Origin of the sequence: Streptomyces sp. NPDC051555 (assembly GCF_044454405.1) — a bacterium.
In the GTDB taxonomy this organism is placed as follows: Bacteria; Actinomycetota; Actinomycetes; order Streptomycetales; family Streptomycetaceae; genus Streptomyces.
The window spans coordinates 230,687-285,144 of the sequence record NZ_JBITDP010000006.1; the positions used below are offsets into that span (position 1 = coordinate 230,687).

A 54,458-nucleotide genomic window follows, 5' to 3' on the forward strand; every position below is an offset into this window, starting at 1 on the left:
ACCCGGGCCCCGAGCCGGGCGAAGAGGGCCGCGGTGGCCCGTCCGATCCCGCTGGCAGCGCCCGTGACCAGGCACGACCTGCCGGTCAGATCGACGAGTCCACCAGCCTGCACGCCGCACCGCCTCCGTTCGCGGGGCAGGTCCCTACCCCGCCACCGGCCTCCCCAACGAGCTGGAGGCCGTACCGGTTACGCCCGGCCGCCGGCGGCGCGTTCCGGAGCGAGGGTCAGGAAGTCGTCGTGGGTACGGACCCGGAGCCCGGGCCGGTCCTCCGCCAGCGCGGCGATCATCGCCGCGGCGAGCCGGCCCGCGGGCACCGGCCGGTAGGGGCGGGTGGGCCCCACCAGCAGCGGGGCCAGCACGCTCGCGGCGCCGCTGCCGAGCCCCTCGCCCCGGCGGTGCGCAGGCCGGCGCCCGAGGATGAAGGAGGGCCGGAAGAACTCGGTCTGCGGGTAGCCCAGCGCCGTCACCTCCGCTTCCATGTCCCCCTTGACCCGCAGGTAGAAGGTCCGGGAGCCGGAGCTCGCGCCGACCGAGGAGACCACCGCGATCCGCTCGGCGCCCGCCTCCCGGGCCAGCCCGGCCACCCGCACGGTGTGGTGCTGGTCCACCTCGCGGAAGGCTTCTTGCGAGCCGGCCTGCCGGATGGTGGTCCCCAGCGCGCCGTACACGTCGGCCCCACCGGGCCCGAGGGCCAGGTCGCCGGCCCCGAGCTCGGCGAAGTCCACCACCCGGGTGTCCAGCCGCGGGTGTTCGAGGGCGAGCGGGCGCCGGGCCAGCACGGTGACGCGCGTATACAGCGGATCGTGCAGCAGCCGCGCCAGCAGTTGTCCGCCGACCAGTCCGGTGGCTCCGACCAGGAGCGCGCTACGGGTCACGGGAGGTCCTTTCCGCTGCCGACGGCCGGCCCGCCGGTGTCTGCGCAGGATGCCACACGGGTGTGGGTCCGCCGGCGTCAGACGCGGTCCGCCGCGATGAGGAGGTAGTGGAAGCTGCCTTCCTTGTAGGCCGTCAGGAAGGCTTCCTCGATGCCGGTGGCGAGGTGGGATCGAGCGCGCAGTTCCCAGTAGGGGATGGCCTGAGGAGTGAGGTCGGTGACGGTGATGGGGGTGAGGCCGTTGGCGGCGAGGGCGTTGAAGTAGGCGCTGCGGGGGTGGATGTTGCAGGTGTAGTGGGTGTCGATGTGGCTGACGGCTTTGGAGCGGCCGCCGGTGAGGTCGTTGGAGCAGCCGGTGATGCAGACGTAGCGTCCGCCGGGGGCCAAGGCGCGTGCGAATTCGGCGAAGGCCTGGTCGAGGTCGACGTACATGGTGGTCTCGTTGGTCCATACGGCCTGTCGGGAGCCGCTTTCGAGGCCGGTGTCGAGCATGTTCCGGAAGTGGAAGCGGACGTGGTCGTCGACGCCGTGCTCCCGGGCCTGGCCGTTCGCGAAGTCGACCTGGTACTGCGAGATCGACACGCCGTCGACACCGCAGCCGAAGCGCTCGTGGGCCATGAAGGAGGTGCCACCACGGCCCGATCCGGCGTCCAGGAGCCGGTGTTCGGGGGCGATCGGACCGAGGTGGTCGAGGAGGAGGTCGGCCTGGGCGCTCTCCAGCCGGTGGAGCTCGCGCACGAGGCGCTCCTCGCGGTCGGCTCCTTCGGTGCGCAGGACGGCAGGGTCGTAGTCGCCGATGCCGTAGTGGTGGTGGTAGAGCTCGTCGACGTCGCCGAGGAGGACGTTGACCTCGTCGCCGGTGTGGGTGTTGTCCCAGTAGGCGGCGATGGCCCGCTGGTAGTCGGTGCGCAGCACGGTGCGGGCGGTGTGGGGGGCGGCGGTCATGTACGGTCCTTGTCCTGGTGGGCGGGCTGGTGGTCCGGTTGGTGGTCGGGTCGGGCGGAGTGCCGGTGGTAGCGGGCCGCGGTCCGGTGCCAGGCGAGGCTGCCGGCGCACCAGTCGAGTACGCCGTCGAGGAACCGCCGCAGTTCGCTTCCGCCGAGGTGGGCGAGGTGCTCCCGCTGCTGGTGGAAGCGGGCCATGAGCTCGTTGTGAAGGCCTGCGCTGATGCGCAGCGCCTCCTGGGGTGTGCAGCGTTGTTCGTCGCGGACGGCGCGCGGGAGGTTGAAGTCCCCGTCGAAGGTGTGTTCTTCGACGGCGGCCGAGTAGATGTCGTTGGCGATGCAGGCGGCCAGGGCCGCGGTCCCGGCCGCGTCGAGTACGCCGGGACGGGCCCAGACGTCGGCGGGCAGCCGGTAGCCGTCCAGGGCGTCGATGACGGTCATGCAGGGAAGGAAGCTGTTGGCCTGCCGGTTGACCAGGTACTCCCACACCCGCGGTCGGTGGCCGGTGGCACGCCAGGTGGCTTCCTGGGCGAGTGCGCAGAACAGGGTCCGCAGGGTGTGCAGGACCCGCTCCGACTGATCGGGGGTGGTGATGCGCCGCAGGTGGCCGACGGCGGACCGGAGTCCTTCGAGCGCGGGGTCCTCGCGGGTGGCCGCGGTGAAGGCGTTCTCGTAGCGGTCGGGCAGGTGCACCCGGCCCAGGACCGCGGAGGCGGCCGCCAGCCGGGATCCCAAGAGGCCGGGGGTCGCGCCCAGGGACGGGTCGTCGCAGTAGTGGTCGTCCATGGCCCAGATGGCGAGCGTGCAGCGGGCCGGCACCATCAGCAGGTCCTCGTTCTCGACGCCCGGGTAGCAGAGCGCGGCCAGCCGCCCGAAGCCCGCTTCACGGACCCGCTCCAGGCGCCCGTGGTAGAGGCCGATCTCCTCGGCCCACGCCAGGACGCGCTCGTCGAGACGCGCGGCCAGCCAGGGATCGTCGCGGCGCGGCGGCGGACACTCCAGCCGCACTCCGCCCACCACGGCCTCTGCTGCCGGCCCCGGCCACCGGGCAGCGGTCCGCCGTGCCGTGGCCGTTGGCGGCCCGGTGAACCGGCGGGCGGCCGATGTGCCGGTCCCGGTGGGCCCGGGCAGCGGGCTCACGCCAGCTCCGGGGGCCTGTTGTAGTGGCCGACCTCGACGTTCTCCAGGACACCGAACGCGCTGGGCAGCAGCGGAACGACCGAGTAGTAGTTGCTGACCAGGTACGAGAGCACCGCCCGGTCGTCGATGCCCATGAACCGCACGGACAGGCCCGGTTCGTACTCGTCGGCGATGCCCCTCTGGTAGAGGCCGATCACCCCGCCGCTCTCCTCGCCCGTGCGCAGCGCGATCACCGAGCTGGTCAGATCGCCCGAGATGGGGATCTTGTTGCAGGGCAGGAACGGGATGCCCCGCCAGGCCAGCACGTGGTGCCCGTTGAACTCGGTGCCCGTGGGGCAGATCCCGGCGCGGGTGCACTCGCGGGCGAACGCGGCGATCGTTCGCCGGTGCGCCAGGAGGAACTTCGTCTGCCGGCGCATCGAGACCAGCTCGTCCAGATCGTCCGGCGTCGGCGGCCCGTGCCGGGTCGAGATCCGCTGCTGCGCGTCGACGTTGTTCAGCAGACCGAACTCGGGGTGGTTGACCATCTCGTGCTCCTGCCGTTCGCGCAGGGCCTCGATCGTGAGCCGCAGCTGCTGCTCCGTCTGATCCTGGGGGCCGTTGTACAGGTCCCCGACGCGGGTGTTGATCCGCAACACGGTCTGGGCGACGCCGAGCGGGTACTCGCGCGGCGAGACCTCGTAGTCGACGAAGGTGGCGGGCAGGTGGGCTTCGCCGTCGTGTCCCGAGGCGATCGCGATGTCCGCCTCGCCCCGGCGCGACATCGCCGGCCGGGAACGGGCGGCGTAGTCGGCGATGTGCGCCGCGAGTTGTGGCGCGGCGGAGCGGATCCTCTTGAAATCCTTGCGCGGAAGGACCAGCACCGTGCAGGCGGTCACCGCCCGGTAGGTGTACTCCCAGGTGCTCTTCCCGGCCAGACACGCATCGCCGAAGTAGGACCCCTCGGCGAGAATTCCGTGCGAGACCGACTCCGTGTACGCGCCGGCGGTGAAACGGTCCACCTTCCCGCGCGCGACGAGCACGAGCCGATCGGTCTTCTCCGCGGCACGGGCGAGCACGGTTCCCGGCTCGACCTGCCGCTGCTCGAAGGCCCCGGCCACGGCGTCGAGCAGCGCATCCTCGGCGAGGTCCCGCAGGAGCGGGATCTGACGCAGGGTCCGGGACAGCACCCGGGTGCGCGCACCGGCGGTGTCGAACGCCACGCGTCCGTCGCCGAGCGTGAAGGCCAGACGCCGGTTGACCCGGTAGGTGCCGCCGGGGACGTCCACCCAGGGCAGGACGCGCAGCAGCCATCGGGAGGAGATCCCCTGCATCTGGGGAACGGACTTGGCCGTGTGGGCGAGGTTCCGGGCGGCGTCGCTACCCGTCGCCGTCGGTTCGACCGGTGATTCTTCCAGCCGGGATATGGATGCGGGCACGGCTGACTCCCTTCATCGGAACGAGGGGGATGCGACGGACGGAACCCGGTGGGCAGGTCCCGCGGCCGCACGGGGTGCCTGAGCCGACGCCGTTGATGCGGGTCGGCCTCATGACCACCAGTCCAGGGCAAGGCATCTCAACCGGCAACATGACATGGGCTGTTCGGGCGGCCGCCATGTTCCGAGCCCTGACCACGACTCACCCCGGAGCCCAGCCGCGCGAAGAGGGGAAACGATTCTGCAATGGGCCGGGACGAGCCGGACGGGTAGCAGAACTCCGCCGACACGGGGCCACGCTGGGCTGAACCGGGCGCCAGCACCCGAAGGCATCTGCGGTGGTCTGCGGCGCAATGCCCTGCGGCTTCGCTCAGGTTGTGTCAGAGATGCGCGCCAAGGGGGTGTTTCGGTCCAAATGACGGCCTCGGACTCCGGGCCGGAACGTCGGGCCCGCACGCGGGGACACCGGTGGTCCGGGGGCCGCGAGGGCGGTGGCCGGGCCTCTGGTCGATCGGCCCCCGGCCCGGTGGGACGTGGGCGGGGGCGGGCCGCACGCGGGTCCGAAGCGCGATCGCGGGCTCGGTCGCGGGCCCGGTGACGGACGACGTCCCACCGCGGTCGGGGTGCCTCCTCACGGTGACCGGGCGGCTCTTTCCGGTCACGGACCGGGGTCTGCGCCGAGCAGCCGCCTCGTAGTCTGGGACCGGCTCGCTGGTTCTCTCGGGGAACCGCGACAGCTCGTCGATCGTGGCCAGGAGGGGTACATGGCAGTGCGCGGGGAGATCGGCCGCAGTACGGAGACGGCCCGGCTCGGTGCCGCTCTCGAACGGGCCCGCACCGGTCTCGGTCCGGCCGTGGTGGTGGTCCGGGGGGAACCGGGCTCGGGCAAATCGGCGCTGCTGGAGACGTGCGCCGCACGGGCGGCGGCCGGCGGGTTCCGGGTCGCCTCGGTCCGTGCGACCGGGTCCGCGGACCGCCCCTACGCCTCGGCCGACCGGCTCCTCGCCCTGCTCGGAGCCGCGGCGCCGACCGGCCCGGCCGGCGCCGACGAGATCCGGCACCGACTGGAGGCGACCCGCGTGCGCGGTGACGCTCCGCTCCTGCTGTGCGTGGACGACCTGGACCGTCTGGACCCCGGCTCCCTGCGCTGGCTGCGCGACCTCTCCCGCACACCGCCGCCCGCACCCCTGCTGATCGTCGTGAGCGCCGCGCTGCCGGGCACCGGCTCCGGGGCGGTCACCGCCCCCGCCCGCGGCGCCGCCACGTCCCCCGCCGTCGCCCTCCTCGCCGGCGCCGACCTCGTCGAGTTACGAGGACTCCCACCGCACGCCCTGCCCCGGGCCGCCGAACGATGTCGGATCGTCCTCGGCGCCCGCACCGCCGCCGTCTGCGCCGAGCTCACCGGCGGCAACCCCGCCCTGCTGCACGCTCTGCTCGCCCCGCACGCGGACACCACCCCCACGGCCGCCGCGCTCCGGGCCACCGCCGCCTCCGGCCCCCTCCCCGGCGCCGACCGCTGGCTGGCCGGGCTGGGCGAACCGGCCCTGGCCCTGGTCCGCGCGGTCGCCGTGCTCGGCGCCGACGCCGAGGTCACCGACAGCGCGGCCCTCGCGGGACTGCCCGTCGGCGCGACCCTCGCCGCCGTCGACGAGCTCGTCGAGGTCTGCGTCCTCGCCAACCGGACCCCGCTGACCTTCCGTCACCCGCTGCTCGCCTCCATGGTCCTGGGCCGGATAGCCGCCGGTACCCGGGTCGCCCTGCACCTGCGGGCCGCGACCCTGCTGCGCGGGCGGCACGCCGCCCCCACCACCGTCGCCCGCCACCTGATCGCCGCAGGACCGGTGGGCGAGGACTGGGCCGTGCGCCAACTCCGCTCCGCGGCGCACCGCCTGGAACGGGACGGCAGGCCGGAGGAGGCAGCCCATCACCTGCGCGGCGCCCTGCGCGAACACCTGCGCCCCCACGAACGCTCCGCCGTCCACCGCGAACTCGCCGAGATCGACGCCTTCGTGGACCCCGAGCGGGCCGCCCGGGTGCTCGACACCGCCCGCCAGGAATGCGAGATCCCGGCCCTGGCCGCCGACTACACCCTCGCCCTCGCCGCCGTACTGACCGAATGCGGCCGTGCCGATGAGGCCGTGTCCGTCCTGGACGAGACGGCCGCCCGGTTCGAGCGGAACCCGGGGGCCGGTTCGTGGCAGCTACGCCTGCGCCTGCACAAGGAGTTCACCTTCCGGCGCGGCCCGCTCTGGCAGGCGGCCACCGACCCGCTCGGTGACCTGGTCCTCGCCTCCCCGCACCGGGGGCTGGTGGGCCGGGAGGTCGCGGCGCTGCGAGCGGCCCGCGAGGTCGACGCGGGCCTGGACCGGGCCGCCGCGGTCCGGCACGCCCGGCAGGGACTGCCCCGGGGCACCGGACGGGTGCCCGGCTGCTCGGTCGGGCTGCTCTGGTACGCCTGCGGAGCGCTGCTGGCGGCGGGCGAAACGGCGGAGGCGTGGAGCCTGTGCGGCCGGGGCCGGCTGCACGCGGGCGCCCGGCCCAGCCGCTGGGAACACGTCCGGATGGAGCTGATCTGCGCCCGGATCCTGCGGGCCCGGGGGGACCTCGCCGCCGCCGAGGCCACCCTCGCCCCGGTGGCGGACCAGCTGCTGCCGGCCGCTGCCGGTGGGCTGCCCTCGGCGGTGGCCGTGGTGGCGGCCCTGGCCGAGGTGCGGGCCCTGCGCGGGGAACCCGCGGCGGCCCGCGCACTGCTCGCCGAGGCCCGGCTGGACGGCGGGCCGTTGCCCCGGCGCCGCGATTCCGCGTACGCGCTGATCGCGCGGGCCGCCGCGCACGAGGACACCGACCCCGCGCGGGCCACCGCCGACCTGCTCGCGGCGGGCCGCCTGCTGGAGGAAGCGGGGGTGCGCAACCCGGCCGTGCTGCCCTGGCGCTCCCGGGCCGCCCGGCTGCTCGTCCGGCAGGACCAACGGGCGCGTGCCGCCGCGCTCGCGGTGGCCGAGCTGGCCGTCGCCCGCCGCTGGGGCACCCCGGAGTGCGTCGGCACCGCGCTGCACGCCGTGGCCCTGACCGAGACCGGGCACCGGCGGACGGAACTGCTCGACGAGGCGGTCGCCCATCTCACCCGCACCCCGGCCGCCCTGGAACTCTGCCTGGCCCGTTTCGACCTGGGCACCGCCCTCGCGGGCCGGGGCGAGACCGACCGGGCCCTGGCCGAACTCGCGGGTGCGGCCGAACTCGCCCGCGCCTGCGGGGCCGGGGCGCTCCTGCACCGCGCCCGGGAGGCCGCCGGTCGACTCGTCGCGCCCGGCCGCCCGGACCCGGGCTCCGCCATCGCGCCGGCGCCCACCGGGGCCCCGTACCCCGGCCGCCGTGCCGCGACGGCCGCCGATGCGCCGACGGTCGCCCGCACCGACCCGCGGCTGAGCGGGCTCACCCCCCAGGAGCAGCGCATCGTCCATCTGGCGCGGGACGGGCACACCAACCGGGACATCGCGGGGCTGCTCTTCCTCGCGGTCCGTACGGTCGAGTTCCACCTCTCCGGCGCCTACCGCAAGCTGGGGATCCGCGGCCGCCGCCAGCTGTCCGAGGTCTTCGGCACCGGCTGACACCGGCTGAACGGTCGGCGGCTGGTCGAACCGGCCGTTCCAGCGCGCGCCGTGCCCTCAGCCCGTGCCCTCGGCCCAGCGGGCGCCGAGTCGCCGCCAGGCCGGTTCGGCGCCGTCGTCCGCCGCCACCACGTACCGCTCGAAGTCGGCCGTGGCCGAGGTCCCGTGCGCCGACTCCACGGCGCGCGCGGCCAGATGACACAGCAGTCCACGGTCCACCGGGGGCAGCCCGAGCCGGCCCAGCTGGAGGTAGAGCAGGTTCATCACCAACCGGAAGGAGGAGAACCACAGGTCTTCGGAGACGAAGTCGTGGTGGCCGTGTCCGGAGCGCAGCAGGGCGTGGAAGGCGCTCAGCTGTCGAGTGGGCATCCGAGGGGCCGCCGCCGCGCCCGCCATCGATACCTCTCCCGAGGCCAGCAACGGTCCGGCGAGGCGCTGGTGCTCCCGGACGGCCGCGGCCCATTCCCGTACGAACGCCGGCCCGTCCGCTCCCGGCCCGCCCGGTTCCGCGGTCAGGCACGCCTCCACCTGCCGCAGGCGCGCGCACAGGGCCGCTTCCTGTCGGAGGAACCGCTCCTCGAAGCGGGCCCGGTAGGCGTCCGGGTCGGCGGTGCGGGAGAGGAAGGCGTCCGCGTGCGAGCGGAGCGAGAGCACGCCCCTGGTGATCGGGGCACCACCGTCCTCGAAGGGGATCGACGCGGCGGCCACCGTGGCCCACATCAGATCCAGGGCCAGCACGGGCAGGGGGGCGGAACGCAGCTCCTCGTACATCCGGAAGGTGAGGTCGTTGGTGGCGGAGAGGAAGTCCGCCAGCAGTTCGCCGGCCCGCGGGGAGCCGAGCACCCGCTGCCGGTGGTCGTAGGGCCGTTCCACGACCGTGTTGTCCGCCTCCCAGGGCGACAGCGGCCCCTCCTCCATCTCCAGCTGCGCCAATCGCGCGTGGACGGGGGCCAGCGCGGCCCGGTCCGGTTCGGCGGTCGAGGGGTGGGCGCGCAGGTAACCGGTGACGACCGCCGTCACGGCGGGCCGTACCCGCTCCTCCCAGTCCGCCCGCCCGGTCCGGAAGTTGAGCCGCAGGTGCGGCCCGCGCAGCCAGTGCCGACCGAACCAGGCCCCCGCCACCCACGGCCGGACCTCCGCGAAGGCCGGCCGCAGCCCGCCCAGGACCAGCGCGGGCTGCGCGGCCCCGTCGTGGCAGTGGACGTGCAGGCTGTGCCAGGACGGTCCGGCGGGCCCGCTCATGCCGCGCCCCGCGCTTGCGGCAGCTCGGCCAGCACCCGCCCCACCAGGAACCGCAGCTGGTTCTCCTGCCACAGGGTCAGCCCGAGCCGGTTGTTCACCAAGTGGGCGCAGCGTAGGAGTACCAGCTCGGTGGCCGGGTGGTCGGTGCCGCCCAGATCCAGCGGACCGGCCAACGGGGAGGCGATCCAGTCGGCGGTGAACCCGCCGCTCTCCTCCAGCCGCCGCAGCTCCTCGCGCAGCCGGCGCACCGAGGAGAGCCAGTAGCCCCGGTGGTCGTTGCCCACCGGGTCGGCGGCCAGCTCCCAGGTCCGCAGGGCCCGGGCGTGCAGTTTCTCCCGCTGGGCCAAGAACCGCGGCTCCACGTCGGCCGCCTCCGGCCCGCTGCCGAAGGGGACCGGCGGCCCGCCCGCCCGGGACCACCGGTCGCGGATCTCGTCGCACAGCGCGAACACCCCCACGACCAGGTCGAAGGCGAGCAGCGCCCGTTGGTCCGTGGTCGCCCCGGCGCTCACCACCGACATCGCCAGTCGGCTCGACTCGCAGAAGTGCCGCTCCACCGCCGCGATGGCGGCGCCGTGACCGTAGTCGGCGTGCTCCCTGACGTACGGGGTGAACTCCACGGAGTTGTTGGGGCGGACCACGTCGTCATGGCCCTCCCGGCCCTCCAGCCCGGCCAGCCCCCGCGCCACGCCCGCGAACCGGGTCCGGTCGACCACGTCGGGGGAGGGCGACCCGGCGAGGAAGGCGCCGATCCGCTCCTCCATGGCGGCGCGGATCCCGGCACGGTCGGCGCGGCTCCGGGGGAGCAGCCGCACCCGTACGTGCGGTCCGCCCTCCCAGTACCGCAGGAAGAAGTGGGATCGGGCCAGGCCCCGCCGCTCCAGATCGGCCACCAGTGGCCGGACACAACGGGTCAGGAGCGCGTCCTGGTCGGCGTCGTAGAAGACGTGCGCGCACACCCAGTCCCCGGCCCGTGCGGCGGCAGGGTCCAGCGGGGCGGCGGTGTCGGGTCCGTCCGTCATGGTCATGATGTCCGTCCTTCGTTGATCTCGACGAGGTACTCGGTCACCCGGGGCCCGGCGCCGTCGTGGTCCGGCAACAGGCCGACGTCGGGCAGCGCCTCCTGGAGGAACACCATCTGCTCCGGCCCGGCCGCCAGCAGCCGCTCCAGCACCCCGACCAGCAGCAGGTTGGCGAAGTCCACGTAGACCGGCTTGCGGGACTTGACCCGCCACACCTCCCCGCTGACCACGGACCGGGGGTCCAGGGCGCGGACGAAGCAGCGTCGCGGAATGCCGTGTGCGGCCAGCCAGTCGGCGAGCCGGAGCAGCAGCCCCCGATCGCCCTCGCCCTTCGCCCGGGTCGGCACGCTCCCCGGCGGCAGCACCCACTGCCGTCGGCTCACGGTGGCGGAGCCCACCACGACCCGCGGCTGGGCCAGCACCTCGCCCGCCCGGCTCACCTCGTCGAGGGACGGATCGCCGAACATCCGGCGCCCCGGGATCAGCAGGTTGGACGTGGCGCCGAGGCTCTGCATCAACAGGCGCAGCGCGGGCGGCAGCCACAGCTCGGCGACGAGCCCCGGATGGACCGGGCGGATCTCCTCGGTGCGGCCCCGCGCGTGCAGGACCAGCAGGCCGCGTCCGGGATCGTGCCGCACCAACAGGTCCCCGAGGCGGATCCGCCGGTCGGCCGCGCTGTCGCTCGCTCCCTCGGGGCAGTCGATCTCCAGCGCCACGGCGGAGGCGCGCAGCCCCACGTTGCTGCCGAAGTGGCGGCGGGTGTCGGCGTGCACCACCCCCGGCGGGGGCGCGACGGTCTCCACCACCGTGTCCCGCAGGGCCCCGGCCCCGGCCCCGGCCCCGGCCTGGGTCAGCAGCCGCCGGATCCGGTCCCGGCCGCGCCCGTGCCCGGAGTTGACGGCGTTCACCACGAACCCGGGACCGTCCGGGCTATCCAACGGCTGGCCGTAGAAGGCCACCGAATCCGGCGCGCGCATCCACCCGGGTCCGCCGCCGGCCACCGCGAGCAGCCGGTCGGCGGCGATCCGAACGACCCCGTCGCCGTCCGGCCGGGCGGAGCCGACCACCTCGCACAGGGTGTCCCGGACGGCGGCCAGTTCGCGTATCCGCGGCAGCCGGTGGCGGTGCATGGCCCGGTAGCCGTGCACCCCCACCGAGAGCAGGGCGGACAGCTCCGGGTCGGACCGCAGCCAGTCCTGCACCATCCGGTGGAAGGCCAGGAAGGGTACGGCGCCCCCGGCCGCGATCCGTTCGGCGAACAGGTCGGCGAGCGCGATCCGGCCGGGCAGCGCCGGATCGAGCACGGCCCAGCAGCGGCGCAGGGCATCGAGGTCCCGCAGCACCGGCTGCCAGGCGGCCCGATCCGGTCCGGGGAAGGGGTGGGCCAGCAGGGCGTTCTCGATGAGGCTGTTCTTGGCGGGCAGCATCAGCCGGTCCGGCCCGAGCAGGTCCCGGATCCGCCGCAGACAGCCGTCCACGGTTTCCACGGCCCGCGGCCGGTCCGGCGGATCGGTCAGCCCCGGATACCCGGCCACCACCTCCGCGAGTACGCCGAGCTCGCGGTCGACCGCCACCAGATCCGGGCTGTCCGCCCCGGCCAGGAGCCCGCGCAGCGCGGCGACGTGGTCGGGGCACTGGTCGGCGAAGGGCCGCTCGACCTCCACCAGACCCAGTTCCACCAACCGTTCCAGATAGGCCGCCGCCTTCGCCGGGCCGTTCCCGGTGCGCTCGGCGATGGTCGAGACCGCCTCCCCGCGGGTGGGCCGGCCCTCACGGACCGCGGCCACGCACACGTCCACCGCGGCCGTCGCGCGCAGCGACCGCAGCGGCTCCTCGTCGTCCCGCGGCCCCAGGAACTCCCAGCGCTCCCCGACGAGCGCGGCGCTCGGGTTCAGCCGCAGCCGACGGCGACCCCGGAACTCCGGATGCCCCTCCAGAGCCCGCACGATCTGCTGGACCACCCACACGTTGGCCTCGGCCACCGTCACCACCGCGGGACCCGACCGGCGTGCCGGGACGCGGTCCCAGCTGCCCAGGCCGCTCACCGTGAAGGTGCTGAACGGGCTGGTCTTCCTCGTCACCCGGGCGAGATAGGTGACCAGCCGCAGGGCCAGGGACCGTCCCGGAGCCGGTTCGTTCGGGCGCGCCAGCCACTTGCGGACCTCCGCGAGGAGGACCGGACTGCTCAGCGCGAGCCCGTACTGGAAGCCCGGATCGGCCGCCGCCTTGCGCAGCAGAGCCCCTTGGGAACGCACCTGGTGGTCGATCAGTTCATCGAGCCCGGCGCGCGCGACGGGCAGCCCGGCCCGCAGCCGCCGCCACTCCTCCACCTCGGCGACCAGCGGATCCGACAGCAGGGCCCGCACCTCGGGATTCCACAGCCGGTCGGTGAGGGGGCGGCTGTTGTGGACGGCCCGCCGCAGGCCCACCAGGACCGGTCTGGCCGGTCCGGCCCGGCCGATCTCCTCGTGCAGCCGGTCCGACAGCCCCGCCGCCGTCCCCGCCAGCCGCGCTCCGGCGGTGCGTACGGCCTCCACCCGGTGCCACAGCTCGGGCGAGCACATGTCCTCCAGGACGGACACGGGCAGTCCACCGATCCGGACACCGAAGGTGTCCGGCGTCGAGAAGTCCTCGGTCACGGGGCGTCTCCAGTTCACGGGAACGGATGCGGATGGGGATTGGGCGCGGCCCCGCCCGGGGCGCGCGCCCCGGGCCGGATCGCCACCGGGGGCCGCGCCAGCCGGGGCAACCCGTGGGTACGGCGCGACCGGTGCCCGAAGGTCATCGGCAGCAGCCCCGGCACGATCACCTTCGCGCAGGCCAGAGCGCCCGCGCGGTGCTCGTCCGTGGTCTGGTCCACCACGATGACGTCCATCCCCCGGTCGGTGAAACGGGCCACCACCTCGGCCAGGTCGGCCCGGATGTCCGTGCCGCGCGGCCGGCAGTCGGCGCCGGCGAACGCCTCCGCCACCGGCACCCCGCCGCCGTCGAGGTCCCCGTCCTCCTCCAGCAGGAAGGAGAACCGGTCGAAGGCGGCCGGGTGGCAGTACAGCAGCGCGTGGTCGCGCATCTCGCGGACCAGCCCCGGATCGTCCACCATCGCGGCCGCGCGCCCCGCCCCGTCGCGGAACGCCGGCCGGCTGGAACCCAGGTTCGCGGCCAGCTCCAACAGTCCGTTGAGGAGCGCCCGTTCGTGGTTCACATGGGCGCCGGCGGCGCAGACCGCCGCTGGTTCCCCGAGCCAGCGGCGCCCCGGCGGGCGGACCGCCATCATCCACACCGAGGCGAGACCGTGCTCGGCGGTCGTGGCGAAGGCCAGCACCCGGTGCCCGCTCTCCTGCCGGATCCGCTCCACGAGCACCCCGATCCGGGGATCGGCTACCGTGCGGAGATCGATCCTGGGCACCGGGACCCTCCCGTACCAGGTCAGCAGGAAGGCGTCCCGTTCGGCGAGCTCGATCAGCCCGTACAGGGCAGCCTCCTCCAGACAGCCGCCCAGGGCGCACCCGTTGGACACCTCGTAGGCCAACGGCACGGCCGTCGGGCTGCTGTGCCGGGTCCGGTAGTAGGCGTAGTCCTCCGGCACGAGGACCGGCCCGTTGCGGGCGAAGGAGTGCCCCCATACCCAGTTCAGCGGAAGGTCCGGCCGGAACGGCGGATAGGGGAAGTCCGGCTCGGCGTACCGCTCGGCCGGGTACAGCCCCAAGTCCGGTGGGTACAGGGCCCGATCGGCCAGCTCCGCCCACCCTCCCCGCACCGTGGTGCGGTGCCCGCCGGGCCGGGCTCCGCCCCAGCGCTCCAGCGCCTCCGCGAGCGCGGTGCGGGCGCAGGAACCGAAGTCCAGATCACGTCCGAACCCGGCCTCCTCCTCCAGCCCGGGCAGCCGCACCGGGGCCGAGACCATGGGGTACGGGTAGTCGGTGCGCACGTCGAGCTGACGGATCAGCCCGGTGCGCCCGTCCACGTACCGGGAGACCAGCCCGTCCCACCCGGCCCGCAGGTCACGGACCCGGAGTACGTCCCGGTCCGGTTTGGGCCGCGGGACCTCCATCAGCACCGGCGGCCGGTCCGGCGGCAGCCCTCCGCAGCGGGCGCAGTCCGGCACCGGCAGGAAGGGGTGCCGGCCGACGGCCATGGTGGTCAGGGACAGGAAGACCAGCGCCCGGTCGGTGATCCGGCCCGCCGACGCGGCGACCTCCGCTGCCACCAACTCCGCCGCGAGCAGGCAGGCCCAGGGTGTGAGGACCGGCGAGGGCCGGGCGGCGAGCCGACCGCCGTGCGCGCGCAGCAGGGCGGCGCGGGGACTGTCCGCCCCCAGGGCCCGCTGCCGCCGGGTGCGGGCACACGCCGCGCACCCGGTCCGGCCCGGCACGGTGGTCGGACCGATCACCAGGACACCCAGCTCGACCCGTAGCGGCAGCCAGCGCACGTCGGGCCGCGGCGGCCCGGTCGCCGTCGTCCAGCCGTCGTCGGCGCTGACCACCACCTCGCAGTCCTGGTCCCCAGGGGCCACCACCCGGTGATCGCGGGCCAGGGCCGCCCGGACCGCCGAGGCGAGCAGCCCCTCACCGGCCACGGCGACGACGGGCCGGGCGGTGCCCGGGGCGGGCACGGCCCTCGCGGCGTTGGTCACCGTCACGTCCTCACATCCTGTTCGTTCGCGTGGGCGCCGGGTCCGGCGGGCAGGTGCCCGCCGGACCCGGCATCGGCCCGCGGCCGGTATCAGCAGCAGCAGCAGGAACAGCAGCTGGCCGGGGTACCGGTGGAGGTGCAGTTCGACGCACCGATCTCGACCATGGCGTGACCGACGTTCACGGTCTCCAGGCCGGCTCCGGGCGAGGTGGGCAGGACGTCCAGTTCATCGACGCTGAGGTCATCCAGGTCGAGGACGAGGTCGTTGCGCATCGTTGATCCCCTTTCTCGGTGGAACGGGTGAGGAAGCGACCTTCGAACGGTCGCTCCACGCATCCTGCGACCCGGGCACCGGCCCCGTCTCCACGGTCGGACCACAGGTCCGACCGCGGACCGGCCGTCCCCGACCACGGGTCCGACCCGTAGGTCGGCGTGGCGGTGGCTGTCCCCGGGGCTCCTCACCAGGTCAGCGGCGGCTCGTACTGGGCCGTGGGCCGACGGCGGCCCAGGACGACGGTGAACACCGGCACCCGGGCCGCGTCCATCCCGAGCGCCCACCGCACCACGGCGTCGTCGCAGCCGTTGGTGATCCGAGCGGACAGCCCGGCCGCCGCCGCGAACACGGCGATCCGTTGTGCCACGATCCCCGCCTCCTGGTGCAGCACCCGGTACCCGCGCGCCCCGAACCACCGCTCCCCGGCCAGCCGGTCGGCGGTCAGGAACACCACCGCCCCGGCCTTCGCCGAGTTGACCGCCGGGGTCCGGTCGCACAACATGGCGACGACCTCACGCCCGTCCCCGTCCCCGTCCATCGCCCGCACCAGGGAAGCAGCCCCCGGCGGGCCCGCGAGCCGGTACCACCCCGGTGCGATCCCGGCCGTGTCGACCACCAGGACGTGCGCGTCCACCAGCGGCGGACACGCCGGGCCGGTGTGATCGCCGGGCACCGGCTCCAGCACGTACCGCAGGGCCGCGACCAGGTCGGCCCCGTCCGGCGGCGGGGCGGCGGGCAGGAACATCCGGCCCCCGGAGTCCCGGACCCGCAGCGCCGCGGCCAACTCCAGCCGACCGGGCTCCGCCCCGGCCCCGGTCGGCAGGGTCCCGGTCGGCAGGGTCCCGGTCGGCAGGGTCCCGGTCGTCCGAGTCCCGGCCGGTCCGGGGGGCGGCAGCAGGAAGTCGGCCGGATCGACCGGTGCGCCGGGCCCCGGCATCCGGGCGGCGAGGTCCAGGGCGGTCAGCCCGGCCCAGGCGCCCGCGTCCGCGGAGTCGGGCGCCAGGTGCACCGGTCGGATCCGCGGCACGCCGTCGCCCGGCCCCGGCAGCCCTCCGGTCTCCGTTGCCCCGTCCGGCTCGGGCACCCCGCCGTCCGCCTCCGGCACCCCCTCCGTTCCCGGAGGACCGGCCGCCCCCACCGGTGGTCCCGTCCAGGGGTCCGCCGCCCCGAGGTCGACCAGGGCGAAAGCCGTCTCCTCCACGCCGTCCAGCCCCAGCGCCCGGTTGACCGTCGCGTCGTCGAACCGGTGGTGCACCCGCCCGGGCAACCCGAGCGCACCGGCCACCAGCAGGGCGTTCCCCACCACCATCCCGGCTTCCTGCGCACACAGCCGGTAGGCGTAGTCGCGGTACCGGAACGCGCTCTTACGGAACCAGGCCGAGGCGACCAGCAACCCGGTCCCCGCGCCCGCCCCCGTCGCGGTCCGCACCTGTGGGGGCACCCCGCCCAGCCGCAGCAGCGTCAGGGCGTGGTGGCCCGGGTCGTAGTGGTAACACCCGGCGGGCAGGCCGTCCACCGGCCGCGCCAGCCAGAGGTAGAGCTCCACGGGGTGGAAGCAGCGCGCCGAGGCCACCATCCGGTGGTACGGCCACACCGCGTGCGGGCCCAACTCGATGCGCCCCAGCCCGTAGGTCCAGTACAGCAGTGTCGACAGGGACCGCCCGTCCAGCGCGTCCCGCCGCGGGACCGCCGACCGGTGAGCGGCGCGGAAGGAACCGAGGGACCACCGCGCGTCCCCGATCCGCCGCGCCGGCTCCGGGAGGACGTACCGGGGCGACCCCCGGTACGTTTTGACCGGCAGCGGATCGTCCGGGCCGCCCTCCTCGCCGTGCCCTTCGGCGAACAGGTCCCGCACCCCCTCGAAGGTCCGCCACCAGAACCGTAGACCGGGCGAACCGCGCAGGTCCCCGACGGAGCTACGCATCGCCGCGTTCCCCTGCCCCGTCGCCGGCCGGCACCACCCGCACCACGAAGGGCAGCAGCCCGGCCACCACCGGATCGTGGTCGAGCGGAACGACCAACGGGCGCACCCCCCGGGCCCGCAGCGCCCCGAGCATCGCCTCCGCCGTCGCCCCCGCCGGGGCCCGCAGCGGCCTGCCGGTCCCCGGGCCCATGGCCACACACGGGCCCGGCGGGACCGGCGCGTACCCGGGCTCGCCCGTGATGACGGACTGACGGTCCAGCAGGACCGCGCGCAGCCCGTCCTCCACCGCATCCGGCCCACAGGTCACCGCGACCGTCCGCCCGTCCTGCCACCAGGCCAGGACGGGCACCCCCAGGGCCCCGCCGATGTCCGCCACCGTCGGCGTCCCCCGCGCCGCCCGCAGCAGGTCCCACAGCCGGGTCGCCCGGGGCGACAGCGCCCGCACCCCGACCGTCACCGGCCGGGGCGCCACCGCCCCGGCCGCCGCATCGGCCAGAGCCGTCCGCGCACACTGCCCGCCGAGCCCCGCCGTCACGGCCGCGTCCCAGTCCGTTCCCGCGCCCACCCCCGTCTCGTCGGCCGCCGTGAACACCCGATCAGCGGCCACCTCCGCCGCCTGCTCGGCGGCCGGATCCCAGCCCCACAGGGTGCCGCCGGGCCCGTACCGGCGGGTGTCCGGCCGATGCGCCGCGTACCGGGCGAGCCCGCGCAGCGCCGCGTCCCGGCGGGCCTCGGCGAAGTCGAGGCCCACCCCGTACACGGGCCCGGCGTCCTCGGTGTGTGCGAGGGCCTTCGCCACATGGAGCGGAATCTGGGTGAACTCCCCCTCCTCCAGGACGCGCAGCACCCCCACGTACGGGTCGAAGCACCGGGCGGCTCGTCGCGAGAATTCCTCCCCGGTCACCGGGGCCCCGGCGCGGAGTTCCCCGATCCGCCGGGTGAACTCCTCGCGGCCCTCGGGCCGGACGGGCCGGGCCGCGGGATGGGGCAGCACCGTGTGGGTGGAGGTGCGCAGGGTCTCCAGATCGATCCGGGTCAGCTCACCAACGGCCTTCGCGTCCTGGTCCGGGGCGTCAACGTCCTTCGGCGCCGTGGTGATCCCGGTCAGCGTGACGAAGGCGGCGAGCCCGAGGTGGGAGGCGACCACCGCGGCGGCCGGACCCGTCAGGAACGCGTTCTCCCGGAACGGGCCGCGTGCGTCGAGCCGTTGCCACGCCGACCGCCAGCCGTCGCCGACCGGCCCGAGCCAGGCGACGTCGTCGAGGACCAGCCCCTGCACCAGCGCCGTGTCGGTGCCCCGACACAGCCGGTCCAGCAGCAACGCCCGTTCCACCGCGTCGCCCTCGCCGACGTGCAGCACCGCACCCGCCCCGTCGACCAGGTCCTCCGGCCGGGTCCGCCCCAGGTCGGTCAGGAGGAGCTCCTGGTCCGGATCGCGGTCCGTCGCCTCCGCCACCAGCTCCGTCAGCCGCCCGATGTCGGTGGGCCGCTCCGGCGCGAGCGCCGCCCGTACTCGCCGCACCCCGGACCGCAGCACCGAGGAGACCAGCGCGACGAACACCCGGCCCGCGCCCACCACTACGACATCGGCCCGCCGATAGGTCTCGAACCGGTGCGCGGCGCTGTCGCCGTGGTATTCGACGAACGCGATCTCGGACGCGTACGTCGCGCACTCGCGCGGGGTCAGCCCGTGCGGCAGGTCCGCACCGGCGTCGACCAGACACCCGGCGGTGTGCAGCTGCCCCACCAGGGCGCGCACCGCCTCGCGCTTCTCCGCGGGCAACCCCCCTACCAGTGCATCGAGTTCGACCGTACCGTCGAGGTGCGGGGCCACCCGGTCCAGCCAGCGGTAGGCGGACGGGCCGCGCAGGGCCAGATCCGCGCCGGCGCCGAAGACGTGGACTCCGTCAACGGTCGGCACGTACAACACATCGGACTTCAATCGGGGGCGCATCGTCCGCCTTCGGGTCGCAGGTCCGCCACTCGCCCCTCGCGAGGGGCGGGAGTGGAGCGGCGGTCGGGTCCCACCCGAGTATCGGCAGCGGACGCGCCCCCGTCCCCACGGCCGACCCACAGGTCCCACCACAGGATTTCCCGCAGGGTCCGCAGGGTCCGCAGGTCGCCGGGCCGGCCGAATCACCCGCTCCGCCGGAGCTGACGAACATCCCCGCGCGCTGGAGATAGGTGAACGTGAGCGTGAACGGGTGGAAGAGCGCGCGCTCCGGGGTAGGAGGTCCGCTGACCACCGAAGGGGAGGCAGAAGTGGGCGATTGGATCCCGCGCGTGGAGTGGGTGAAGACGCAGCCGCAGGCGCTCGTCGCGTCGTGCATCATGCTGCTGGACGACCAGGACCGGATGCTCCTCCTGCGGTACGGTCCCGGCCAGGCGGAAGCCAGTGGGGCGTGGTGGCTGCCGGGTGGCATGGTCGACGAGGGCGAGAACCCCTGGCCGGCGGCCCGCCGGGAGATGGGCGAGGAGACCGGCATCGCGTTGGGCGCGCAACCTTGCCTCATCGGCATCGACCACAGGGCCGACGTCCTGGGCACCGGCCCCGTCGTGGACTACTTCTTCGCGGCGCGGCGCGCCGCCGGCCAGCGGATCCGGCTCAGCCTCGAACACGACCGGTACGCCTTCCACCACCCCGTGGACCTTCCGGACCGTCTGGCGGCGCACCACCGGACGCTCATCGCACTGCACGCCGCAGCCTTGGCGGGCCGCACCGTGTACTTGCAGGAGGGGCTGCCCGTATGAGCCACGTTCCTCAGGTCGCGACCGAACCGGAGCCTACGTGGCGTCTGATGCGCGGTCCCCGGCTCGTCGGTGATCTGTACCAATACGCGATCGACATGCCCTGGTTCGTCTGCCGGTTCGTTCCCGGACCTGGCTGGCCGGAGATCCGCGGGTTGTACGAGGCCTTCGCCCAGTGGCAGGACCGGCGCGAGCCGGACCCCGAGGGGATCAGGTTCGTCGAGTTGGTGGGCCCGATCGCCGACCTCGGCCTGGAGCTCTGGGATCCGCAGGACGGCACCCGCATGCCGGTCTTCCGGCGCGCCATCGTGTGGGTCCGCGACGGCACTGCGCGCGTTCGCTGCTGAAGGCGCGGTGTGATGAGGGGGGCTTTCGGAGGTGAAGGCGACGGCCTGGATGCGGGCGACGGCGTTCCGCGGGCCAACACTCCTTCGCGTGCACGCCTCCCGATGTTCGTCATCTCCCTGGCCCGCTGACCCGCCCACCGGCCATGGTCCGGTCGGGAATCTGTGCACGGGCAACAACTGGTCTGTTGATGAAGTGATTTGGTGTGGGAAGCGATGCTGATTCGATAGCGCAGAACCCTGTGAAGGTGACGTAAAAGTGGTGTAGACCTTACGGCCAGTACGGAGCGGAGAAGGGTGAGGCGTGAGGGTGAAGCATCGTTGGCTGCGGGCGTCCGCGACCAGTTCCTTGGCAGTGGTGCTGCTGGCCGGCTGCGGCATGGTGTCCGACCCCGGGGCGGCCGAGGTGGTGCTCCGCGTCGTGGCCGCCGACTACGGCGATGGCCCGGCCAACTCCTCCGAGCCGTACTGGAAGGAGCTGGCGTCCAGCTTCGAGCAGGCGCATTCCCACGTGCGGGTGGAGGTGACGGTCCTCTCCTGGAACGACGTGGACGCCAAGGTCGCAGAGATGGTCAAGGCGGGCCACCCGCCCGACATCGCGCAGATCGGCGCCTACGCCGACTACGCGGCCGCCGGGAAGCTGTATGTGGCCGACGACCTCCTGTCGCTGCGTACGGAATCCGATCTGCTCGCGCCGCTCGCGGAAGCGGGCAGGGTCCGGGGCGATCAGTACGGTCTGCCGTTCGTGGCCTCGACCCGGCTGATGTTCTACAACACGAAGCTCTTGGAGAGCGCGGGCGTCATTGCCAAAGGCGCGTCGTGGCAGCCTCGGAGCTGGGCCGACCTCACGGCGGCGGCGAAGAAGCTCAAGAGCGACGGGGTGCGTACCCCGATCGCGTTGCCCCTGGGGCCGGAGGAAGCGCAGGCCGAGTCGATGCAATGGATGCTCGCCGGCGGTGGCGGTATCACGAACGACTCCGGGAACTACGTCATCGACTCGACCGCGAACGTGAACACCTTCGAGTTCCTACGGGACGACCTGGTGGGCGCTGGACTGACCGGCCCGGACGAACCGGGAAGGCTCGACCGCCAGAAGGCCTTCGACGCCTTTACGCGCGGCGAGGTCGGGATCCTCAACGGTCACCCCACCCTGGTGAAGCAGGCCGCCGGGAAGGGCATCAAGTTGGGGATGGTCGCGCTGCCCACGGCGAACGGGTCGGAGCCGCAGGCGATGGGCGTCGCGGACTGGCTCATGGCCTTCAGGAACGGGCACCCGCGGGAAGCCGGGAAGTTCCTCGACTACCTGTATGAGGAGAAGAACGTCACCGCCTTCACCTCGAAGTACGGACTGCTGCCGGTGACGACGAGCGGCTACCAGCGGATGCTCGACTCCGGCGATCCCGGGACCGCACCGCTCAAGGTGTTCCTGAACGCCCTGCCGACCTCACGGCTGTACCCGGTGGGCAAGAAGTCCTGGGCCGGGGTGAACGCCGACGTGAAGAAGAAGATCGGCGCAGCCGTGCTGCCGGGCGCACGGCCGGCGAAGGTGCTGGAAGAAATCGCCGAGGGCGCCCGGAAGGCGGGCGACTAGAGATCTGACCACCGCCGGGGGCCGTCCGGGGTGAGCTGTGCCACGTGGTCGGTCCGCCGATCGGTGTGCGGGTGGCCCTGCTGGACTCGAAATGGTAGGGCGGGGTCAGGCCGTGAGCGTGCGTCAAGAAGTGCAGGTCACGGGCCGATAACGGGGCGCGGTGGGGGATGCGGGGGCGGTGGCGGGGCGTCGCGTGGAGCGGTTTCGGCTCGATGTTGTCTCAGTTGTGGCGGATTCCATACGATTTGAGGGAGCCTCGAAGCCGCTGGTAGAGCTGGCCGCATGATCAAAACGATTCGAAAGCCTCGCCATGCCAAGCCCCGTACCCGCACCTCCTCGACGCGCGTCGGTGTGCTCGGGGGCGTCCTGGGGACCCTCGCGTTGGCCGCTACCGCCACCCCGGCCTCGGCCCACCAGGCGGATTCGGGCCCGACGGGCGCGAGTGGGCAGATACCGTCCTCCCGACCCGATGCCACTCCCTCCTCCGGGAGCTCCGACAGCTCCGACAGCTCGGATCCGGACAGCGTGACGGGAGCCGCGGCGAAGGTCGTGGCCTTCGCTCGGGCCCAGGTCGGCAAGGGGTACGTGATGGGCGGGACGGGCCCGAACGCGTACGACTGCTCCGGCCTGACCCAAGCCGCCTACCGTCAGGCGGGCGTCGAACTCCCGCGCGTCTCCCAGGATCAGTCCGCGAGCGGCCGGGACGTCAGTCTGTCGGACCTGCGACCGGGCGACCTCCTCTACTGGGGCTCCAAGGGCGCCGCCACCCACGTGGCCGTCTACCTCGGGAACGGCACTTACGTCGGCGCGCAGAACTCCCGCGTCGGTGTCGTCGAGCGCAGCCTCGACTGGTCCAGCCCCTCAGGTGCCGTCCGCGTCGTGTGACGACCCGCGACGGCCGGTCCGGGAACCGACCGGTCCGGGAGCCGACCGGTCCGGCAGATCGGTCAGCGTTCGCCGGGCGGGCGTCCGGCGAAGAAGTCGATCAGGTCCTGGGGCGTGGGGTTGTGCGCGACCACGGCGGCGGCCCTTGCGCTGCGGGGGAACAGCGCTTGCTCGTATGCGGTGAGGGCCGCCTCCAGGTCGTCGGGGTGTGCGGCAAGGGCCTGGCCGAGTTCGGCGCCGTCCTGCATGGCCAGGTTGGCGCCTTCGCCGTCCGGGGCCGAGAAGTGGGCGGCGTCGCCGAGCAGGGTCACTCCCGGTACGCGGCTCCAGCGGTGCCCGATCGGCAAGGCGTGCAGCGGGCGCAGGACCGGTGCGGTCTCGCCCGCGGCGATCAGAGGGGTGAGCTCCGGTGCCCAGCCCTCGAATTCCTCCGCGATCCGCGCGGCTGCCGCGGTGGCATCGGTGAAGTCGATGGTGGTGAACCAGTCCAGGGGCCTGGCCAGTGTGAGATGGGCGTGGAGGGTCCCGCCCTTCTCCCGGTGGGCGACGAACCACTTGCCCCGCTCGTCCCGGTCGAGCGCGCAGAGTGTTCCGCCGCCGACCGCCTTCGCGGTGGCCGGGTGTCGGGTGTCGGCGTCGTACAGGCGGGTTTCGACGAAGGATCGGCCGATGTATGCGGGCGTGGCGTCGGAGAGCAGCGGTCGGACTCGCGACCAGGCGCCGTCCGCGCCGACCAGCAGGTTCGTGACGGTGCTGGTGCCGCCCGTGAAGGTCACCTCGTAGCGACCCTCGGCGAGGCGGTGGACGCCGGTCGCCTTGTGGCCCCATCGGACGGTCCCGGCGGGGAGCGCGTCGAGCAGGATCTGTCGCAGCTCCCCGCGCTGTACCTCGGGGTTCCTGCCCGTGCCGTCGTCGACCTGGTGGAACAGCACGGTCCCGTACCGGTCGAGGAGCCGTGTCTCCTGGCGGCCCTCCAGGACTATGCCGCGGAACTCGTCCATCAGGTCGGCCGCCTTGAGCGCGCGTTGACCGTTGTGTTCGTGGATGTCGAGCATCCCGCCCTGCGCACGCGCCGTGGGGGAGGGATCCGCCTCGTAGACCGCGACCGGGATGCCGTGGAGGCTCAGGACGCGGGCCAGTACGAGGCCGCCGAGCCCTGCGCCGATGACCGTGACGGAAGTCTGCATGGCTCGGATGGGTGACATGGGTGACATGGGTGACATGGGTCGCAGGGTGTGCATGAGTCTCCTCGGCTGCCGCGCACCTGCCGAGGGTGTCCCGGCAGGTGCGCGGCAGGCGCTCTGGAAGGGTGGATTGCGCGTTCCCCGTCGTCGAACGGCCCAGGGAATCCGCTCAGATGGCCACGACTCGCCGTCCTCGTGTGTGGCCTGCCTGGCTGTCGATGTGTGCGGCCGCGGCTTCGGCGAGCGGGTAGGACTTCTCCACGGGGATGTGGAGCTTCCCCCTGGAGATGAGGTCGACGGCTTCGGCGAGCGCGTCCTGCACGCTTCCCGCCGTTCCGGAGAAGCGGACACCCAGCTGCGGTGCGTCGAGGTCGGCGGTCGAGATCACCTTGCGCGGGTCACCGGTCAGCTCGACGAGTTCGCGGATCACGCCCGAGCCGGCCAGGTCGAGTGCCGCGTCGACGGCGCCGAGTCGCCTCACCCGATCGACCCAGCCGTCGCCGTACGTCGTGGCCAGCGCGCCCAGGCTCCGCAGATAGTCCTGATTCGCGGCGCCGCCCGTGCCGATCACTTGGACGCCGCGCTCACGTGCGATCTGCAGCACCGCTGAGCCGACGCCCCCGGACGCGCCGCTCACCAGCAGCGTCTGGCCGGGGCGCACACCCGTCTCGGCGATGACGCGCAGGGCGGTCTCCACCACAGAGGGATATCCCGCCGCCTCCTCGAACGTCAGGTCGTCGGGCATCCGGGCCCAGACCCCGAGGACGGCGAACTCGGCGTAGGTGCTCGCCCCTTCACCGAACACGTGGTCGCCGATCTCGACCCCTTCGACCCCCTCGCCGATCTCGTCCACCACGCCCGCCGCGTCCAGGCCGACCCCGGAGGGCAGTTGGACCGGACGGGGACCCAGGGCCTGGCCCTCGCGGAGCCTCCAGTCGACGGGGTTCACGCCCGCCGCGCGTACGGCGATGCGTATCCGGCCGGGGCCCGCGTGGGGCTCCTCGGCATCTATGAGGTGCAGGACGTCGGGACCGCCGAACTCGGCGAAGCTCACCTTCTTCATGGCGTCGACCGTAACACTAACCGTTAGTATTTAGGGATCGTTATGAATATGCCCCTGTTAGTATCAAGCCATGACCGTGCCGACCGGACGCCGTGAACGCAAGAAGGCCGCGACCCGCCAGAAGATCGCCGACACCGCCCTACGGCTCTTCCTGGAGCGCGGGTACGACGCGGTGGGCATCCGTGACGTGGCCGCCGAGGCCGACGTCGCCGTGACCACGCTCTTCTACCACTTCACCTCGAAGGAGGCGCTGGTCTTCGAGCAGGACGAGAACTTCGAGCAGCGCCTCACGCGCGCGGTCACGGACAGAGTCCCTGCGGAACCGCTCATGCCGGCACTGCGCCAGGAGATCCGGGCCATGGTGCAGCACTGCACGGCGGACGGCGCAGCCCCGATCTACCGCATGATCGACGAGTCACGTGCCCTGCGCGAGTACGAGGACTCGATGCGCCTGCGGCACGCGGAAGCCCTGGCCGCGGCCATGGCCGCGGACTCCGCACTGGCAGCGACACCGACAGCCTGTCGGGCCATCGCACGCTTCGTGATCGACGCCTACGCGCTGGGCCGCGAAGCGGCCGATCCGGACGCCGCGGTGGACGAGATCTTCGAGATGATCGAAGCGGCCTGGGAAACCACCCGCTCCTCCCGGCGCGGGTGAGGGTTGTGGCCGGGTGCGAGTGCGGCTGGCCGTGCGTCCGGCCCGCAGAGTCCGGTCGGTCGCGGCGAGTCCGGTCGGCCGTGGTGGCGGAGGGCTATGTGGGGTGGGGCCGGGACCCGTGCCGCGAGGTCGCGGCCGTCTCGATCTGGCTCACGGTCGGCCCGGTTGTCCGGCAGAGCGCTTCGATCGTGAGCCCCAACGGGTGTTGGTGCATCGCTTCGTCGATGTGCCGCTGGGGCCGGTCGGGGGGCGGTGCGGAGGCCGTGGCGCCGACCGGCGGGATCGGGTCGCTGTCGTCGGGGGTGTAGCGGACCGTGAACAGCTGCTGGGTTTCGGTGAGTTGCAGCAACCGTGCGACGGGGCGGCTCACAACCGTCAGCACCAGGGTCTTGTCGGTCGCGGCCGCCAGGCGGTTCAGGTCCAACAGGACGTTCAGTCCAGAGCTGTCGCAGAAGGTGACGGAGGAGAGGTCGAGGTCGAGACCTGTACGGCTGGACGTCAGGGCCGTGGTGAGGTCCTCGCCCAGGCCGGGCGAGTCGTCCATGTCGATTTCTCCGCGCACGCGGGCGAGGATCCGTCGGGGGCCGGGCTCGAAAGTCACTGCGACGGTGGAGGGGCGCAGGGTGGCGCCGGTGCTGTCCTCGGGAGGAGCGGGCTCGCGGTCGAAGTGGTCGGTCATGGCCTTCTCCCTTTCAAAGCCATGTGAAGCGGGTCATGCGTTTCGTCCGGCGCCTTCCAGATCAGTGACGATCCAGATCGGTGACGATGGCCTGGGCGGCGCGCTCGGTCACGTGACAGGCGGAGGCGACGTCCCCAGACGGATTTCCGGGTCGCGAGGGATCATGGCGAGGATCCGGGCGTGGTGGGTGATGAACGTCCAGCTGGGCCGAGGTTCGACCGGTTCCATGCCCGAATTATACGACTTGTCGTTCCGGTTTCGCCAGACCTGAATGACGAACCGGAGCCTCGGAACGAACGCGGAACGACCTCGGAACGAACCCTGCCGTGGTCCGTCGTGGTTCCGACCGTAGAGATCGAGCAGGAACCCGGCACCGTCCCGCCCACACTTGTTCAGGACCTGCCCGGTGGTGCGTCCGGCCCGGCCGCGGCGTCCACCCCGTCGACGTCCAGGCAGGCGTGTACCCGCTTCCCGCCGTTGGCGGCCGGTGTGACGGTCACGGCACGGGCCACGCGGTGGATCAGGATCAAGCCCCAGCCGCCGGTGCCGCCCATGTGGGGCGGCCGGACCTCGGGCGGGGCGGGGCTGGTGTCCGTGACGTCGATGTCCAGAAGACCCTCGTGCAGGAGGAGGTCGAGGCTGCACGGGCCGGTGGTGTGCCGCACCGCATTGCTCACGAGCTCCGTGACGACGAGAGCGGCATCGCCCTCGGTCACCGTGGAAACCCTCTCCCCGTGATCCTTCGCCTCGTGGAGGAAATGCGCAGTGGCATCTCGGGCGCGGGCGGCCGCGTGGATGCCGATCGGCAGGTCCAGGTGCTGCTGCCGTCGCTCTGTCGCATGGGAAGGGGGCATCGGGAGGTGTCCGTATCGTCGTGGTGTCGGGCTCTCTCCTACTTGAGTAGGCGCCTGCCCGGGCGGCGCGGTCCCATACCCGTATGCGCACGACCGCTGCCGATGAAGGGACGGAGGGCGGGGTCAGCCAGCTGCCCGATGCTGGTGGCCGTCATCGTCGCCGTCCGGTGCCCGGGTCGTCGGTGCACGCGATGCACTCCACGTCGAGTTGATCGGCGAGCTGGTTCATGGCGCCCGCCGCCTCGTCGACGGTTCTGGGTTCGCCCTGCGCGTCCTCGGCTCCGGCCGGGGCCAACAGGTCTCCGGCCAGGGTGCGCAGGAGGGCGGTCACCTGGGCAGCCGGGATCAGTAGTTGCCCGTCGGTGGCCGGGATCAGCGAGATCGCCACCGAGATCATGACGGTGCTCCCTCGTCGCCCAGCCTCGGTCCCGGCGCCGGGCGGGCGCCCGTCCGGTCGCGGGGTCTGTCTCCGGCATCGGTTCCCGCGGACGCGGCGCAGAGGTGTTCCATGGCCCGCCGGACCTCATCGAAGTGGCGCCACGGTTTGCCGCTCGCCTTGGGGTGGATCCGGTCCCGATCGGTGTCGCTCATGGTGCCTCCGTGCGGTACGGACGTGACGAGCGCGTGACCGGGGCTGGCCGAAATCGAGCGGTGCCCGGTGAGGTCACGCGACAGCTGCTCGGGCGGGGCTGAGCGGCCACGTCCTGTGACGTGCGCGTGTTCGACGACGTGCTGTGGCGGACGTCTACCCCGCAACGGTCGACCTACCCGCCGGCACGGGGACGCCGGCGACTGGTGGGACGAGCGGACCGGGGACGTCGGAGGTCGCTGGCCGATCCGGCCGCGTACGGCGAGTGGGTCGTGGGACCCCGGTCGGCCGAGCTCGTCGGGCGGTCCGCTCATCGGACCCTTCCGGACGCCGCCCGGAGCCGCCGCGGCGGGGGCCGATCCGGGCGAGGGCGTCGCTCAGGCGGGGCGGAGCGCGCTGTGGCCGCGGTCCCAGGCCGTGCGGATGTGGGCGGCGAGGTGGTCCTCCAGTAGCTGGGTTGCCGCGCAGCCGAAGGCGACGTCGGGCTCCAGCCCCGGTTCGTCGGCGAGGAGTCCGCCGATGACCTCGTGCCGTACGACTTGTTCGTGGACGGCGTCCGCTTCGACGTGCTCGGTGTAGAAGTGTTCGGCGGCCGGACCGGCGCCGCACCTGCGCATCGCGGCGGCGAGCCGGCGCGAACCGGGGGAGGAGGTCACTTCGACGCACGCGAAGTGACCGATCAGGGCTCCGCGCAGGGCCCGGTGCAGGCCCAGGAGCGACATCAGGTTCACGGTGGCCAGCGCGGGGGCGGGGGCCCGGTCGAGGTAGTGGCCGTAGGCGGGGTCCAGGCCCAGGTCGGTCATGAGGTCGGCGAAGAGCCGGGCGTGGATGCGGTCGGGGTGGCCCGCTCCGAACTCGTCGTACTCGATGGCGACCATCGCGGCCTTGGCCCGGCCGGTGAGCCGGGGGATCACCCAGGCGTGCGGGTCCGCCTCCTTCAGGTGGTAGAGGGAGCGCAGGGCCGCGTACTCGCGCAGTTGCCACAGCTCACCTTCGACGTGCAGGCGGTGGCTGAGGCTGTCGCCCAGGTCGACGGGTTCGACGAGCAGGGGGGCGAACGCCGCCGCCACGGACCGCGGCGCGTCTGCCGTACCCGCTTTGAGGGCATGGAGGAAGCGGTCCTCCAGAGCCCGGCGCATCCGTAGCAGCCCGGGATCCCATTCGAGCGCCTCGTCGACCCCCGCGAACCCGCGGTAGTGCAGCTCGTACAGCAAGTAGAGGGCGAGTTGGAGGTCCTCCCCCCACGGATCGGCCCGCAGGGCGGAGCCGGGAGCCCACGCGGGGGGTCGCCCGGTACGCAGGGCACGCACCACCGCGTTGGAGAGTTCGCCGCGGCCCTGTACGAGGGCGGGCGCGGACGCCGACCCCGTGATGGCGGTGGCTCCGGAGGGTGGCGTCATGACGCGCTCCTGCCTTCGAGTGTGCCCTGGGGTGTGCCTTCGGCTGGCGTGGACCTCTGTTCGCGGGCCCGGTGGCTCGTATCGCACCACGGGTAGGTACGGCTGCGACGGCAGGTGCACACGGCGACCATGAACCGGTCCGAGCGGGCCGTCGTGCCGTCCGCCATCACGATCTCGACCGGCCCCTCCACGAGTACGGGGCCCGAGGGCTCCACGCGGACCCGCCGAGCCCGCGGGCACTCGGCAGGGGCGTCGTGGGCGGGGGTGCCGAGCGCCGGCGGAGTCGGCGGGTCCTGCGGAGCAGAAGCGATCATGCCGAGCGCCTACCCGTGATCGCGCGGCGCACGCGCGGCCACGGGCCGGCCCCACGACGTCTCATCGCGTCACGAGGAGGCCGGATAGGGGGCGGCCTTGAGGCGGCGGGCGAGGTGCGCGGTGTTCGCGGCCAGTGTCGTCGTGGTGGCCGCGGTCTTCTCGGGGGTCTTGTCGAGGTCCTGGTAGTCGGTCCCCTGCATGGCCTCGCCGACCCAGTACGTGACCGCGTTCGGTGCGAGGGAGAAGCCCACGTCGTTCAGACCCTGGAAGAGATCGGCGCTCACCTTGTGCGCGCCGTCCTCGTTGCCGACGACGCAGACCGCCGCGACCTTGCCGTAGGTGAGCATGCGGCCTTCGTCATCGCTCTCGCCGATCTCGGCGTCCAAGCGCTCCAGGACGCGCTGGGCCACGCTGGAGGGGTGCCCGAGCCAGATCGGCGTGGACAGGACCAGGATGTCGCAGCCCAGGACCGTATCCCGGATCTCGGGCCAGGCGTCTCCTTCGCCCATGTCCACCTGGACGCCCGCCTTGACATCGTGATCGGCGACCCGGATGACCTTTCCCGTGACGCCGTGCTCGGCGAGAGCGGCCATGGTCTGTTCGGCCAGCAGCTGGGAACTGGACGGGGACGGCGAGGGGGACAGGGTGCAGACGAGCGCGACGGCGCGCAGCGGGGTGGTCTCTGTGGTGTCCATGGTCCGCAGCTGCCCGCACTCCCGGCCGGTATTCGCCCACGGCGGGTGCGCGGGGGACAGGTCCTGCGGCATCGGCCGGCCGACCGTCTGTGAAGGACCTCAACCTTGCTGCCCCCGCCCCTGCCCCACGGCCGGGGGCGCCCTCGTGAAACTCCCCCGGGCGTACGAATGAGTCACCGGGGCCTGGGCAGGCGGAGTTGAGGCGGAGTACACGCCTTCGCCGCGTACGGCAACGGAAGAAGGAGGGTGGCCGGTAGGCCTGCGCCGCTCTCCGCTCACCGGAGGAGTTGTTTTCGCGTGACTGAGCATGTGTGGAGTTACACGTCGACCTCGGGGCATCTGGCCGGTACCGATCTGATCGGGTACAAGGTCGAGGCCAGCGACGGTGGCATCGGCAAGGTGGACAAGCACTCCGACGAGGTCGGCGACGCCTACTTGGTCGTGGACACCGGGGTCTGGATCTTCGGCAAGGAGGTCCTCCTCCCGGCCAGCACGGTGATCCGGATCGACCCGCAGGAGAGGAAGATCTTCGTCGCCGGGACCAAGGAACAGATCGAGAACGCTCCCGAGTTCCACCGCGACAAGCACCTCAGCGACCCGACCTACCGCGAGGAAGTGGGCACGTACTACGGCCCGGACATCCCGTTCGGCGGCCGACCCGCCTGACCTCGCAGGGGGGTGAAGGGGGCCCGAACTCCACGAGTTCGGGCCCCCTTCACCCCGTAAGTCGAGCTCCACGAGGGAGAGGAGCGTACGCACCGTGAGTACGTCCGAACGACACCCCCGCACCGCGGACGACTCGGTGGGCGAGCTGGTCTCGCGGGCATCCGAACAGATCTCGGAACTGGTCCGCGAAGAAATGCAGCTGGCTCGGGCGGAGTTGAGCCACAAGGGCAAACGCTTCGAAGTCGCAGGCGGCCTGCTCGGGGGCGCCGGTCTGCTCGGTGTCCTCGCGGCACAGGCGGCGGTCGCGGCCGGCGTCGCCGCCTTGGCGGTGGTCCTGCCGGTGTGGGCCTCGGCCCTGGTGTGCGCCGTGCTGCTGGCGGTACTCGCCGCCGGGACCGCGGCGGCCGGGAGGAAGCAGATCGCACGGGCCGTCCCGCCCGTGCCCGAGCAGACCATCGACAGCATCAAGGCCGATGTGGCCGCGATCAGGGAGAGGACCCACCGATGACCGCACATCCGAACGGAAGCGACTCCCACTCCGCCCCCACCCCCAGCGCCGAGGAACTGCGCCACCGGATCGAGCACACCCGCGATGAGCTCGGCCGCACCGTCGAGGCGCTCGCCGGCAAGGCCGACATCAAGGCCCAGACCAAGGAGAAGGCGGCAGCGATGAAGGAGCAGAGCATGGAGAAGGCGGCCCTCGTCACCGACCAGATCCGCGAGACGGCGGGGCAGGCCGTGCGGCTGGTGCAGCAGAAGACGCCCGAGCCGGTCCTCGACACGACCGGCCAGGTCGTGACCGCGGCGAAGGCCAACCGCACCCCGCTGCTCGCCCTCGGCGCGGCCCTGGTCGTGGTCCTGCTGGTGCGCCGTGGCCGGGGGCGCAAGTGAAGGCATCCGCGATCGCGTACAAGCCGGTCGGCCTGGCCCTGGGCGCGGTCAGCGGCATGCTGGCCGGGATGGCTTTCAAGCAGGCCTGGAAGGTGATCGAAGGCGAGGGCGACGCGCCCGATGCGACGGACGAGCACCGCTCCTGGAGGGAGATCCTCATCGCCGCCGGTCTCCAGGGCGCGATCTTCGCCGTGGTCAAAGCCGCGGTCGACCGCTCCGGAGCCGTGGCCACCCGTCGGGTGACCGGTACCTGGCCCGGCTGATACCGAGGATTCGTCCCGCCACCCCGCCGCCCGGCCGCCCCTGAGGGGGACGCCGGGCGGCGGTGCGGGGTGACCGGTCAGCGACGTGACCGGTCACTTCATCCGGCGGCGGTCCTCGTCGCTCCAGGCACGGGTGTCGCGGGGTTCGACGTAGGGCTCTTCCCCCTGGGACAGCCCACCGGCGATCGCCCGCTGGCGCACCCTCTCCGCGTCGAACTCCAGCCCCAGCAGGACCGCGAGATTGCTGATCCACAGCCACACCAGGAAGACGACCACCCCGGCGATGGCGCCGTACGTCTTGTTGTAGGAGGCGAAGTTCGCGACGTAGAACGCGAACCCGACCGAGGCGACCAGCCAGATCAGGAGGGCCAGGAAACTGCCGGGGGTCACCCACTTGAAGCCGCGGCCCTTGGCGTTGGGCGCGGCCCAGTACAACAGCGCGATCATGATCGTGACGAGCAGTACCAGCACCGGCCACTTCGCGATCGACCACACCGTCAGCGCGCCGTCACCGATGCCCAGGAGGTTGCCGGCCCGCCGGGCCAGGGCGCCGGTGAAGACGACGATCAGCGCGCTCGCACAGGCGAGCACCATCAGCGTCACGGTGAGCGCCAGGCGGAGCGGCAGCACCTTCCACACCGGTCGGCCCTCGGGCACGTCGTAGACGGCGTTGGAAGCGCGGATGAACGCGGCCGTGTAGCCGGACGCGGACCACAGCGCCAGCACCAGGCCCACGACGGCCATCACCGAGCCGACGCCGCTGCGGGCCTGCAACTGCGCCACCGCGTCGCCGATCACGTCCCGGGCCGACCCCGGAGCCAGCTGCCGGAGGGTGTCCAGCACCTGCCCCGTCACCGCGTCCCCGGCCGTGCCCAGCAAGGACACGAGCACGAGGAGCGCGGGGAAGAGCGCCAGCACGCCGTAATAGGTCAACGCCGCCGCACGGTCGCCCAGTTCGTCGTTGGTGAACTCCGCTACCGTCCCGCGCAATACGGCCCACCAGGCCCGACTGGACCGCCCGGGCAGCTCGGAGGACCGCTCCTCGGCCCGCTCGACAGGGTCACCCGCATCGCCCCCCACGACACCGGGGGCCGTCATGCCGCTGCCTTGCCGGACGCGACGGCGGAGCGGCGCTCCTTCTCCGACAGCCCGCCCCAGACCCCGTAGGGCTCCGCCACGCGCAGGGCGTGCTCCAGACAGCGGGCGCGGACGGGGCACGCCGCGCACACCGTCTTGGCCGTCTCCTCGCGCTCCGCACGCTCCTGGCCGCGTTCCCCTTCGGGGTGGAAGAAGACCTCCGATCCCACGCCCCGGCACGCGGCCTTCATCTGCCATATCCAGTGGTGTTCCGCCCTCCCGGGCAGCCGCGACACCTTCGCCATTACGATCGTCTCCTACCGCCGGGCCCTTCGGAACACGCGCTCCACCCGCTCGTCTGGCCACGAAGCCCGTTCCGAAACGTGAGCGGTGACCCGTGTCCCTTGCACCGCCGGGCCAGTTGCCGGTGTCTTCCCGGGCACCGGACGTCGCTGCGGGGCGGGTGCGTCCGGCTCGCCGCCGTCACGGGCGGCGGGCACGGATGACCAACAGCTCTTCCCACTGGTCGGTGGGGCGCGCCAGGCCCTGCTGCTCCAGCCAGGCCCGTCGGGACCGCAGCACCGGCCCCCAGGGCACGGTCGCGCGCGCCGTCACCTCGGCGGACAGGCCGGCGGCCGTGAGCCGGGCCACCGTCGCATCCGGTCCGCACATCCCCGAGTGCACCATGAGCAAGCGACCACCGGGACGCAGCAGGGTGGGAGCCGCTCCGCAGATCCTGTCGATCACCGTGCGCCCGTCGGGCCCGGCGTTCCACGCCCGCTGCGGTCCGTGGGCCGGTAGGCCCGAGGCCGCCGTGGGCACGTACGGCGGGTTCGTCACCACCAGGTCGAAGCGGTGACCCGCCGTGCGCCGTGCGAAGTCGCCGTGCAGTACGCGCAGGGCCAGGCGGTGGCGCCGGGCGTTGATGCGGGCGGTGGCCACCGCGGCCCAGGACACGTCGACGGCGGTGACGTCCGCCCCTGCGTACGCGGCCTGAAGAGACAGCGCGCCGGTGCCGCTTCCGATCTCCAGGACGCTCGTACGGGGACCCAGCTCCTCGCCCGCGAGCGCCCGGGCCAACAGCAGGGTGTCCCCCTGTGGCCGGTAGACACCGGGGAGGGCGAACAGGTCCGCGGGCGACGGGCTCAGCGCCATCGTTGTACTGGACATCGTGTACCTCCTGGTTCGTCCGCGGCGCAGAGGTGCGCAGCAGCTCGCACCGGTCACTCCGGTCACACCGCGACTGCCCCGGCGAGGGGCCCGCCATTCGACATCCGGAGATCTTCGACGAGGTGGGCCACGGTGCTGGGCGGGCCGCGCACCGGCGGCTCCCGTGTCGCACACACACGATGTCCGCACACACAGGGGACGGGCGCCGACATGGTCCACGGGAAGCGGGGCAGGTGCGGAGCATCTGACGATTCGACGCACGGGCGGCACGATGCGAAGCGTAGGCGTGGAAGAAGAGCTGCTGCTCGTGGACGCACGAACGGGTGCTCCGATGGCAGTCTCCGGGGCGGTCCTGGCAGCAGCGGACCGCTCGGCATGGCAGCGCCCGGGCACGGCCGGTCCGGACCACGAGTTCGAGAAGGAACTGCAGAAGGAACAGTTGGAATTCGCCACCGAACCGGTGGTCGACATGGGCGAGCTCCAACAGGAGATCGTCCGCATCCGCGCCGAGGCGGCCCGGCACGCGGCGAGCGCGGGCGCCGTGGTGGCGGCGGTGGCGACGTCGCCCCTGGCGGTACAACCGTCACTGAACGTGGGCTCGCGCTACCGGTGGATGGGCGACCAGTTCGGGCTGATGGTGCAGGAGCAGCTGACGTGCGGCTGCCATGTCCACGTCTCGGTCGCCTCCGACGAAGAAGGCGTCGCGGTCCTGGACCGCATCAGGCCCTGGTTGGCCGTGCTGACGGCGATGAGCGCGAACTCGCCCTTCTGGCAGGGCGAGGACAGCGGGTACGGAAGCTACCGGAGCCGGGTGTGGAACCGGTGGCCCTCCGCCGGCCCGGTCGATCTCTTCGGCTCGGCCGACCGCTACCACGAGCAGGTCCGCGCGATGATCGACACCGGGGTGCTCTGCGACGAAGGCATGATCTACTTCGAAGCCCGCCTGTCGGCCACCTATCCCACCGTGGAGGTCCGGGTCGCCGACGTGTGCCTCGACGCCGCCACGCCCGTCCTCCTCGCCGCCCTCATTCGCGCCCTGGTCGAGACCGCGGCCCGCGCCTGGCGGGACGGCCGGCCGGCGGCCAGGATCGGCACGAACCTGCTGCGACTCGCCTCGTGGAGAGCCGCGCGCTCGGGGTTGGACGGACCCCTGCTGCACCCCGTGACCATGCGGGAGACGTCCCCCGAGCAGGCCGTCGAAGCCCTGTTCCTTCACGTGCGCGAAGCGCTGGAGGACCACGGAGACGACGAGCGCGTCCGGGAGGCCCTCTCCCACCTGTACGAACGCGGGAACGGTGCCCGCATCCAGCGCCGGCTGCGCGCGGAGGGACGGAGCCTGGCGTCCGTCGTCACCCGGTGTGCCGCGATGACGGTCGAGGCGTGAACCGCTTGCGCCGTGGCCCGCACCGAACGCAGGACCCGAGCAACCATCCGTCGTACGCGGTGGGGCCCGGCGGAGCGGCACGGCGGGTCAGCTCCGCAGCACCTCGGTTCCTCACCGGTGCCGTGTGAGCGAGCGTACGAGGACGATCAGCGCGAAGCCCATCACGAGCAGGTGAACCCAGGAGGGGCCGATCGCCGGGGCCATTGACAGAGAGGTGTGGTGAGGGAGCGTCATGGCACGCTCCTGCCCGCGAAGAGCGGTTTGACTCCCCTTGGGCCGGGCCCCGGTTCGGCCCCCGCGTGGGATCGCCCCGCTACTTCTTCCCGTCCTCATCCGCCTCGCGGTCACCCTCGGCCTGCGACGGAGTGCTGCGCTGCGTCTGCGGGTGGCGCTGCCTTCGCTGGGCCTCGTCCATGTCCTCGTCAAGCCGCTCGCCCTCGGCCTGCGAGGGGGTGGAGTACTCGTCGTACTGGCTCATGGCAGGTCCCTGCCTTCTGAGACGTGGACTCTCTCACGACAGCTGGATATCCATACATAAGTAGCGTAACGCCTCCTCCTCCCCGCTGTCCCGCCCGCTCGGGCACGACCGCGACCACCCGTCTGCGTACCTCGCAGCGCGTGCAACGGGATACCCGAGTGCTCGATCGCTCCCCAGGCGGCCACGAGCAGGAGACGGTGCTCGGTGTCGAGATCCACCGCCGCCCAGGTCGGCTACCCACCCGGGTTCGCCTACGCCCACGCGTCCACACGCACGCACGGGACCGTACCCGGCGCGTACCGGCGCGACAGCTGATCCAGAGCGGCAGACCCAGCACGTCCAGTCGGACGCGGCCGGACGCGGCCGGACGCGTTCAGGTGTACGCCGAAACAGTGATCGCCGGTCGGCTATGGTGACCCCCGGTTTCGCGCCGAAGAGGCAGCGCGATGGGGCCTTCGATCGACTTTCGGCTGCTCGGACCGGTCGAGGCATGGCGGCCCTCCTCTACGAGGAGCGACTGGCCGCCATCGAGGATCGGGCGGCGGCCGAGCTCGCCACGGGCCACGAGGTGGACGGCCACGAGCTGGCCGCGCTGGTGACCGAGCACCCAGGCCGGAGCCCGGCGCCCACTCGGGGGTGTTGGCGCGAGCCGGTCGGCCGGAAGGCGATGATCGTGCTGAGTCGGATCTGACGAGCGAAGGGTGTGGCGGGTGAGCGAAGGCGCGGGGATCACTTCGGCGCAGGAGGCGGCGAATGACGAGCTGGTGCTCGCGTTCGGACGGCTGCAGGGTGCCGCGGGGCGGCTGGAGTACCTGCTGGGTGGTGCGATCGAGGAGGAGTTCGGGATCAGCCACTTGATGTACGAGGTGCTGCTGATCGTGGGCCGGGCGGGCGGTCCGGGCATGTCGATGCGAGCCATCGCGCAGGAGCGGGTCCTGACCACGGGCGGAATGACCCGCCTGGTGGACCGAATGGAGGCGGCCGGCCTGGTGGTGCGCGCCGACGACCCCGCGGATCGCAGGGGCAGGCTGGTGCGGCTCACCGGGCGGGGTGAGGACATCGTGGTGCGGGCCAGCCGGCTGCACGTGGAGAACATCCGCCGCTACTTCCTGGCACCGCTGCCCGAGGAGGCGCGGGAGCAGTTCATGGAGTGCCTGCGGATCCTGTCCCGCTCGGCGCGGGACGCTCTGCCCCGCCTGCGATAGGGGACGAAGCCCTGAGGGTGCGGGGCCTTCACCGAGCGGGAATACCTGACGCGACAGATACTGTTGGAGCAGGTACATCGCTTCGGTGCGGAGCGACTCCCTCTGCGAAGGCCTTCCTGTGAAACTCCTCTACGTCTTCGACGCCTACTGCGGCTGGTCCTACGGTTTCGCCCCCACCCTGGCCGAGGTCGCCCTGCGACACCCCGAACTGCCCGTCGAGGTCGTATCGGGTGGCTTGTTCACCGGGCCGCGGGCCGTGCCGATCCGCGAATTCGGCTATGTCCAGGGCGCCAATGCCAAGATCAGCGAGCTGACCGGTGTCGGGTTCGGGGCGGGGTACGAGCGGCTGATCGCCGACGGCTCGTTCATCATGGACTCGCTGGACGCCGCCCGAGGCATGGCCGTGCTGCGGCAGGCGGCACCGGAGCGAGCGGTGGAGCTGGCCATGGCCGTGCAAGCCGCGTTCTATCAGGACGGATCGAGCCTGTCCGACCGCGACACCTTCACCCGGATCGCCGCGGCGGCCGGCCTTGACACGCTGGAAGTCGGCGCCGCGCTCACCGCATCTGCCGCCTCCCTCGCGGCCGAAGCCGACTTCCGGCGGGCGGCCGCCCTGGGCGCGCGCGCCTACCCGACCCTCCTGGCCCAGGACGGCGACCGCACCGCGGTGCTCGCCGCCGGCCACGCCGGTCCCGACAAGATCGACACACTCCTGGCGCAGTTCTGCGCCGCCCACACCCGGCCGGTTGCGTCCAGTCGCTGAATCTCCGCCGACACACCGGCACGGTCGGCGCCGTCCGCACACGGCGGGGCGAACCTGAACCCCCCACGACCATCAGCCGGCCTCAGCCCGCACGACCCCTCACCGGATACCGGCAAAGGACATGATGATGAGCACTCTCGACTTCAAGGTCATTGACCTGGACTTTCCCGTCGGCTCGAAGAACAAGACCGCCACCCTCATCACCGGGGAGCGCGACGCGTTCCTCATCGACACCGGATTCACCCGCGCCGACGGACACCGGCTGGCCGCCGAGATCCTGGACTCCGGCAAGACCCTCACCCAGGTCTTCATCAGCCATGCCGACCCCGACTACTACTGGGGCGCCGAGGTCATCGCCGATGCCTTCCCCGATGCCGAGATCCTGGCGACACCGCTGGTGATCGAGCACATCAAGGCCGCGTACGAGGGCAAGCTCAAGGCCTGGGAGCCGGTCGGCGTCAACCGCCCCACCCGCCTGGTCGAGATGGCCGAACTCACCGGTGACCTCACCTTCGAAGGCCACGTCTTCCAGCTCAAGGGCGGCCACCCGGGACTGCCCGACCGCCATTACCTGTGGCAGGCCGAACACCGGGCGATCGTCGCCGGCGTCCTGCTCTTCCAGAACGAACACGTCTGGGTCGCCGACACCGGTAAGCCCCAGGACCGCGCCGTGTGGATCGAGCTGCTGGATGAGATGGCGGCCCTCGACCCCGCCTTCGCCGTCCCCGGCCACCGGCTGCCCACCGCCGCCGCCCTGGACGCGAGCCCGATCACCTACACCCGGGACTACCTCACCGCCTTCGAGGACGAGCTGGGCGCGGCCGACAGCGGCGAGGCCCTGACCAAGGCGCTGGTCACCCGCTACCCCGAATCCGGCATGCTCATCGCGGCCCAGCTCGGTGCGAAGGTCGCCAAGGGCGAAATGACCTGGGGCTGACCGACCCACCCCGACCACGGGACCGGCCCCGGGCTGTTCTTCACCGATGTCCCGTCGCCCTGTCCGCCGTCGTCCTCGGCGCGGGCATCCACCGGTTGCTCCAGCGCTACGGAGCAGCCAGGCGCGTACCCACCTGCCGCCTGCCCCCACCAGCACCTCGACCTCATCCAAGGAAGGCTGTGTCCCATGCGGGAGACCAACGACTGCCACGCCTCCGCCGCCCCCGTCGACGTGGTGCGCCGCCAGTACCTCGCCTCCGCCAACGGCGACCTGGAAGCCCTGCGGGCCACCCTGGCCGACGACGTGGAATGGACCGAGATGGCCGGCTTCCCCCTGGCCGGTACCTACCGCACCCCCACGGGTGTCACCTCCGCCGTCATGGAACAGCTCGGCAAGTCCTGGGACGGCTGGGCCGCCCACGACGACACCTACATCGTCGACGGCGAGAACGTCGTCGTCCTCGCCCGCTACACCGCCACCAACAAGGCCACCGGCAAACCGCTCGACGTACGCGTCGCCCACCACTTCGTCGTACGCGGAGGATTGATCGTCCGCTTCGAACAGTTCGTCGACACCGCCCTGGTCCGCGATGCCATGCAGCCCGGCGCGCAGACAGCACTGGCTGGGACGGCGGGGATCTGAGGCCCGTCAACAAACCACCGCTAGGAGGCCGGGATCGGGTCTCGCCAGATGTCCATCGGAACGGCGCGGACGGCGCGGCCGTCCGCGCCGAGGATCCGGCCCATCCGTTTTACGGTGCGCAGTGACACGCGGCGCTCGGCCACCCGCAGGTCGGGGAACCTGCGGGCGAGTGCGGCTTCCAGTCGCTGGACGTCGGCGAGGGAGCGCTGCCAGACGGAGAGGATGAGGTTGTGCCGGCCGGTGACGGCCACGCACAACCGGATCTCGGGGAGCCTGGCGAGCTGCGGGCCGACCTCGTCGAGCCGGTCCGGAGGAATGTCGGCCCGGAAGGTTGCCAGGACCGGTCGGCCGGCGTCGCGGGCGGCGATCTCGCAGCGGAAACGGATCGCGTCGGAGGCGGCCAGCCGGTCGAGGCGGCGGCGCAGCGTGGTCGGGCTGAGCCCGGTGGCGGCGGCCAGCTCGGCTTGGTCGAGGCGGCCGTCGACGCCCAGTCTGATGAGCAGTTCCCTGTCCTCGTGGCGGACTTCGGCTCGTGCTCCGGAGGGCGGCCCGTGGCCCGCCGGGTGATCGTCGTGGAGTTCCAGGCGCTGGGCGGGGTCCAGCGAGTCCAGCCGCCAGCGGATTCCCTCGGCGTAGAAGCCGGTCGCCAGGTGGGCGCGGACGGTGGTGATCCCCGGGAGCCTGCCCAACCGTTCGGCGGTGTACCGGGAGACCATCGCCAAGTCGGTGAAGGCCGCGGTGACGACGAGGTCGCAGCCCTGGGAGAGGTGCTCGATGGTCATCACGTGCGGGTCCTCGGCCAGTTCGTCGGCGATCTGCAGAATCCGGTCGGGAGCGCAGCCGACGTCGAGGTAGGCGACGCAACCACGGTCCTCGGGGTGGGGCAGGCCGTAGGCGGTCACCCAGGCGATCCCGGCCTCCGAGAGCCGTCGCCAGCGGCGCGCGGCGGTGACCGGGCTGATCCCGAGGGTCTGGCCGAGCAGCGACCAGGGTGCCCGGGGCCGCAGCTGGATCGCGTTCACCAGAGCGAGATCCAACTCGTCCACGGTCGCATCGGAGCCGGTCACCGTCGGCTGCCGGTTGATTCGTTCATCGAAGGGCCTTCTGGTGGTGTGATCCTGCGAAATTACGGGAAATCCCTGCTGCGGGCTCCAGAATCGCGGAACAAGATCGCTCTGCACAAGTTCCCGCCACACGCGGGCTCGATGGAGGTACCTGTGTCCCTGCACGACGACGCCCTGGCTCTGGCTCCGGACCTGGTCCGGCTCCGCCACGACCTCCACCGGTTCCCCGAGCTGGGCCTTGATCTCCCGCGCACCCAGGAGCGGGTGTTGCAGGCTCTCGAGGGACTGCCGCTGGAAGTGAGTCAGGGCTCCGCGCTGAGTTCGGTCACCGCGGTGCTGCGCGGCGGGCGACCGGGGCCGGCGGTGCTGTTGCGCGCCGATATGGACGGGCTGCCGGTCATCGAGAAGGCCCCGCTGCCGTTCGCCTCCGACAACGGTGCCATGCACGCCTGCGGACACGATCTGCACACCGCCATGCTCGCGGGCGCCGCACACCTGCTCGCCGCACGGCGGGAGCGACTCCACGGCGACGTGGTCTTCATGTTCCAGCCCGGTGAGGAAGGCTGGGACGGCGCCGGAGCCATGCTGGCCGAAGGCGTTTTGGACGCGGCGGGCACGCGCCCGGTCGCCGCATACGCCCTGCACGTGGCGTCGACCATGCCGCACAGGGAGTTCAGCTCCCGGCGCGGACCGATCCTTGCCGCATCCGACGCGCTGAACGTCACCCTCCACGGTGCGGGTGGGCACGGTTCGGTGCCTCATAGGGCCAAGGACCCCATCCCGGCGGCCTGCGAGATGGTCACCGCCCTGCAGACCATGGTGACCCGCCGCTTCGACGTGTTCGATCCGGTGGTGATCACCGTCGGACTCCTCCAGGCCGGCACCCAGCGCAACATCATCCCCGAGACCGCCCGCTTCGAGGCGACCGTGCGCACCTTCTCCGCCGAGGCGCGGGCCAAGGTCACCGACACCGTGGTGGAGCTGGTGCGGGCCGTCGCGGCCGCCCACGGCCTGCGGGCGGAGATCGAGTACCTTCCCGGGTACCCGGTGACCGTGAACGACGGGGCCGAGACCGACTTCCTCGCGGACACCGTCCGGGAGGCCTTCGGCGAGGAACGCTTCCGGACGATGGCGAACCCGATGACCGGGTCGGAAGACTTCTCCCGGGTACTCGACGCCGTTCCGGGATCGTTCGCGTGGCTCGGCGCCGCCCCGAAGGGGACCGATCCCGAGAGCCTGCCGGTCAACCACTCTCCTTACGCGGAGTTCGACGACGCGGTGCTCCCCGACGGAGCGGCGCTCTACGCCGAACTCGCCACCCGCCGTCTCGCGGCCTGAACCCCTCCACCAAGAAGGAAACGATCAAGCACATGACCGAACCGCGTGACGTGGTCGAGCAGCAGCTCGCTGCTTACAACAGCCACGACATCGACGCCTTCGTCGCCACCTATGCCGAGGACGTCACGGTGCACCGGGCCGACGGCAGCCAACTGCGCGGCCGCCGCGCGCTGCGTGACCGGTACGCCGGACAATTCGGCGAAGGCCGCTGCCGGGCGGAGATCGTCGGGCGGCTCAGCGAAGGCGAGTGGGTGGTCGACCACGAGGTCGCCCACGGCCTGGCCGACGAGCCCGTCCGCGTCCTGGTGGCCTATCGCGTGCGCGACGGCCTCATCGACCGCGTCGACTTCCTCGGTTGAACAGTGCTGAGAGGCTGTTCCAGTGCCACGCACGTCAGCCGCGGGGTAGCACGCCTAGCAGGGTTGCGGTCAGAGCCTGCTTCAAGTAGTCCCGCAGCTCCAGGTGGAAGCGGGCCAGGTCGGGCTCGGCCCGGTAGGCCGCCTGCAGACTGGGTGGGGGTGTGCTGTACGCCGACAGTGCGCCGGCCATGACCATGGTTTGCAGGCTGAACAGCGTCGCGTTCTCGCCCAGCTCCGGCAGGTACTTCAGGAGCAGGGTGGTCATGGTGGTCAGGCGGTCCAGGGAGGCGCGCTTGTAGCGTGCGACGACCTCGACGGAGACGTTGTGTTCCAGGACGCTGCCCTGTGCTCCGAAGAGGTCGCACAACACCGCTCGGCCGGAGAGCGAGCGGCTGAGAATCTCGGCCACCGCTGCCGCTCGCTCGGCCATGGGCAGATTCTCGTCGACGCCGGCGGCCAACTCGCCTGCCAGTTCGGTCAGCCACTCCTGCAGGAAATGGTCCAGCAGTTCCAGCAGCACCGCCTCGCGAGACTCGAAGTAGCGCAGCACGTTCGGCTTCGCCAGTCCTACCCGGCGGCTGAGCTCGTTCAGGGTGACCGCGGCAACGGGCATCTCATCGAGCATCGCCGACGCCGTGTCGAGGATCGCCCGTCGGCGGATCTCCCGCTGCTCTTCGGTTCGCGCCCGCTGGAAAGTCACGATCACCAGCCTAACTTAGGTACCTCCGGTACATTGACAATGTACCTACGGTACTTTAGCGTCGCAGGGACAAGATACCTTCGGTACGTAACTAGGTGGGAGGTTGACATGAGTGCAAAGTGGACGACGGCTGATATTCCGGGCCAGCGCGGGCGAGTGGCCGTGGTGACCGGGGCCAACACCGGACTGGGATACGAAACCGCCAAGGCGCTCGCCGAGCACGGGGCGTCCGTGGTGCTCGCCGTACGCAACGTCGAGAAGGGCGAGCAGGCCGCGGCCCGCATGACCGGCGATGTGACCGTCCAGGCCCTGGACCTGACCTCGCTCGACTCGGTGCGGACCGCGGCGGCGTCGCTGCGGTCCCGACTCGACCGGATCGACCTGCTGATCAACAACGCCGGCGTGATGTACACCCCGAAGCAGACCACCCGGGACGGCTTCGAGATGCAGTTCGGCACCAACCACCTCGGCCACTTCGCGCTCACCGGGCTGTTGCTGGACCTGATGCTGCCGGTGCCCGGCTCGCGAGTGGTGACGGTCAGCAGCACCGGCCACCGCATCCGAGCCGCGATCCACTTCGAGGACCTGCACTGGGAGCGGTCGTACATCCGGGCCGCCGCCTATGGTCAGTCCAAACTGGCCAATCTCATGTTCACCTACGAGCTGCAGCGCAGGCTCGCCACGCACGGCACCACCGTCGCGGTGGCCGCACACCCCGGGATGTCCAGCACCGAGCTCGCCCGCAACAGCCCCGCGACCCTCCGGCTTCCGCTCACCTTGCTCGCGCCGCTGATCACCCAGGCGCCGGCGATGGGCGCGCTGCCGACCCTGCGGGCCGCCACCGACCCCGCCGCGCTCGGCGGCCAGTACTACGGCCCCGGCGGACGCAACGAGGTCAAGGGCCACCCCCGGGTGGTCACCTCCAGCCCGCAGTCGTACGGGGCAGCCGTTCAGCAGCGGCTCTGGGCCGTCTCCGAAAACCTCACCGGGGTGCAGTTCCCCATCGCCGAGTCCGAGCAGAGCCCGTTTCCCTCCGGATCGGCCACCGCCGTGTAGCCCGTGCTGCCAGCAGGTGCCGCCTCCTTCTCCGGAAAGCCCGACCCCGTACACGAACTCGCCACTGCGAACGTCGTCGAGGCCGTAGACGCACTGGTGGAGTGGGAAGTCAGGCGAGGGGCCGGCCGTTGCTGAAGAGCTGGCCGGTGGGGCCGTCGGGGCCCAGGGTGGCGGCGCGGACGATGTCGCGGGCACTCTCGGCCGCGGTCCGGTCGGTCTCGTCGTAGCCTCGCTCGGGATGGGTGGCGGTGTTGCCGGGATCCACGGCGTTGACCAGGATCGAGGTGTCGGCAAGGGCCCGCGCGAGCACCTCGGTCAAGGCGTTGAGCATGTACTTGGCCATGGAGTATCCCGGGGAACGCAGTGGTGCGCCGAGGTCCAGCCCGGTGGCGATCTGCTGTGCGGACAGGCTGGAGACGTTCACGATCCGGGCGGCGGGGGCCGACGTCAGGAGCGGTAGCAGCGCCTGGGTCAGCGCCCAGGGGCCCAGCGCGGAGACTTCCAGATGGGTACGCACGTGGTCCATGTCGGCGTCCAGTGCGGACAGGGTCTGGAAGTCGGGCATCGCGCTGGCGTTGTTGACCAGTACGTCGAGCTGACCGATGCGCCGGGCGAGGTCGTCGGCTGCCTCGCGCACGCTTGTGGGGGCCGACAGGTCCAGGCGCAGGGCAGTGGCTTCGTGCCCCTCTGCGCGTAGTTGGGCGGCCAGCGGTTCGGCGGCTTCGAGGTCGCGGGCGGTGAGGAAGACGTGGAAGCCCTGATCGCACAGCTCCTGGGCGACGGCGAAACCCAGCCCGGCTCGGCGTCCCACCCCGGTGATCACTGCGGTCCTGTCGGTCATGGCGTTCCCCTTTCTGGGGGCGAGTAATTGTTCGGCTTGCTGGGGAGGTCCCCGCGAAGCGCCCCCCGGGCCCGGCTCCTTCGCAAGCCTGACAGACGCTCACCGAGGCCGTGGTGGTCGGATACCGGTGCCACCCGGATCGGGAGATGACCCGGGAGTTGGTGTCGGGGGCCGGAGCTGCGGATGGGTGCTGTGCGGCCGGACGGTTGCGAGCCTATGCGGCGGTTGCGTCGGGGGTGCGGACCTGCTGGGTGAGGAAGAGGGCTGCGCGGTCCAGCGCATGGTCGGCCTCGTCGAGAACGCCGGCGAAGGACTGGAACACGTGGGGCACGTCGGCGGTGATGTCGAGGATCACGTCCACTCCGGCCGCGCGGGCGCGGGCGGCCATGCGGGTGGAGTCGTCCAGGAGTACCTCGTTGGTGCCCGCCTGCAGGAGCATCGGTGGGAAGCCGGTCAGGTCGGCGAGGACGGCCGGGCTGAGCAGGGGCTGGCGCGGGTCGGCTCCGGCGAGGTACATGGCTGCGGTGTGCTCCAGGCGCTCACGGGTGAAGAACGGGTCGACGCCCGCCTTGGTGTCCAGGGTCTCGCCCGACTGGGTGGCGTCCAGTCCGGGGGAGAACGCCACGATCGCGGCGGGCAGCGGGAGCCCGGCGTCGCGGGCGGCGAGGCAGGTGGCGACGGTGAGGCCGCCGCCGGCGGAGTCCCCGGCGAACGCGATGGCCGAAGGGTCCTCGCCGCCGTCGAGCAGGGCGCGATAGGCGCTCAGGGCGTCTTCGATCGCGGCGGGGAACGGGTGCTCGGGGGCGAGCCGGTAGTCCAGCGAGTACGACCTGAAACCGGTCTTGGCCACGAGGTGCCCGGTCAGCGAGAGCGCGGTCTCGGGGGATCCGAACACCCCGCCGCCTCCGTGGAAGTACAGGATCGTCCCACCGCGCGGATCGGTGTCCGGCTCGACGCGCAATGCGGGTCGGTCGCCCAGCGTCGTCCGCCTGGTGCGGATGACGTCGGGCACGATCATCCGGGACATCAGCGCCTCGAATCCGGCGCGGACCGCCTCGACCGATTGAGGCCCCTCAGGTCGGGGCTGCCGCAGTAGCGCGTCGATCCTGGCCCGCTGTTCCTTGCTCACGTGGCTGCTCCCGTCCAAAGTCCATTCCACTACACTATATGCCATGGCATCTACATTGAGCGGTGACCCCGTCGACCTCTCGGACTTCTTCGCCGACCTCGTCCGTTGTGAGACGCGTCTGTACAACGCCCTCAATGACGTTCTTCGCGAGCGGCACGGGATCGTCACCTCGCAGTTCGAGTTCCTGCGTCACCTCCGCGACCACCCGGGGGCCCGGGTGGCGGACCTGGCCGCGGAGTTCGCCATCGGTATCGGAGCCACCAGCAAGGGCGTCGACCGCCTGGAACGGCAGGGGTGGGTCGCGCGCCGGCCGAACCCGTCGGACCGCCGCTCCTCGCTGCTCGCCCTGACCGACGACGGCCTGCGCTTGGTCGACGCCGCGGAAGCCTCCTTCACCGAGCGGTTGACCGAACTGATCGCAGGCGGAATCGAGGCATCCCCCGTCGCGGCGGCCGCGCGGGCCCTCTCGGAACTGCGCACCTCCCTGGAACGCAACCAGGTCGGCACACCCACCGGCTGACGCGTCCGCACAGCCTGCCGGTACGGCAGAGTGCGGTCACGACCGTTGGATCCGACCTGGCGGGTGCGCGGGTGCCCGGGTGCCCGGGTGCGCGTCCCGGCGGCCAGTCGGGTGACGGAGGATCATAGGGGGACGGGATGTACTGCACGGACCGGGCGCGCCGTATGCGCACTGTTGCTCGCACGATCCTCGGGCGGCAGGTGGGCTGCTTGATGGCCCGGGAGGTAGACCCATCTACATCTGTCAGGTGATCGCCGAGGCGCGGAGGGTGCCTTCGAGTCCGAACCGGCATACAGCATGATGTGGGGCGTGATCACCATTCATTTGAAGTACGAGATCGACGCCGACAAGCTTGCGGACTTCGAGGAATACGGGCGCCGCTGGGTCGGGCTCGTCAACCGGTTGGGCGGGACGCACCACGGCTACTTCCTGCCGAGTGAGGGCGACAGCGACATCGCCTATGCCCTCTTCTCATTTCCCAGTCTCGCCGCGTACGAGCAGTACCGCACCGACAGCACGACCGACCCGGAGTGCCAGGACGCCTTCGAACTGGCTCGCAACACCCGCTGCATCAAGCGGTATGAGCGCCGCTTCCTGCGGCCACTCGAGGTCATGTCCTAGCGATCTTGGAGGATAGGGACCCGGTTCGGCCGTGAAACGAGAAGGGCCGTACAGGGTGGGCGAGTTGGGAGACCGGCCTGGGCCCGTACGGCCTGTACCCGTCCTGCCCTGTCCGCGGTCTCCCGCGCACATTGCGGCGAGTTGCTCGAAGCCTCCAGTCCGATACCCGTACGGTATCGAGATCGCTGAACGGGTCTTGGACGACCGGAAGGCCCGGGTGGTCGACTCGGAGCATGACCAACGAACTGATGCCCGACCCCGCTGTGCAGGTTGCCGGTGCCCAGGAGATCGCCCCCGACCTGGTGGTGATCCCGAACCACCAGGTCCAGCTGGTGCCCAACATCGGCGTCATCGGCGGCACGCAGGCCGTCCTGGTCGTCGAGACGGGGATCGGCACCGCCAACGCCGAGCAGGTCCTCGCCTTCGCCTCCGAGGTGGCCAAGGGCCGCCGGCTCTACCTGACCACCACGCACTTCCACCCCGAGCACGCCTTCGGCGCCCAGACCTTCGCCGGCCACGCCACGTACCTGGTCAACCGCGCCCAGGCGGATGACCTGAAGGCGAAGGGGCCTGGATACCTGGAGATGTTCCGGGGCCTCGGCGGGTCGATCGCCCACCGCCTCGAAGGCGTCCGGGTGCCCACCCCCGATGTGGTCTACGACGACGGGTACGACCTGGACCTCGGCGGCCGAACCGTACGGCTGCGGCCCACCGGCCGGGGCCACACCATGGGCGACCAGGTGGTCGAGGTACCGGACGCCGGCGTGCTGTTCACCGGGGACCTGGCCGAGACCGGGCAGTTCGCCATCTTCCCGTGGTTCCCGCCGTACGACACGGACGTCTCGGGAGTGCGCTGGCTGGCGGTGCTGGACCGGCTCGCCGCCACCGGCCCCCGGGTGGTGGTGCCCGGTCACGGCGACCTCGGTGGCCCGCAGGTGCTCGCCGACGTCCGCGACTACCTGCGCGAGCTGCGCGACGAGACGTGGCGGCGGCGCGACTCCGCGATGGGCGAGGACGAGATCGTCGCCGAGGTCCGGGCCCTGCTGATCGAGCGTCATCCCGAGTGGGTCGGCCAGGACTGGATCGAGCGGGGCGTCGGCTGCCTGTGCACCGAACACGCCGCGTGACGCTCCATCCATGAGGGGTGCAATCCGGCACGTCTTCCCGTCGCGACACTCGCTGGTCCATCTCGGGGGAGAGCCGGCTCTCCCGCACGTGCACCGGGGTCAGGTGGCAGCCCTGGCCCGTCGGCGGGACCTGACGGCCCTCCTCGACCGGCACGTCCCGCTCGGCCCGGACCAGGCCGCAGTGCGACTCGGCGTCCGCCGAACCGACTTCGCCGCCGTGGTGCGGATCGGTTGGATCACGCCCGTCGGCTCGGTGGACGCCGATTTCAGGCGGCAGGACGGCGTCCCCTCGATCTCGAGGTGCCCGTGGCGATGCCGACGACGGCGCCGCTGGTGCTCGTCGGTGCCGGGTACCGCACGGTGCGGGTGCGGTTCGATGTCGGGTGGGGCGGGGCGGTGTGGTCGTGGGGTGGGGCGCACTACGGGGTATGACGCGGGACGAGCGGGCCCGCAGGCACGCACGTGACTACGAAAGGCTCGTCCAGCACTCCGAAACCCTCATCACGGGGACCTCCATCACCCTCATGACGCCGAAGGCCCAGAAACCCAGGTCGTCGAGGTAGTCGGCCGCGTCGAGGGGGCGGCCGTTCCAGAGGCGCACCTGCCCGCCGGTGACCAGGAGGTCGAGGTGGCCGCCGCGGGCCGGTACCGCGCCGGCGGGAGCTTCGGGGGCGTCGGCCAGGCGCAGGACGGCGATGTCGGCGGTGCGGCGCCGTCCAGGATGTGGTGGTCATGTCGGTATCTCTTTCGGTGTCGTCGGTGGTGCTGGTCGAGGCCCTGATGCAGGGGCGCGCGGGCGCGGCCGCAGTCACGTCGTCTCCTGCGGGATGGCTGGCGCGCGCCTCTGCTCTGCGGGCCGGGTGAGGCGGCGCACCGCTTGGGCCGAGGCCCGCAGGAGGTGCTGCTCGGGTCTTCGAAACGAAGGGGCGGTGCTCAGGCCGCGGGTGTGTTGAGCACGTACTCGCGGGAGGCGTGGACCTCGTCGCGCAGAGCGCGCAGGTCGACGTCGAGGACCTGGCCGTTCCATTTGCGGGGTTCGCCGTTGATGAGGACGGCGCTGATGTTGCGCGCGTCCGAGCCCAGGACGATGGTGCCGACCGCGTCGTTGAGCGGCATGTTGTTGAGGTCCTCCGCCTGGATGACCAGGAGGTCAGCCTTCTTGCCCCGGGTGAGCGAACCGGTGACGCCGTCCAGGCCGTTGGTGCGGGCGCCCTGCAGGGTCGCGAAGTCCAGGACGTCGTAGGTGGTGATGCGGGCAGGCCGCCGGTCGGTGCCGTAGACGGCGTTGACCGCGCGCATCCGCTGGATGGCGTGCAGGGCCCGCATCTGCGTGAACATGTCGCTGACCAGCGCCACTTCGACGTCGATGCTCAGACCCGGCCGCACCCCCACCGACAGGGCCTCGTCGACCGCGGGGATCGCGCTCTCCAGTCCGATCTGGGCGTCCGAGGTCGGGGCCAGGGCAATGGTCGTTCCGCTCTCCCCGATCGCCTTCCATGCCCGAAGGGTCAGGCCGGTGGCGTGGATCAGGGTGAGGTCAGCGCCCAGGATGCCGTCCCTCTCCCATTCCAGAACGGCCTGCGAGGAGGAGGCGCCGAACACGGCGTCCACGCTCACCCCGATGCCCAGTTCCTTCGCCGCGCGGGCGAGCCGCGGGCCGTAGGCGAGAGCGGCCTCGGCGATCTCGTCGGTGGCCAGCGCGGCCAGGCGAAGGGTCAGCAGCTGGTCGTCACTCGCGAAGTACCTGTCCTTGAGCCGGGCCAGGTCGCCTGGCCACTGCTCGTCCCAGTCGCCGAAGTGCGGGCCCATCGAGGCGTGCACACCACGAATACCGGTGTCGGCCAGCGCCTGGACGGCGGCGTCGGAGTGCTCGGGGGTGCGGGAGTTGTGGGAGAAGTCGAGCATGCACGTGATGCCGCTGTCGATCGCCGTCAGAGCGGCCAGCCGGGTGCCGACGTACATGTCGTGGGGCCGGTAGACCGTGGCGTAGCCGGCAAGAGTCGACCTCACGTAGGCGCCGAGGTCGTCGACGTCCGGCATGATCCGACGCAGCTGCGTCTCCCAGGCATGCCGGTGGGTGTCGACGAAGCCCGGCGTCAGGATCGTGCCGGCCGCATCGACAACCACCGCACCCTCCCGGTCCAGGCCCGGGCCGATCGCGGCGATCGTATCGCCCTCGACGAGGAGATCGGCGCCCTCCAGGACACCGGAGTCGGGGTCCATGGTGACGATGGTCGCGCCAGTGAACAGGATGCGCCGCTTCGGGTCGGCGGATCGGCGCTGGAGCTGCTCGAGAACGGCGGAACTGGTGGTGCCGGTGGCGGTCAAAGGAACATCCTGTCCGTCGCGCCGGGCAAGGGGCCCTGGCGGAGTGAGCTGTGACCTCAGTTTCGAACCAGCCGGCGAAGGCAACCAGGCCACCGTCTGCCTAGGCACAGCACACCTACGGTCGAGCGCCTGCGCACGATGACCACCGCGTCCGGCGCGAGCGGCGTGCTCATCGACTCCCTCGGTGGCGCCATGGCCGACATCGCGCCGGACGCCACTGCCTTCCCCCACCGCTCCGCCACCGGAGTCGCGCAGCACCACTCCTACTGGCACGCCTCCACACCGCCGCCCCACACCGAAGAACGCCTGCGCCGGCTGCGCGAGACCCACGCTGCCATGGCGTACCACGGCGCGAACCTCCCCCGGCTGCGCCGCGTCAAAGCGCTCGCCTACCCCGGCGGCCTGTTCACCTTCCCGCAGTCCAGCACCCCCGACCCCGGCCCGGCCGCCGCACCCGCCGCCGCCTTCGCGGCCGGGCCCCCCGGCACCACCGGCCCCCGCATCCCGGGCGGCCCCGCCCGCCCCGCGCGACGGCTACGACCGGCTGGCCGCCCAGCTGCGGGGCTCCGTAGCCGTGGGAGCCGATCAGGAACTCACCCGGGCTCGCCACCGCCTTTCGGGCCGCCGGACCGGCAGAGGTGGCGGAGACGGACTCGCCGCATCGACTTCCTTGGGCGTCCAGGGGCGACTCGGGCGTACGGCCCACCCCGTCTCCGCGTAGGGATCCTGCCGGATGTGGTCACCCCTGTGAGCCGGCGGCCATCGGGGTGACCCGTCGGGGCCGGGCTCGTTCAGCCGAGGAAGGAGAGTCGTACCGTGCGCTCGGGGTTGTCCCGGTTGGTGTCCACCAGGACCACCGACTGCCAGGTACCCAGCGCCAGCTCGCCCCGTACCACCGGCAGCGTGGCGTGCGGTGGTACGAGGGCGGGCAGCACGTGGTCGCGGCCGTGTCCGGGCGAGCCGTGCCGGTGGCGCCAGCGGTCGTCGGCCGGGAGCAGCGTACGCAGTGTCTCCAGCAGGTCGTCATCACTGCCCGCACCCGTCTCGATGACGGCGAGCCCGGCCGTCGCGTGCGGGGTGAACACGTTGAGCAGCCCGTCGCGTCCGCGCGCGGCCTCCCGTAGGAACTCCACGCAGGCGGCGGTGAGATCGTGCACGGACTCCCTGGAGCCGGTGGTCACGTCGATGGCTCGTGTGGTGAAAGTGTCTGCCATGGATCCATCCTCGCGCGGGACGGCGCGTAGCCGCCGCAGCCGCACCGGCGAGCGGTGGGGCCGAGGGCCTGCCGCGGGGCCGGCCACAGCACTAGCGAAGCGCTGCGAACGCCTTCGTGAAGGCCAGCGGCTGCTGCGCGATCGAACTGCACGTCGGCTCGGCGTGGTTCAGCTCGCCCGCCGGGCACTGCTGGTCACGGGTCGCGGACCACATCGCCAGCCGTCCGATCCCCTTAGACTTCGCGAAGTCCACGAGCTGTACCGCGTCGGAGAGGGTGAAGACCTCGCTCGCGACGTCGTTGACGCCGATCATCGGCGTGACGGCGACCGCCTTCCACGCGGCCGCGTCCGAGAGCCCCAGCACCCCCTTGACCTGCGCCTGCGTGGCCGTGGCGGCCTGGATCGCGTACTGCCCCATGTCTCCGCCGTACGCGGGCCCGTAGTCCATCGCCATGATGTTGACGCCGTCGATCCGGACCCCGGCCCGCTTGGTGTCGGCCAGTAGCGCCACACCCGGCTGGGTGAGGCCCTCCGGCATCACGGGCAGGGTGAACGCCACGTCCAACCCCGGGTGCGACTTCTGCAGCGCGGCGATGGCCTGGGCGCGACGGGCGTTCGCCGCGGTATCGGGCAGGGCGGCGCCCTCGATGTCGAAGTCGACCTTGGTCAGCCGGTACTGGTCGATGACCTTGCCGTATGCCGCCGCCAGTTCGGCGGCGCTCGCGCAATTCAGCGCCAGTTCGTGCCCGGCGGCGCCGCCGAAGGAGACCCGTACGTCGCCGCCCTTGGCCCGCAGCGCGCCGATCTGCCCGGCGACCTTGTCGTCCGCCAGGCCGGTGACACCGCCCCACAGCGGCGCGCAGCCGCCGCCGGAGGTGATGAAGGCGAGGTGGAACTCCTTCACCCCCGTCTTGGCGGCGGTGTCGAGCAGGTCGTAGGCGGGATACAGGGAGGTGTCCACGTACGGGGCGAATCGCGCCCCGCCTGCAGAGGGGGTGCCGGTGGCGGGCGGGGGAGCGGTGGGTGTGGTCGCGGTCGGCGTCGGCGTCCCGGCGGGGGTGGGCCGGGTGGACGGCGTGGAGGGGGCGGGGGCGCTCGCCGTCGCCGTCGGAGCGGTGGTGGGGCGGCCGCCGGGCGGGGGCGTCGCGCCCTGGTCCACCGAGCACTTCACCCCGTTGATCCGACAGGCCGTCGGGTTGCCGGCTTCGGTGCCGCCGCTCGTCACGAAGCCCACCGTGACGGAGGCTCCCGCGGCCAGTTCCTTGTTCCATCCGGCGGGTTTCACGGTGACGTGCTGACCGCTGACGGTGTGGGTGCCGTTCCAGAGGGAGTCGATCCTCGTCCCGGCGGGCAGGTCGAACTGCAGGGTCCAATCCGGCTGGGTCTGTCCGGTGTTGTTGGTGATCACGTACTGCCCGGTGTAACCGCCGCTCCAGGAAGCGGACTTCGTGTACACAGCTCCGACGGATGCGGCCTGCGCGCTGCCGGTGAAGACGAAGGCGGCGCCACCGATCACCGCCGCCACCGCGATCGCTCCGGTGGCCTTCGCCTTCTTGCTCGCCGTGCGCCGGTGCCCGGTCGTACTGCCCATCGTGTGCCTGCCTCTGGTGTTTCTCGGGGGTCTGGTGTGGCAGCACGCTAGCCGCCCCGAAACGGACATTCATTCGATTAGGGGCGGCGGGTGTGAGTCTTAGGTTCCGCTTAAGGGAGAGGTAAGCGGGCCCTCAGGTAAGGGCTCGCGGAGCCTTCCGAGCGCGGTCCGGCCGTCACCCTTTCTTAGCGGGACGTTAGATCTGTGAGGCGGTCATTGTCCGGCGGTGGGGGAGGAAGCATGCTCTGGGCACTCCCCGCCCTAGGGGCCGCTCCCGCCCCGCCTTGCCGGGGTCTCGCCTGGAGGCGCCATGTCCCCGTCCGTCGCCGTCCCCGCAGCACCGCTCGCGGACGAACGCAAGAACCGCCGCATCGCCCTGGTCGGCGGATCGCTCGGCAACCTCGTCGAGTGGTACGACTGGTTCGTCTACGCCAGCTTCGCGATCTACTTCGCCGACTCCTTCTTCCCCGGGGACAACCCGACCACGCAGCTGATGAACACCGCGGGGATCTTCGCGGTCGGGTTCCTCATGCGGCCCGTCGGCGGGTGGGTGCTCGGCCGGGCCGCCGACCGGCACGGACGCAAGAGCGCGCTCACGCTCACCGTGACCATGATGTCGGTGGCCGCCCTGCTGATCGCCGTCGCCCCGACCTACGGTCAGGCCGGATACTTCGGCGCCCTCGTACTGCTGCTCGCCCGCCTGCTCCAGGGCATGAGCATCGGCGGCGAGTACGCGGCCAGCGCCACCTACCTCACCGAGGCCTCGGCACCGAACCGGCGGGGCCTCGGCTCCTCGTTCCAGTACGTGTCGATGACCTGCGGCCAACTCCTCGGTCTGGGAATGCTCATCACGATGCAACACACCCTGACCGCAGCGCAGTTGAGCAGCTGGGGCTGGCGGATCCCCTTCGTCCTCGGAGCGCTGTTCGCGGTGGTCGTCTTCTGGATCCGGCGTCGCCTCCCGGAGACCGACGCGTTCAAGGAGGAGGCGGCGGCCGGGGCGGCCTCCGA

The 54,458-nt window shown here is 72.1% G+C and carries 58 protein-coding genes (2 of these 58 running past the window's edge); 24 read left to right on the top strand and 34 right to left on the bottom strand.

Annotation, left to right across the window (positions count from 1 at the left end):
* The 5 genes from ACIBEA_RS15840 to ACIBEA_RS15860 all read right to left on the bottom strand — a co-directional run.
* Window positions 1-113, bottom strand: partial view of an SDR family NAD(P)-dependent oxidoreductase gene (locus ACIBEA_RS15840; RefSeq protein WP_399261120.1) — the start only. Its footprint begins 673 nt before the window's first position; only the first 113 of its 786 coding nucleotides appear in the window; the start codon lies at window positions 111-113; the stop codon falls past the left edge of the window.
* Window positions 114-188: 75 nt separating this feature from the next.
* Window positions 189-878 (bottom strand): NAD(P)H-binding protein, encoded by a 690-nt coding sequence (locus tag ACIBEA_RS15845; RefSeq protein WP_399261121.1) that lies wholly within the window; start codon window positions 876-878, stop codon window positions 189-191.
* A gap of 77 nt (window positions 879-955) precedes the next feature.
* The gene (locus ACIBEA_RS15850) at window positions 956-1,822 is read right to left on the bottom strand and encodes a geranyl diphosphate 2-C-methyltransferase (RefSeq protein WP_399261123.1); all 867 of its coding nucleotides are present in this window, start codon (window positions 1,820-1,822) and stop codon (window positions 956-958) included.
* Window positions 1,819-2,961 (bottom strand): Camphene synthase, encoded by a 1,143-nt coding sequence (locus ACIBEA_RS15855; protein WP_399261125.1) that lies wholly within the window; start codon window positions 2,959-2,961, stop codon window positions 1,819-1,821. Before ACIBEA_RS15855 ends, ACIBEA_RS15850 begins: the two co-directional genes overlap by 4 nt.
* Window positions 2,958-4,379: a family 2B encapsulin nanocompartment shell protein gene (locus ACIBEA_RS15860; RefSeq protein ID WP_399261127.1), complete on the bottom strand. Its 1,422-nt coding sequence runs from the start codon at window positions 4,377-4,379 to the stop codon at window positions 2,958-2,960. Before ACIBEA_RS15860 ends, ACIBEA_RS15855 begins: the two co-directional genes overlap by 4 nt.
* A 761-nt stretch (window positions 4,380-5,140) precedes the next feature.
* Between ACIBEA_RS15860 and ACIBEA_RS15865 the strand changes: the two genes are divergently transcribed.
* The gene (locus tag ACIBEA_RS15865) at window positions 5,141-7,984 is read left to right on the top strand and encodes an AAA family ATPase (RefSeq protein WP_399261129.1); all 2,844 of its coding nucleotides are present in this window, start codon (window positions 5,141-5,143) and stop codon (window positions 7,982-7,984) included.
* A gap of 57 nt (window positions 7,985-8,041) precedes the next feature.
* Here the strand turns inward: ACIBEA_RS15865 and ACIBEA_RS15870 are convergent, their stop codons facing one another.
* The 7 genes from ACIBEA_RS15870 to ACIBEA_RS15900 form a co-directional block, all read right to left on the bottom strand.
* Window positions 8,042-9,226 (bottom strand): thiopeptide maturation pyridine synthase, encoded by a 1,185-nt coding sequence (locus ACIBEA_RS15870; protein ID WP_399261131.1) that lies wholly within the window; start codon window positions 9,224-9,226, stop codon window positions 8,042-8,044.
* A complete protein-coding gene (locus tag ACIBEA_RS15875) occupies window positions 9,223-10,254 on the bottom strand; it encodes a lantibiotic dehydratase C-terminal domain-containing protein (RefSeq protein ID WP_399261133.1) in 1,032 nt (343 codons plus the stop codon). Before ACIBEA_RS15875 ends, ACIBEA_RS15870 begins: the two co-directional genes overlap by 4 nt.
* Window positions 10,251-12,887, bottom strand: coding sequence for a lantibiotic dehydratase (locus ACIBEA_RS15880; RefSeq protein ID WP_399261135.1), 2,637 nt, complete (start codon window positions 12,885-12,887; stop codon window positions 10,251-10,253). The genes ACIBEA_RS15875 and ACIBEA_RS15880 overlap by 4 nt, the downstream gene beginning before the upstream one ends.
* 14 nt (window positions 12,888-12,901) lie before the next feature.
* Entirely contained in the window at window positions 12,902-14,887 is a 1,986-nt protein-coding gene (locus ACIBEA_RS15885; protein ID WP_399261137.1) for a TOMM precursor leader peptide-binding protein, read from the bottom strand.
* 83 nt (window positions 14,888-14,970) lie between these two features.
* Window positions 14,971-15,153: a hypothetical protein gene (locus ACIBEA_RS15890; RefSeq protein WP_399261139.1), complete on the bottom strand. Its 183-nt coding sequence runs from the start codon at window positions 15,151-15,153 to the stop codon at window positions 14,971-14,973.
* 185 nt (window positions 15,154-15,338) lie between these two features.
* A complete protein-coding gene (locus tag ACIBEA_RS15895) occupies window positions 15,339-17,078 on the bottom strand; it encodes a SagB family peptide dehydrogenase (protein ID WP_399261141.1) in 1,740 nt (579 codons plus the stop codon).
* Window positions 17,071-18,999: a hypothetical protein gene (locus tag ACIBEA_RS15900; protein WP_399261143.1), complete on the bottom strand. Its 1,929-nt coding sequence runs from the start codon at window positions 18,997-18,999 to the stop codon at window positions 17,071-17,073. Before ACIBEA_RS15900 ends, ACIBEA_RS15895 begins: the two co-directional genes overlap by 8 nt.
* Before the next feature lie 341 nt (window positions 19,000-19,340).
* On the opposite strand from ACIBEA_RS15900, the gene ACIBEA_RS15905 reads away from it, so the two are divergent.
* The 4 genes from ACIBEA_RS15905 (at window position 19,341) to ACIBEA_RS15920 (ending at window position 22,646) form a co-directional block, all read left to right on the top strand.
* The gene (locus ACIBEA_RS15905; protein WP_399261145.1) at window positions 19,341-19,829 is read left to right on the top strand and encodes an NUDIX hydrolase; all 489 of its coding nucleotides are present in this window, start codon (window positions 19,341-19,343) and stop codon (window positions 19,827-19,829) included.
* Entirely contained in the window at window positions 19,826-20,173 is a 348-nt protein-coding gene (locus ACIBEA_RS15910) for a hypothetical protein (protein ID WP_399261147.1), read from the top strand. The genes ACIBEA_RS15905 and ACIBEA_RS15910 overlap by 4 nt, the downstream gene beginning before the upstream one ends.
* A 376-nt stretch (window positions 20,174-20,549) precedes the next feature.
* A complete protein-coding gene (locus ACIBEA_RS15915; protein WP_399261448.1) occupies window positions 20,550-21,761 on the top strand; it encodes an extracellular solute-binding protein in 1,212 nt (403 codons plus the stop codon).
* 282 nt (window positions 21,762-22,043) lie between these two features.
* On the top strand, window positions 22,044-22,646 hold the full coding sequence (locus ACIBEA_RS15920) for a C40 family peptidase (RefSeq protein ID WP_399261150.1): 603 nt from the start codon (window positions 22,044-22,046) through the stop codon (window positions 22,644-22,646).
* Window positions 22,647-22,708: 62 nt separating this feature from the next.
* Here the strand turns inward: ACIBEA_RS15920 and ACIBEA_RS15925 are convergent, their stop codons facing one another.
* Both ACIBEA_RS15925 and ACIBEA_RS15930 read right to left on the bottom strand, forming a co-directional pair.
* Window positions 22,709-23,833, bottom strand: coding sequence for an FAD-dependent oxidoreductase (locus tag ACIBEA_RS15925; protein WP_399261152.1), 1,125 nt, complete (start codon window positions 23,831-23,833; stop codon window positions 22,709-22,711).
* A gap of 166 nt (window positions 23,834-23,999) precedes the next feature.
* On the bottom strand, window positions 24,000-24,893 hold the full coding sequence (locus tag ACIBEA_RS15930) for an NADP-dependent oxidoreductase (protein ID WP_399261153.1): 894 nt from the start codon (window positions 24,891-24,893) through the stop codon (window positions 24,000-24,002).
* 70 nt (window positions 24,894-24,963) lie between these two features.
* Here ACIBEA_RS15930 and ACIBEA_RS15935 point away from each other — a divergent pair, with 70 nt between their 5' ends.
* On the top strand, window positions 24,964-25,551 hold the full coding sequence (locus tag ACIBEA_RS15935; protein ID WP_399261155.1) for a TetR/AcrR family transcriptional regulator: 588 nt from the start codon (window positions 24,964-24,966) through the stop codon (window positions 25,549-25,551).
* A gap of 94 nt (window positions 25,552-25,645) precedes the next feature.
* On the opposite strand, the gene ACIBEA_RS15940 is transcribed toward ACIBEA_RS15935, so the two are convergent.
* The 7 genes from ACIBEA_RS15940 to ACIBEA_RS15970 form a co-directional block, all read right to left on the bottom strand.
* Entirely contained in the window at window positions 25,646-26,230 is a 585-nt protein-coding gene (locus ACIBEA_RS15940; RefSeq protein ID WP_399261158.1) for an STAS domain-containing protein, read from the bottom strand.
* Window positions 26,231-26,622: 392 nt separating this feature from the next.
* Window positions 26,623-27,084: an ATP-binding protein gene (locus ACIBEA_RS15945; RefSeq protein ID WP_399261160.1), complete on the bottom strand. Its 462-nt coding sequence runs from the start codon at window positions 27,082-27,084 to the stop codon at window positions 26,623-26,625.
* 151 nt (window positions 27,085-27,235) lie between these two features.
* The gene (locus ACIBEA_RS15950; protein WP_399261162.1) at window positions 27,236-27,481 is read right to left on the bottom strand and encodes a hypothetical protein; all 246 of its coding nucleotides are present in this window, start codon (window positions 27,479-27,481) and stop codon (window positions 27,236-27,238) included.
* Complete coding sequence (locus tag ACIBEA_RS15955; protein ID WP_399261164.1) at window positions 27,478-27,675, bottom strand: hypothetical protein; 198 nt, start codon at window positions 27,673-27,675, stop codon at window positions 27,478-27,480. Before ACIBEA_RS15955 ends, ACIBEA_RS15950 begins: the two co-directional genes overlap by 4 nt.
* Before the next feature lie 375 nt (window positions 27,676-28,050).
* Complete coding sequence (locus ACIBEA_RS15960; RefSeq protein ID WP_399261167.1) at window positions 28,051-29,073, bottom strand: iron-containing redox enzyme family protein; 1,023 nt, start codon at window positions 29,071-29,073, stop codon at window positions 28,051-28,053.
* Window positions 29,070-29,387: a CDGSH iron-sulfur domain-containing protein gene (locus ACIBEA_RS15965; protein WP_399261169.1), complete on the bottom strand. Its 318-nt coding sequence runs from the start codon at window positions 29,385-29,387 to the stop codon at window positions 29,070-29,072. The genes ACIBEA_RS15960 and ACIBEA_RS15965 overlap by 4 nt, the downstream gene beginning before the upstream one ends.
* A gap of 69 nt (window positions 29,388-29,456) precedes the next feature.
* The gene (locus ACIBEA_RS15970) at window positions 29,457-30,083 is read right to left on the bottom strand and encodes a flavodoxin family protein (protein WP_399261171.1); all 627 of its coding nucleotides are present in this window, start codon (window positions 30,081-30,083) and stop codon (window positions 29,457-29,459) included.
* A 297-nt stretch (window positions 30,084-30,380) separates the two neighbouring features.
* Between ACIBEA_RS15970 and ACIBEA_RS15975 the strand changes: the two genes are divergently transcribed.
* The 4 genes from ACIBEA_RS15975 to ACIBEA_RS15990 all read left to right on the top strand — a co-directional run bounded on the left by ACIBEA_RS15975 (window position 30,381) and on the right by ACIBEA_RS15990 (window position 31,903).
* Complete coding sequence (locus tag ACIBEA_RS15975; protein ID WP_399261173.1) at window positions 30,381-30,749, top strand: PRC-barrel domain-containing protein; 369 nt, start codon at window positions 30,381-30,383, stop codon at window positions 30,747-30,749.
* A 94-nt stretch (window positions 30,750-30,843) separates the two neighbouring features.
* Window positions 30,844-31,257 (top strand): phage holin family protein, encoded by a 414-nt coding sequence (locus ACIBEA_RS15980; protein WP_399261175.1) that lies wholly within the window; start codon window positions 30,844-30,846, stop codon window positions 31,255-31,257.
* Window positions 31,254-31,640 carry a DUF3618 domain-containing protein gene (locus tag ACIBEA_RS15985; protein ID WP_399261177.1) on the top strand — a complete coding sequence of 129 codons (387 nt, stop codon included), beginning with the start codon at window positions 31,254-31,256 and terminating at the stop codon, window positions 31,638-31,640. The genes ACIBEA_RS15980 and ACIBEA_RS15985 overlap by 4 nt, the downstream gene beginning before the upstream one ends.
* On the top strand, window positions 31,637-31,903 hold the full coding sequence (locus tag ACIBEA_RS15990) for a DUF4235 domain-containing protein (RefSeq protein WP_399261179.1): 267 nt from the start codon (window positions 31,637-31,639) through the stop codon (window positions 31,901-31,903). Before ACIBEA_RS15985 ends, ACIBEA_RS15990 begins: the two co-directional genes overlap by 4 nt.
* 93 nt (window positions 31,904-31,996) lie before the next feature.
* Here the strand turns inward: ACIBEA_RS15990 and ACIBEA_RS15995 are convergent, their stop codons facing one another.
* From ACIBEA_RS15995 to ACIBEA_RS16005, 3 genes are all read right to left on the bottom strand, one after another.
* Complete coding sequence (locus ACIBEA_RS15995) at window positions 31,997-33,001, bottom strand: YihY/virulence factor BrkB family protein (protein ID WP_399261181.1); 1,005 nt, start codon at window positions 32,999-33,001, stop codon at window positions 31,997-31,999.
* Window positions 32,998-33,285, bottom strand: coding sequence for a WhiB family transcriptional regulator (locus tag ACIBEA_RS16000; protein WP_399261183.1), 288 nt, complete (start codon window positions 33,283-33,285; stop codon window positions 32,998-33,000). Before ACIBEA_RS16000 ends, ACIBEA_RS15995 begins: the two co-directional genes overlap by 4 nt.
* A gap of 178 nt (window positions 33,286-33,463) precedes the next feature.
* Window positions 33,464-34,150, bottom strand: a complete 687-nt coding sequence (locus ACIBEA_RS16005; RefSeq protein ID WP_399261185.1) for a HemK2/MTQ2 family protein methyltransferase — start codon at window positions 34,148-34,150, stop codon at window positions 33,464-33,466.
* 271 nt (window positions 34,151-34,421) lie between these two features.
* On the opposite strand from ACIBEA_RS16005, the gene ACIBEA_RS16010 reads away from it, so the two are divergent.
* A complete protein-coding gene (locus ACIBEA_RS16010) occupies window positions 34,422-35,534 on the top strand; it encodes a glutamate--cysteine ligase (RefSeq protein ID WP_399261187.1) in 1,113 nt (370 codons plus the stop codon).
* A gap of 111 nt (window positions 35,535-35,645) precedes the next feature.
* Here ACIBEA_RS16010 and ACIBEA_RS16015 read toward each other — a convergent pair whose 3' ends face one another.
* Both ACIBEA_RS16015 and ACIBEA_RS16020 read right to left on the bottom strand, forming a co-directional pair.
* The gene (locus ACIBEA_RS16015; RefSeq protein WP_399261189.1) at window positions 35,646-35,768 is read right to left on the bottom strand and encodes a hypothetical protein; all 123 of its coding nucleotides are present in this window, start codon (window positions 35,766-35,768) and stop codon (window positions 35,646-35,648) included.
* A 79-nt stretch (window positions 35,769-35,847) separates the two neighbouring features.
* Window positions 35,848-36,012 (bottom strand): hypothetical protein, encoded by a 165-nt coding sequence (locus ACIBEA_RS16020; protein WP_399261191.1) that lies wholly within the window; start codon window positions 36,010-36,012, stop codon window positions 35,848-35,850.
* A 490-nt stretch (window positions 36,013-36,502) separates the two neighbouring features.
* Here ACIBEA_RS16020 and ACIBEA_RS16025 point away from each other — a divergent pair, with 490 nt between their 5' ends.
* From ACIBEA_RS16025 to ACIBEA_RS16045, 5 genes are all read left to right on the top strand, one after another.
* Window positions 36,503-36,703, top strand: a complete 201-nt coding sequence (locus ACIBEA_RS16025) for a hypothetical protein (protein ID WP_399261193.1) — start codon at window positions 36,503-36,505, stop codon at window positions 36,701-36,703.
* A 19-nt stretch (window positions 36,704-36,722) separates the two neighbouring features.
* Window positions 36,723-37,217, top strand: coding sequence for a MarR family winged helix-turn-helix transcriptional regulator (locus tag ACIBEA_RS16030; protein WP_399261195.1), 495 nt, complete (start codon window positions 36,723-36,725; stop codon window positions 37,215-37,217).
* 118 nt (window positions 37,218-37,335) lie between these two features.
* Window positions 37,336-37,980: a DsbA family protein gene (locus ACIBEA_RS16035; RefSeq protein ID WP_399261197.1), complete on the top strand. Its 645-nt coding sequence runs from the start codon at window positions 37,336-37,338 to the stop codon at window positions 37,978-37,980.
* 127 nt (window positions 37,981-38,107) lie between these two features.
* The gene (locus ACIBEA_RS16040; protein ID WP_399261199.1) at window positions 38,108-38,917 is read left to right on the top strand and encodes an MBL fold metallo-hydrolase; all 810 of its coding nucleotides are present in this window, start codon (window positions 38,108-38,110) and stop codon (window positions 38,915-38,917) included.
* Window positions 38,918-39,103: 186 nt separating this feature from the next.
* Window positions 39,104-39,559, top strand: coding sequence for a nuclear transport factor 2 family protein (locus ACIBEA_RS16045; protein ID WP_399261201.1), 456 nt, complete (start codon window positions 39,104-39,106; stop codon window positions 39,557-39,559).
* A 20-nt stretch (window positions 39,560-39,579) separates the two neighbouring features.
* Here ACIBEA_RS16045 and ACIBEA_RS16050 read toward each other — a convergent pair whose 3' ends face one another.
* Entirely contained in the window at window positions 39,580-40,605 is a 1,026-nt protein-coding gene (locus tag ACIBEA_RS16050; protein ID WP_399261203.1) for an Lrp/AsnC family transcriptional regulator, read from the bottom strand.
* Between the two features lie 171 nt (window positions 40,606-40,776).
* Here ACIBEA_RS16050 and ACIBEA_RS16055 point away from each other — a divergent pair, with 171 nt between their 5' ends.
* Window positions 40,777-41,961, top strand: a complete 1,185-nt coding sequence (locus tag ACIBEA_RS16055; RefSeq protein WP_399261205.1) for a M20 family metallopeptidase — start codon at window positions 40,777-40,779, stop codon at window positions 41,959-41,961.
* Between the two features lie 32 nt (window positions 41,962-41,993).
* Window positions 41,994-42,320: a nuclear transport factor 2 family protein gene (locus ACIBEA_RS16060; protein WP_399261207.1), complete on the top strand. Its 327-nt coding sequence runs from the start codon at window positions 41,994-41,996 to the stop codon at window positions 42,318-42,320.
* A gap of 34 nt (window positions 42,321-42,354) precedes the next feature.
* Here ACIBEA_RS16060 and ACIBEA_RS16065 read toward each other — a convergent pair whose 3' ends face one another.
* Window positions 42,355-43,020: a TetR/AcrR family transcriptional regulator gene (locus tag ACIBEA_RS16065; protein WP_399261450.1), complete on the bottom strand. Its 666-nt coding sequence runs from the start codon at window positions 43,018-43,020 to the stop codon at window positions 42,355-42,357.
* Between the two features lie 108 nt (window positions 43,021-43,128).
* Here ACIBEA_RS16065 and ACIBEA_RS16070 point away from each other — a divergent pair, with 108 nt between their 5' ends.
* Window positions 43,129-44,076 carry an SDR family NAD(P)-dependent oxidoreductase gene (locus ACIBEA_RS16070; RefSeq protein WP_399261209.1) on the top strand — a complete coding sequence of 316 codons (948 nt, stop codon included), beginning with the start codon at window positions 43,129-43,131 and terminating at the stop codon, window positions 44,074-44,076.
* 109 nt (window positions 44,077-44,185) lie between these two features.
* Here ACIBEA_RS16070 and ACIBEA_RS16075 read toward each other — a convergent pair whose 3' ends face one another.
* Both ACIBEA_RS16075 and ACIBEA_RS16080 read right to left on the bottom strand, forming a co-directional pair.
* Window positions 44,186-44,917, bottom strand: a complete 732-nt coding sequence (locus tag ACIBEA_RS16075; protein ID WP_399261210.1) for an SDR family NAD(P)-dependent oxidoreductase — start codon at window positions 44,915-44,917, stop codon at window positions 44,186-44,188.
* Between the two features lie 214 nt (window positions 44,918-45,131).
* Window positions 45,132-46,046 carry an alpha/beta hydrolase gene (locus tag ACIBEA_RS16080; RefSeq protein ID WP_399261212.1) on the bottom strand — a complete coding sequence of 305 codons (915 nt, stop codon included), beginning with the start codon at window positions 46,044-46,046 and terminating at the stop codon, window positions 45,132-45,134.
* A gap of 43 nt (window positions 46,047-46,089) precedes the next feature.
* Between ACIBEA_RS16080 and ACIBEA_RS16085 the strand changes: the two genes are divergently transcribed.
* From ACIBEA_RS16085 to ACIBEA_RS16095, 3 genes are all read left to right on the top strand, one after another.
* On the top strand, window positions 46,090-46,566 hold the full coding sequence (locus ACIBEA_RS16085; RefSeq protein ID WP_399261214.1) for a MarR family winged helix-turn-helix transcriptional regulator: 477 nt from the start codon (window positions 46,090-46,092) through the stop codon (window positions 46,564-46,566).
* 309 nt (window positions 46,567-46,875) lie between these two features.
* Window positions 46,876-47,187 (top strand): NIPSNAP family protein, encoded by a 312-nt coding sequence (locus tag ACIBEA_RS16090; RefSeq protein WP_399261216.1) that lies wholly within the window; start codon window positions 46,876-46,878, stop codon window positions 47,185-47,187.
* Between the two features lie 233 nt (window positions 47,188-47,420).
* Window positions 47,421-48,314 carry an MBL fold metallo-hydrolase gene (locus ACIBEA_RS16095; RefSeq protein ID WP_399261218.1) on the top strand — a complete coding sequence of 298 codons (894 nt, stop codon included), beginning with the start codon at window positions 47,421-47,423 and terminating at the stop codon, window positions 48,312-48,314.
* A 466-nt stretch (window positions 48,315-48,780) separates the two neighbouring features.
* Here ACIBEA_RS16095 and ACIBEA_RS16100 read toward each other — a convergent pair whose 3' ends face one another.
* A complete protein-coding gene (locus ACIBEA_RS16100) occupies window positions 48,781-48,915 on the bottom strand; it encodes a hypothetical protein (protein ID WP_399261460.1) in 135 nt (44 codons plus the stop codon).
* Between the two features lie 131 nt (window positions 48,916-49,046).
* On the opposite strand from ACIBEA_RS16100, the gene ACIBEA_RS16105 reads away from it, so the two are divergent.
* The gene (locus ACIBEA_RS16105) at window positions 49,047-49,178 is read left to right on the top strand and encodes a hypothetical protein (RefSeq protein WP_399261220.1); all 132 of its coding nucleotides are present in this window, start codon (window positions 49,047-49,049) and stop codon (window positions 49,176-49,178) included.
* 69 nt (window positions 49,179-49,247) lie between these two features.
* Here the strand turns inward: ACIBEA_RS16105 and ACIBEA_RS16110 are convergent, their stop codons facing one another.
* From ACIBEA_RS16110 to ACIBEA_RS16120, 3 genes are all read right to left on the bottom strand, one after another.
* Entirely contained in the window at window positions 49,248-50,642 is a 1,395-nt protein-coding gene (locus ACIBEA_RS16110) for an amidohydrolase family protein (RefSeq protein WP_399261222.1), read from the bottom strand.
* Window positions 50,643-51,433: 791 nt separating this feature from the next.
* Window positions 51,434-51,856 (bottom strand): secondary thiamine-phosphate synthase enzyme YjbQ, encoded by a 423-nt coding sequence (locus tag ACIBEA_RS16115; protein WP_399261224.1) that lies wholly within the window; start codon window positions 51,854-51,856, stop codon window positions 51,434-51,436.
* Window positions 51,857-51,947: 91 nt separating this feature from the next.
* Window positions 51,948-53,447 (bottom strand): cellulose binding domain-containing protein, encoded by a 1,500-nt coding sequence (locus ACIBEA_RS16120; protein ID WP_399261226.1) that lies wholly within the window; start codon window positions 53,445-53,447, stop codon window positions 51,948-51,950.
* 310 nt (window positions 53,448-53,757) lie between these two features.
* Here ACIBEA_RS16120 and ACIBEA_RS16125 point away from each other — a divergent pair, with 310 nt between their 5' ends.
* On the top strand, window positions 53,758-54,458 hold the 5' end (the start) of the coding sequence (locus ACIBEA_RS16125; protein WP_399261229.1) for an MFS transporter. 754 nt of this gene lie beyond the right edge of the window; 701 of the gene's 1,455 nt are visible here — the first part of the coding sequence; the start codon lies at window positions 53,758-53,760; its stop codon lies off the right edge, out of view.

Coding starts and splice junctions, on each gene's coding strand:
- ACIBEA_RS16040 (WP_399261199.1), top strand. CDS start 38,108: ATGAGCACTCTCGACTTCAAGGTCATTGACCTGGACTTTCCCGTCGGC.
- ACIBEA_RS15935 (WP_399261155.1), top strand. CDS start 24,964: ATGACCGTGCCGACCGGACGCCGTGAACGCAAGAAGGCCGCGACCCGC.
- ACIBEA_RS15950 (WP_399261162.1), bottom strand. CDS start 27,481: ATGATCTCGGTGGCGATCTCGCTGATCCCGGCCACCGACGGGCAACTA.
- ACIBEA_RS15940 (WP_399261158.1), bottom strand. CDS start 26,230: ATGACCGACCACTTCGACCGCGAGCCCGCTCCTCCCGAGGACAGCACC.
- ACIBEA_RS15960 (WP_399261167.1), bottom strand. CDS start 29,073: ATGACGCCACCCTCCGGAGCCACCGCCATCACGGGGTCGGCGTCCGCG.
- ACIBEA_RS15930 (WP_399261153.1), bottom strand. CDS start 24,893: ATGAAGAAGGTGAGCTTCGCCGAGTTCGGCGGTCCCGACGTCCTGCAC.
- ACIBEA_RS15890 (WP_399261139.1), bottom strand. CDS start 15,153: ATGCGCAACGACCTCGTCCTCGACCTGGATGACCTCAGCGTCGATGAA.
- ACIBEA_RS16085 (WP_399261214.1), top strand. CDS start 46,090: ATGGCATCTACATTGAGCGGTGACCCCGTCGACCTCTCGGACTTCTTC.
- ACIBEA_RS16010 (WP_399261187.1), top strand. CDS start 34,422: ATGCGAAGCGTAGGCGTGGAAGAAGAGCTGCTGCTCGTGGACGCACGA.
- ACIBEA_RS16095 (WP_399261218.1), top strand. CDS start 47,421: ATGACCAACGAACTGATGCCCGACCCCGCTGTGCAGGTTGCCGGTGCC.
- ACIBEA_RS15970 (WP_399261171.1), bottom strand. CDS start 30,083: ATGGACACCACAGAGACCACCCCGCTGCGCGCCGTCGCGCTCGTCTGC.
- ACIBEA_RS16005 (WP_399261185.1), bottom strand. CDS start 34,150: ATGTCCAGTACAACGATGGCGCTGAGCCCGTCGCCCGCGGACCTGTTC.
- ACIBEA_RS15910 (WP_399261147.1), top strand. CDS start 19,826: ATGAGCCACGTTCCTCAGGTCGCGACCGAACCGGAGCCTACGTGGCGT.
- ACIBEA_RS16025 (WP_399261193.1), top strand. CDS start 36,503: ATGGCGGCCCTCCTCTACGAGGAGCGACTGGCCGCCATCGAGGATCGG.
- ACIBEA_RS16105 (WP_399261220.1), top strand. CDS start 49,047: ATGTCGGTATCTCTTTCGGTGTCGTCGGTGGTGCTGGTCGAGGCCCTG.
- ACIBEA_RS15995 (WP_399261181.1), bottom strand. CDS start 33,001: ATGACGGCCCCCGGTGTCGTGGGGGGCGATGCGGGTGACCCTGTCGAG.
- ACIBEA_RS15875 (WP_399261133.1), bottom strand. CDS start 10,254: ATGACCATGACGGACGGACCCGACACCGCCGCCCCGCTGGACCCTGCC.
- ACIBEA_RS15920 (WP_399261150.1), top strand. CDS start 22,044: ATGATCAAAACGATTCGAAAGCCTCGCCATGCCAAGCCCCGTACCCGC.
- ACIBEA_RS16015 (WP_399261189.1), bottom strand. CDS start 35,768: ATGACGCTCCCTCACCACACCTCTCTGTCAATGGCCCCGGCGATCGGC.
- ACIBEA_RS16000 (WP_399261183.1), bottom strand. CDS start 33,285: ATGGCGAAGGTGTCGCGGCTGCCCGGGAGGGCGGAACACCACTGGATA.
- ACIBEA_RS15985 (WP_399261177.1), top strand. CDS start 31,254: ATGACCGCACATCCGAACGGAAGCGACTCCCACTCCGCCCCCACCCCC.
- ACIBEA_RS15945 (WP_399261160.1), bottom strand. CDS start 27,084: ATGCCCCCTTCCCATGCGACAGAGCGACGGCAGCAGCACCTGGACCTG.
- ACIBEA_RS15895 (WP_399261141.1), bottom strand. CDS start 17,078: ATGCGTAGCTCCGTCGGGGACCTGCGCGGTTCGCCCGGTCTACGGTTC.
- ACIBEA_RS16060 (WP_399261207.1), top strand. CDS start 41,994: ATGACCGAACCGCGTGACGTGGTCGAGCAGCAGCTCGCTGCTTACAAC.
- ACIBEA_RS16120 (WP_399261226.1), bottom strand. CDS start 53,447: ATGGGCAGTACGACCGGGCACCGGCGCACGGCGAGCAAGAAGGCGAAG.
- ACIBEA_RS16070 (WP_399261209.1), top strand. CDS start 43,129: ATGAGTGCAAAGTGGACGACGGCTGATATTCCGGGCCAGCGCGGGCGA.
- ACIBEA_RS16115 (WP_399261224.1), bottom strand. CDS start 51,856: ATGGCAGACACTTTCACCACACGAGCCATCGACGTGACCACCGGCTCC.
- ACIBEA_RS15865 (WP_399261129.1), top strand. CDS start 5,141: ATGGCAGTGCGCGGGGAGATCGGCCGCAGTACGGAGACGGCCCGGCTC.
- ACIBEA_RS15915 (WP_399261448.1), top strand. CDS start 20,550: ATGGTGTCCGACCCCGGGGCGGCCGAGGTGGTGCTCCGCGTCGTGGCC.
- ACIBEA_RS15925 (WP_399261152.1), bottom strand. CDS start 23,833: ATGCAGACTTCCGTCACGGTCATCGGCGCAGGGCTCGGCGGCCTCGTA.
- ACIBEA_RS15850 (WP_399261123.1), bottom strand. CDS start 1,822: ATGACCGCCGCCCCCCACACCGCCCGCACCGTGCTGCGCACCGACTAC.
- ACIBEA_RS16020 (WP_399261191.1), bottom strand. CDS start 36,012: ATGAGCCAGTACGACGAGTACTCCACCCCCTCGCAGGCCGAGGGCGAG.
- ACIBEA_RS15870 (WP_399261131.1), bottom strand. CDS start 9,226: ATGAGCGGGCCCGCCGGACCGTCCTGGCACAGCCTGCACGTCCACTGC.
- ACIBEA_RS16075 (WP_399261210.1), bottom strand. CDS start 44,917: ATGACCGACAGGACCGCAGTGATCACCGGGGTGGGACGCCGAGCCGGG.
- ACIBEA_RS15965 (WP_399261169.1), bottom strand. CDS start 29,387: ATGATCGCTTCTGCTCCGCAGGACCCGCCGACTCCGCCGGCGCTCGGC.
- ACIBEA_RS16045 (WP_399261201.1), top strand. CDS start 39,104: ATGCGGGAGACCAACGACTGCCACGCCTCCGCCGCCCCCGTCGACGTG.
- ACIBEA_RS15955 (WP_399261164.1), bottom strand. CDS start 27,675: ATGAGCGACACCGATCGGGACCGGATCCACCCCAAGGCGAGCGGCAAA.